Origin of the sequence: Flammeovirga sp. MY04 (assembly GCF_001682195.2) — a bacterium.
In the GTDB taxonomy this organism is placed as follows: Bacteria; Bacteroidota; Bacteroidia; order Cytophagales; family Flammeovirgaceae; genus Flammeovirga; species Flammeovirga yaeyamensis.
In genome coordinates, this window is the sequence record NZ_CP003560.2 from 3056586 (window position 1) to 3102500 (window position 45915).

The 45915-nt window shown below is 36.9% G+C and carries 33 protein-coding genes and 2 rRNA genes (2 of these 35 running past the window's edge); 7 read left to right on the top strand and 28 right to left on the bottom strand.

Features of this window, described 5'->3' with window-relative positions:
- The 6 genes from MY04_RS12305 to MY04_RS12330 form a co-directional block, all read right to left on the bottom strand.
- Positions 1 to 317: the 5' end (the start) of a rhomboid family protein gene (locus tag MY04_RS12305; RefSeq protein WP_066210059.1), read on the bottom strand. The gene continues 595 nt to the left of window position 1, outside the view; only the first 317 of its 912 coding nucleotides appear in the window; its start codon is at positions 315 to 317; its stop codon lies off the left edge, out of view.
- Positions 318 to 493: 176 nt separating this feature from the next.
- Positions 494 to 1339 carry a rhomboid family intramembrane serine protease gene (locus tag MY04_RS12310; protein ID WP_066210060.1) on the bottom strand — a complete coding sequence of 282 codons (846 nt, stop codon included), beginning with the start codon at positions 1337 to 1339 and terminating at the stop codon, positions 494 to 496.
- A gap of 36 nt (positions 1340 to 1375) precedes the next feature.
- A complete protein-coding gene (gene recJ, locus MY04_RS12315; RefSeq protein WP_066210061.1) occupies positions 1376 to 3079 on the bottom strand; it encodes a single-stranded-DNA-specific exonuclease RecJ in 1704 nt (567 codons plus the stop codon).
- Between the two features lies 1 nt (position 3080).
- The gene (locus tag MY04_RS12320) at positions 3081 to 3449 is read right to left on the bottom strand and encodes a DUF423 domain-containing protein (protein WP_066210062.1); all 369 of its coding nucleotides are present in this window, start codon (positions 3447 to 3449) and stop codon (positions 3081 to 3083) included.
- Between the two features lie 104 nt (positions 3450 to 3553).
- Positions 3554 to 4537 carry an NAD(P)H-dependent flavin oxidoreductase gene (locus MY04_RS12325; RefSeq protein ID WP_066210063.1) on the bottom strand — a complete coding sequence of 328 codons (984 nt, stop codon included), beginning with the start codon at positions 4535 to 4537 and terminating at the stop codon, positions 3554 to 3556.
- A 389-nt stretch (positions 4538 to 4926) separates the two neighbouring features.
- A complete protein-coding gene (locus MY04_RS12330) occupies positions 4927 to 5631 on the bottom strand; it encodes a hypothetical protein (protein ID WP_158297683.1) in 705 nt (234 codons plus the stop codon).
- A 598-nt stretch (positions 5632 to 6229) separates the two neighbouring features.
- Between MY04_RS12330 and MY04_RS12335 the strand changes: the two genes are divergently transcribed.
- The 5 genes from MY04_RS12335 to MY04_RS12355 all read left to right on the top strand — a co-directional run bounded on the left by MY04_RS12335 (position 6230) and on the right by MY04_RS12355 (position 19894).
- Positions 6230 to 9334, top strand: a complete 3105-nt coding sequence (locus MY04_RS12335; RefSeq protein WP_084005863.1) for a SusC/RagA family TonB-linked outer membrane protein — start codon at positions 6230 to 6232, stop codon at positions 9332 to 9334.
- A 2-nt stretch (positions 9335 to 9336) separates the two neighbouring features.
- Positions 9337 to 11022: a RagB/SusD family nutrient uptake outer membrane protein gene (locus MY04_RS12340; RefSeq protein ID WP_066210065.1), complete on the top strand. Its 1686-nt coding sequence runs from the start codon at positions 9337 to 9339 to the stop codon at positions 11020 to 11022.
- Between the two features lie 102 nt (positions 11023 to 11124).
- Positions 11125 to 13329: a glycoside hydrolase family 3 C-terminal domain-containing protein gene (locus tag MY04_RS12345; RefSeq protein WP_066210066.1), complete on the top strand. Its 2205-nt coding sequence runs from the start codon at positions 11125 to 11127 to the stop codon at positions 13327 to 13329.
- A 142-nt stretch (positions 13330 to 13471) separates the two neighbouring features.
- The gene (locus MY04_RS12350) at positions 13472 to 16444 is read left to right on the top strand and encodes a two-component regulator propeller domain-containing protein (RefSeq protein ID WP_158297684.1); all 2973 of its coding nucleotides are present in this window, start codon (positions 13472 to 13474) and stop codon (positions 16442 to 16444) included.
- Between the two features lie 192 nt (positions 16445 to 16636).
- Positions 16637 to 19894 (top strand): AsmA-like C-terminal region-containing protein, encoded by a 3258-nt coding sequence (locus MY04_RS12355; protein WP_066210068.1) that lies wholly within the window; start codon positions 16637 to 16639, stop codon positions 19892 to 19894.
- Between the two features lie 60 nt (positions 19895 to 19954).
- On the opposite strand, the gene MY04_RS12360 is transcribed toward MY04_RS12355, so the two are convergent.
- Complete coding sequence (locus MY04_RS12360) at positions 19955 to 20440, bottom strand: GNAT family N-acetyltransferase (protein ID WP_066210069.1); 486 nt, start codon at positions 20438 to 20440, stop codon at positions 19955 to 19957.
- A 428-nt stretch (positions 20441 to 20868) separates the two neighbouring features.
- Here MY04_RS12360 and MY04_RS12365 point away from each other — a divergent pair, with 428 nt between their 5' ends.
- Positions 20869 to 22032 carry a BamA/TamA family outer membrane protein gene (locus tag MY04_RS12365; RefSeq protein WP_066210070.1) on the top strand — a complete coding sequence of 388 codons (1164 nt, stop codon included), beginning with the start codon at positions 20869 to 20871 and terminating at the stop codon, positions 22030 to 22032.
- Between the two features lie 171 nt (positions 22033 to 22203).
- On the opposite strand, the gene MY04_RS12370 is transcribed toward MY04_RS12365, so the two are convergent.
- The 19 genes from MY04_RS12370 to MY04_RS12460 all read right to left on the bottom strand — a co-directional run bounded on the left by MY04_RS12370 (position 22204) and on the right by MY04_RS12460 (position 42337).
- Positions 22204 to 22689, bottom strand: a complete 486-nt coding sequence (locus MY04_RS12370) for a hypothetical protein (protein ID WP_066210071.1) — start codon at positions 22687 to 22689, stop codon at positions 22204 to 22206.
- Between the two features lie 49 nt (positions 22690 to 22738).
- Positions 22739 to 23197 (bottom strand): hypothetical protein, encoded by a 459-nt coding sequence (locus MY04_RS12375; RefSeq protein WP_066210072.1) that lies wholly within the window; start codon positions 23195 to 23197, stop codon positions 22739 to 22741.
- 143 nt (positions 23198 to 23340) lie between these two features.
- Entirely contained in the window at positions 23341 to 24444 is a 1104-nt protein-coding gene (locus MY04_RS12380; RefSeq protein ID WP_066210073.1) for a BamA/TamA family outer membrane protein, read from the bottom strand.
- The gene (locus MY04_RS12385) at positions 24445 to 25014 is read right to left on the bottom strand and encodes a hypothetical protein (protein WP_066210074.1); all 570 of its coding nucleotides are present in this window, start codon (positions 25012 to 25014) and stop codon (positions 24445 to 24447) included. It abuts the gene before it with no gap.
- Positions 25014 to 26474: an alginate export family protein gene (locus MY04_RS12390; RefSeq protein ID WP_066210075.1), complete on the bottom strand. Its 1461-nt coding sequence runs from the start codon at positions 26472 to 26474 to the stop codon at positions 25014 to 25016. Before MY04_RS12390 ends, MY04_RS12385 begins: the two co-directional genes overlap by 1 nt.
- A gap of 3 nt (positions 26475 to 26477) precedes the next feature.
- The gene (locus MY04_RS12395) at positions 26478 to 27248 is read right to left on the bottom strand and encodes an NAD kinase (RefSeq protein ID WP_066210076.1); all 771 of its coding nucleotides are present in this window, start codon (positions 27246 to 27248) and stop codon (positions 26478 to 26480) included.
- A 52-nt stretch (positions 27249 to 27300) separates the two neighbouring features.
- A complete protein-coding gene (locus MY04_RS12400; RefSeq protein WP_066210077.1) occupies positions 27301 to 27510 on the bottom strand; it encodes a hypothetical protein in 210 nt (69 codons plus the stop codon).
- Positions 27511 to 27636: 126 nt separating this feature from the next.
- Complete coding sequence (locus tag MY04_RS12405) at positions 27637 to 29244, bottom strand: MFS transporter (RefSeq protein ID WP_066210078.1); 1608 nt, start codon at positions 29242 to 29244, stop codon at positions 27637 to 27639.
- Between the two features lie 13 nt (positions 29245 to 29257).
- Positions 29258 to 31369 carry a CehA/McbA family metallohydrolase gene (locus MY04_RS12410; RefSeq protein WP_158297685.1) on the bottom strand — a complete coding sequence of 704 codons (2112 nt, stop codon included), beginning with the start codon at positions 31367 to 31369 and terminating at the stop codon, positions 29258 to 29260.
- Between the two features lie 123 nt (positions 31370 to 31492).
- A complete protein-coding gene (locus MY04_RS12415) occupies positions 31493 to 32878 on the bottom strand; it encodes a diaminopimelate decarboxylase family protein (RefSeq protein WP_066210080.1) in 1386 nt (461 codons plus the stop codon).
- Between the two features lie 29 nt (positions 32879 to 32907).
- Entirely contained in the window at positions 32908 to 33651 is a 744-nt protein-coding gene (locus tag MY04_RS12420) for a hypothetical protein (protein WP_066210081.1), read from the bottom strand.
- 8 nt (positions 33652 to 33659) lie between these two features.
- Positions 33660 to 34304 carry a TMEM175 family protein gene (locus tag MY04_RS12425; RefSeq protein WP_066210082.1) on the bottom strand — a complete coding sequence of 215 codons (645 nt, stop codon included), beginning with the start codon at positions 34302 to 34304 and terminating at the stop codon, positions 33660 to 33662.
- Position 34305: 1 nt separating this feature from the next.
- On the bottom strand, positions 34306 to 34914 hold the full coding sequence (locus MY04_RS12430) for a nucleoside deaminase (protein WP_066210083.1): 609 nt from the start codon (positions 34912 to 34914) through the stop codon (positions 34306 to 34308).
- A 21-nt stretch (positions 34915 to 34935) separates the two neighbouring features.
- Positions 34936 to 35676 carry an SDR family NAD(P)-dependent oxidoreductase gene (locus MY04_RS12435; RefSeq protein ID WP_066210084.1) on the bottom strand — a complete coding sequence of 247 codons (741 nt, stop codon included), beginning with the start codon at positions 35674 to 35676 and terminating at the stop codon, positions 34936 to 34938.
- A gap of 57 nt (positions 35677 to 35733) precedes the next feature.
- Positions 35734 to 36534 (bottom strand): SDR family NAD(P)-dependent oxidoreductase, encoded by an 801-nt coding sequence (locus MY04_RS12440; protein WP_066210085.1) that lies wholly within the window; start codon positions 36532 to 36534, stop codon positions 35734 to 35736.
- Positions 36535 to 36675: 141 nt separating this feature from the next.
- The gene (locus MY04_RS12445) at positions 36676 to 37821 is read right to left on the bottom strand and encodes an Ldh family oxidoreductase (protein ID WP_066210086.1); all 1146 of its coding nucleotides are present in this window, start codon (positions 37819 to 37821) and stop codon (positions 36676 to 36678) included.
- A gap of 75 nt (positions 37822 to 37896) precedes the next feature.
- On the bottom strand, positions 37897 to 38667 hold the full coding sequence (locus MY04_RS12450) for an SDR family NAD(P)-dependent oxidoreductase (RefSeq protein ID WP_066210087.1): 771 nt from the start codon (positions 38665 to 38667) through the stop codon (positions 37897 to 37899).
- Between the two features lie 31 nt (positions 38668 to 38698).
- Positions 38699 to 39862, bottom strand: coding sequence for an arginase family protein (locus MY04_RS12455; protein WP_044221198.1), 1164 nt, complete (start codon positions 39860 to 39862; stop codon positions 38699 to 38701).
- A gap of 429 nt (positions 39863 to 40291) precedes the next feature.
- Positions 40292 to 42337: a sigma 54-interacting transcriptional regulator gene (locus MY04_RS12460; protein WP_084005864.1), complete on the bottom strand. Its 2046-nt coding sequence runs from the start codon at positions 42335 to 42337 to the stop codon at positions 40292 to 40294.
- Positions 42338 to 42492: 155 nt separating this feature from the next.
- Between MY04_RS12460 and MY04_RS12465 the strand changes: the two genes are divergently transcribed.
- Positions 42493 to 43038, top strand: coding sequence for a hypothetical protein (locus MY04_RS12465; RefSeq protein ID WP_066210089.1), 546 nt, complete (start codon positions 42493 to 42495; stop codon positions 43036 to 43038).
- Between the two features lie 496 nt (positions 43039 to 43534).
- Here MY04_RS12465 and rrf read toward each other — a convergent pair.
- Both rrf and MY04_RS12475 read right to left on the bottom strand, forming a co-directional pair.
- Positions 43535 to 43646: ribosomal RNA gene (gene rrf / locus MY04_RS12470) — 5S ribosomal RNA — on the bottom strand.
- Positions 43647 to 43715: 69 nt separating this feature from the next.
- Positions 43716 to 45915 (bottom strand): 23S ribosomal RNA (locus tag MY04_RS12475); it runs 680 nt beyond the window's last position.

The following is a 45915-nucleotide window of genomic DNA, read 5'->3' on the forward strand; positions in this document are numbered from 1 at the left end:
AGAAATTCTGTAAATATCATCCCAAACCAATACAATACAAGCATGTTCATCAAGATATGGAAAAAACCTTCCATACTGTGTACAAAAAAGTAAGTCACTAAAGTCCAAGGGGTAAATACGAATTCGTTGAAATTGGACGCTAAAGATAGGTTATCATAAATGTAGTATTTAAATATCTCAGGATGGTCTGAGAATTTAAATGCAAGCAATAGAATACTCATGACTACATAGATGATTACATTAATAATAATCAATCGAAGTAATCCACTTCCAGGCTTGTTCCACGTATATTTTAAATCTGATATAAAACCGTTCATAAGAGTTGATATTGTAATGGTTTAATAGTGATTATCCATACTGCTTATTAAAATTACACACGTCTTTGATGGAGACTTTGGTAGATGGTAAAGCAAATTAATTAGGTTTTATTAATTTACATAAATTCAATGTTTTAAAAAAATGAAATTTTGTTACCCTTCTACTTATGTACATTTTATTTATAACTCATGTACTTCCACCTTTTCATTAAAATGAATGCAAATAAAACTCCCCCAAGGTGAGCCAAGTGGGCTACATTATCTCCAGGGTTATTTTGTATTAATTCATAAATCTCAAATAATATGTAAGCTCCAACCAAGTATTTTGCTTTTATCGGTATTGGCGGGAATAAAAGCATCAAACGTAGGTTAGGGAAAAGGTATGCAAACGTGAAAAGTAATCCGAAAATTGCACCTGAAGCACCAATCATCGGGGTTTCAACTGCATCCAATGTATAATAACTCACTTCATTTACTGCTTTCTTCACAACAGCTGCATGATCCATATATAAAGCTGGATATTTCTCACTTACAAATGATAAATACTCTGGATTATGCTGTAAATAATACTCGAAATTATGTTGAAAAAAATACAATAAATTTTCTGGAGAATTATCATTAATAAAACGAGCAGCATCTACCTCTAATTGATGAATCTCATAATAATTTGTTAATCCATACAATGCTCCTCCACCTAAGCCACAAACTATATATAAGATTAAAAATCTTTTTGAACCTAAAACATTTTCTAACATTGGTCCAAAAATGAATAAGGCAAACATATTCGAAAATATGTGTCTAAAATCATTATGAACAAACATATATGTAAAAGGTTGAAAAATTTCGAAATGCTCAGATCCTGGATAATGGTAACCTAAAAAAGAAGAAACCATATTTATGGGTTTCAATGGCATTCCCTCAACCAATTCAATAGCATCTAATGGAACCAAATTAGATATACCAAAAATAATAAAATTGATAATCAGTATATATTTAACATACGGTGTTAATTGAAAATTCATATAATTTATAGTGATGAGTAATGAGGTAGTATACCTTTATTCATTCTCTGATTTTTTGATATCAACACAATTCAACTGAAGTGTTTTATTCCCTCTAAATTCGTTGATTTCTAATTTAAATAATATATCAAACATAGAAGTAGTAATTACTTCTAATTTTTCTACTTGGTTGAAAGCAATCACACTTAATGCTTGATCGCCTTCATGCTGAACTATATTAAACTTTAAATGTTTATCCTTAAGTACTCTTGGGTTATCGGTAATCTTTACTTTTTCAGCTAAAAAAACCGGAATCTCATTTTCGTGACCAAAAGGTTTCATTTGCTGAAGGATATTTGCAACAGATAAATTAATGTCAGCAAGATTTACTTTTAAATCTATATTTCTGAAAGAAACAAATTCCTTTCCATTCATTTTTTTGTCTACTTTGTCAATGACACGTTCCTTAAATGCTGACAAATTTTCCTCTTTCAATGACAAACCTGCGGCAGATGTGTGTCCTCCGAATTTATCTAACAAATCGTCACAATCCGTTAGCAACTCATGAATATCAAAATTATCGGTGGATCTAACAGATCCAGTCACCTCACCTCTTGAATGCGTAAGACAGATTGTGGGTTTACCAAATTGAGCCACACATTTCGACGCGACAATGCCTAAAACACCTTTATGCCAATCTTCTTTATATAACACCAAAATACTATTGTCCTTTTCCTCTTCACCAAGAGTGAAAGCTTCTTCCGTATTTTGTTGATCGTATTTTCTGCGTAAACCATTTAATCGATTTAACTCAACTGCTAATTCTTTGGCTTCTTTAGGATCTTCTGTAGATAAAATTGATGCGGCATACTGTGCATGTGCGACCCTTCCTGCTGCGTTAATTACAGGTCCTAATGAATAAGCAAGATCATTTAACGTAATATTATTTTGATCCAACTTCAAACTAGAAAACAATGCTAAAAGCCCTGCCTTCTTGGTTTTCTTTAAATAACTTACTCCTTGATGACAAAGTACTCTATTCTCATCCACCATTGGAACTACATCACAGGCCGTTCCTAAAGCCACTAAATCTAAGTGACTCCATAATGGCGTTGGATCAATACCGTGTTTCTGACAAAAACCTTGAAGTAATTTGAAGCCGACTCCACAACCTGATAACCCTTTAAAAGGATAGTTACAATCTTCTCTCTGAGGGTTTAAAACGGCAGTGGCTTTCGGTAACTCCTCTCCAACTTGATGATGATCGCAAACTATAAAGTCGATATTTCTTCTATTGGCTGCCTCGATAGCTTCAAAACTAGTGATACCGCAATCCAAAGAAATAATTAACTGACAGTTGGTGGTATGTGCATAATCGATTCCTCTTTCAGAAACGCCATACCCTTCTGCGTATTTATCAGGAATATAGTAATCGACATTATTATAGACAGAACGGAAAAAGTGCATATACAATGCGACTGCAGTAGTGCCGTCAGCATCATAATCTCCATAAAAAAGAATACGTTCCCCTTTTTCAATAGCTATGGTCAGACGTGCAACGGCCACATCCATATCCTTCATCAAAAAAGGATCATGCAACTTTTCTAAAGTTGGTCGAAAATAATTTCTTGCTTCAGGTAGCGTCTTCACCCCTCTTTGTGCCAACAATTGCGTAATCAAAAGTGGAACATTAGGTTGTTTAGACAATTCCTTTACATATTCTTCTTTTGGCAGTTCAGCCAATTTCCATTCTCTAATCATATTATTTTTTTGCCCCTATGGCTAAAGCCACCCAAGCGGCGATGAATCCAACTCCTCCAATTGGCGTGATTGCTCCCAACCAATTCATTCCTGTCACAGATAATATATACAAACTACCCGAGAAAATAATAATTCCCAAAATCATAAATGTAGCCGACCACTTTAACCAGCTTCCTTCTACTTTATCAGACAAGGCTCCCAATAATAAGAGTCCTAATCCATGATAAAAATGATATTTGACACCTGTTTCGAAAGTAGCTACTCTTCCGAACGATTCTAATGTAGCTTTTAAGCCATGTGCACCAAAAGCACCAATTCCCACGGCTAGGGCTAAAATGACTGCCCCAATTGTAATTATATTCTTACTCATTTTGTTTGTCTGTTTGGATGAGTAAATTTAGGGAAAGTAAACACAAAACCCCAACTTTTACCAAGTTGGGGTCATACAAAAAAATGATTGATTGGATCGTATCTTTATTTCTCTACTTCCACTTTTGATGTTGTCAATTGATCCACCATCTCATCGACCACTGCTTTTATAGGTCGAATTGATTTTACATACTCTATGGATGGACCTGCACACCAAACTGTTTTGTAGGTGGCCGACATTGCCGCTTTTTCTAACATTTTCATGCCTTTATAAGCCGTCAACATCTTGGCGAATTTCTTTAACTTCTTATTTTTATTCAGGAAAGTTTCTAACCAATTCTGATTAGTTCCAATTTCTTGCATGTATGGCGTATTAATAACTGTACAAGGAGTACCTGATAGCTTCGTGGTCATCACAATATCCTTTGCTCCATAATCCACACAAGCCTGTTTATAATCTTGTGAAACACCTGCTTCTTCCGTAGCAATAAAAGGAGACCCCATAGAAATACCCACAGCTCCCAACTCTAATTTCTCTTTCCATTGGTATCCATTGCCTACACCACCAGCAGAAATTACTGGAATGTTACAAGCCTCCACCAATGCAGGAACAAGTTCAGTCGCTGGAGTTGGACCAGCATGTCCGCCAGCCTCTTTATTTACTGCAATAACAGCATCCGCCCCCAATTCCTCACATTTCTTGGCATAATGTACGTCTACGACATCACAAAATACTTTTACACCTGCAGGCTTACAAAGCTCGATCACCTTTCTTGGGGAACCCAAAGAAGTAATGATAAAGTCTACCTTCATTTCCACGCAAGTATTCAATTGCTCCATCATACGGATATTCGATTTATTCACAATCAAATTTACCCCAAAAGGTCCATCTGTCTCCGAGCGTATATCTACTATGGCTTCTCTAAAAGCCTTATCCGTTCTGTAATTTAAAGCAGGTACTGCCGCTGTTACTCCACTTTTAATGGCAGCTTTCAGCATAGCAGCATTGGAAACCAAAAACATCGGAGCAATAATCATAGGGTATTTTATCCCCAACATTTCGGTTAGCGGTGTGGAAATCTTTTCCATAGTGTTGTGTATTGGTGAATTAAGTTAGTTAAAAAAGGTATGCAAGCATACTATTTATTTTTTTCAAGATCATAAATAATGGGGAGAAAAGCAAGTTTAAGGTTTTAAGGAATAGGTAATAACTAATAGGTAATAAGGATCAAAATTGCACTTTGTTCGTCATAAATAGGATAGGACTAATTTCAAATTAATAATTAAACCTTGTCAATTAGGTTTTGATTGATATCAATTATTACTGCTACCAAAAAGTTTTATCAAATTCATAATTTGAAGACATTAAATAAAACTAATTCTCATCACTTTCGCCTTCCCTATTAGTTATTACTTATTACCTCTTACTTTGTCAAAGACTCTAAAAAACTCTCCATCAAAAATACAACCTCAAACAACTACCAACTCCCCTGCTTTTCATAAGTCGACAAGGAAACATGCAAATGATCTCCCGTTCCTCCGTGCCTTACGGCATTAAAACCGAGGGATTTGAAATAGAGTTGGGCGGACCAAATCATCCAGAAGGGGCGGTTTCTTGTACTTAGGTCCATAGCGTGAGCATATCCCGTATTTTGAATGAAATGCAAAGAGCTATCTTTTTTCTTTAAGCCCATTTTTATGTAATCGTCTGAAGTTCTTGATAGGTCTGTGATGATTAAATCGTTATCAAAGAATAGGAAAGTGCGGACGGATATTTTTAGGTAGGGATGAAGTGAACTGTATTCGGCTTTGACTTTATTTGATTTCGCATTTTTTCCGGTGAATGATAATAAGGAGAAAACTGTGTAGCCTAAGACCAAAATACTCACAATACCGCTTAACCATTTCAAATAACTTTTTGATAATCGCCTGTCTTTGAAAAACAGTTTCGTGATGATCAAAAGATAAATAGCAATGCAAGAAAAGGAAAAAATCATACCTAAGAATAATCCAATCCATGTATTTAAGTGATAGGTATGATAAAAATAGATTCCACTTCTAATCAACCCTAAAAAAGGTAGATAGATGAGGAAGGAATAAAACAGACTTTTCATCAAGAATTTAGTGATTACCCATTTCCAGTTTTTTGATTTTGTTTCTGCGATTTCCTGATTTTCTATCATTATATTTTTTATCAAAGAATAGTTGTCTTTACCTAGTTTCAATTTAATCAATAAGTCAGATTTCTAATATTAATTGAATTAAAATCCTATAAAATAATACTATATCAGCATCTGTTATTTCATATTTGATTACGTAGTCTTTGAATATTTCTATGGTAAATCGTCTAAAAATAAAAAAGTTAATCGAAACAAAAATTAGCTAATTTTAACGATCAAACAACTTATAATCAATTACTTACAAAATACCATAGTAAAAATGTAGTAATATAAGTGTAATAATGATACTTATTATTTTTGAACCTGATTTATCAAAACGCTACCTATGTATTGTCCACAAAGACATTGATATCAATCCAATAGTATTTTTCTTAGTAAAAAATAAACTATTAGCGTATGTCTTTAATAAAATGAAATGAATCAACTCTTTAATCTATCTAACTATGAAATGAATTATTCAATTCTCTTGTGAAATGAACATTACCAACATCTAAACATTGGTAATATTTTAATCGACTTAACAGCTGTCTCTTAAAATTATATTAAGAAGCTGGTCCAACGTCCTATAATTTATTTAAACAAAAAACATTCTATTACGAAAATGCAAAAACTAATACGAAATAAAGTAATGTGGTTTATGCTCACATTTGCTTTCTCTTTGCTTTTAGGTTCCTCATCTTATGCACAGGACCGTATTGTCTCCGGTACTATTATAGATGAAAATGAACAGACTCTTCCTGGTGTTAGTGTTACAGTAAAAGGAACTACTCTAGGTACTGTAACTGATTTTGAAGGTAAGTTTAAATTGAGTTTACCAGAAAACGCTACTTCACTAATTTTTTCATTCGTTGGTTATAAAAGCCAAGAGGTTAGTATCGATAACAAAACAACATTTGATATTAGCTTGGAAGTGAACGAAAAGCAACTTGATGAAATCGTTGTTGTGGGTTACGGTGTGGAAAAGAAGGCTGTTGTTACAGGGGCTATTTCTTCTGTAAAGACCGATGATATCTTACAAACTCCAGTATTGAACGCTGCTCAGTCTCTTCAAGGTAGAACTGCTGGTGTTCAAGTGACCAACGTTTCTGGTCAGCCTGGTGCTGGTATAGATATTAGAATTAGAGGTACAGGTTCTAACGGTAACAACAGTCCTTTATATGTTGTAGACGGTGTACAGATGGATAATATCAACTATCTTAATCCAAACGACATTGCCACTTTCCAAGTATTAAAAGATGCTGCTTCTTCTGCAATTTATGGGTCTAGAGGAGCTAACGGTGTGGTTTTAATCACAACTAAAGAAGGTAAATCTGGTAAGATGACAGTTTCTTACGATGGTTACTATGGTGTGCAACAAGCAGCAAACAGAGCTGATTTAATGAATGCACAACAGTATATGGAATTTCATAATGAAGGTTCTGTAAATGCAGGAAACGGAGAAAAGTGGGATTTATCTAATCCTCCTGCTGCTAACACAGATTGGCAAGATGAAGTGTTCCAAAATGCTCCTATTCAAAACCACAGTTTAAGTTTAAGTGGTGGCAGCGAAAAATCTACTTTCATGGCGAGTATCGGTTATTTTGCTCAAGATGGTATCATTGGTGGAGATAAATCGACTTATGACCGTTTAAGTTTACGATTGAATAGTAATCATAAAATCTCTAATTCATTCACTTTTGGACAAAACTTAAACTTCTCAAGAGAGAATAGAAATGGTTTATTAGAACAAACCGAACATGAAGGTGCAGTGACGTCAATGCTACTTCACGACCCTGTTACTCCAGTTTATGCTCCAGAAAGTGATTATGCTAAATACGATGCAATTGTTCCTGCTCCGGTAAAATCAGATGACGGTAGATATTATGGTATGTCTGATCTCAACTTACAAGGTATAACCAACCCGTTAGGTATTATAGACAACACAAACCAAGAAAACACTTATAATAATATTGTTGGTAATGTGTACTTAAATTTCCAACCTAAAATGATCAAAGGGTTAAACTTTAAAACTGATTTTGGTTTCCAATTAGGTACTTCAAAATCTAGAGAATATACTCCAGTTTCATCACTCGATCAGTTTACGAAGAAAAACAGCTTAAGTTCAGTACGTCAAGGACAATCACAATCAACTACTTGGCAATGGGAAAATACGTTGTCTTACACTCACGACTTTGGAGATCATAAAATCACAGCTCTAATTGGTAATACAGCGAGAGAACATAGTAATGAGTGGATCAACGGTAGTGGTACTGAATTACAATTCAGTGGATACCAAAACGCCTATTTAGACAATAAAGTGAACAATGAATCACAAACAAACGATGGTAACCGCTATTTACACCGTCTTGTATCTTATTTTGGTAAAGCTAACTACAACTACAAGGACAAATATTTATTTACTGCAATTCTTCGTTATGATGGTTCAGTAAACTTTGGTCCGGAAAATAGATTTGCCTTATTCCCGTCACTTCAAGCAGGCTGGGTAATGTCAGAAGACTTATTCCAATCGTCAGATATTGTAAACTTTATGAGATTAAGAGCATCGTATGGTGAAGTAGGTAACGAAAATATCCAACCATTTGCTTACTTATCAACTATTGGAAAAACTGAAGAGTACATGTTCAATGGCCAACGTTATACAGGTTTTGCTGCTCAGAAAATGCCTAACCCAGCTATTAAATGGGAAACTGCTACAGAGATGAACGTAGGTTTTGATGTAGGACTTTGGCAAAACAAATTCTTCTTAAATGTTGACTTATACGATCGTAGAAGAAAAGACTTGTTATCAGACAATCCAATTCCATTAATCTATGGTATCGGTGCTCCAACAGCAAATATTGGTACGGTACAAAATAAAGGTTTCGAATTGACATTAAACTATAAGAATTCAGAAGGTGATTTCAGATATGATATCTCAGCAATTGCTTCTTACAACGACAATAAAGTGTTAAGCATAGATGGTCAAGATCATATTCTAGGTTACAAACCTGATTTCTACGATGGTCAGTTAGCCATGAAAGAAGGTCATTCATTACCGTACTTCTGGGGATACAAAACAGACGGAATCTTACAAAATGATGCTGAAGCAAAAGCTTATAACGAAGCACTAGGAAAATCTGCAGTAGCAGGTGATATCAGATTTGTAGATACTAACGGTGATGGAGAATTAAACGCTGCTGATAGAACTGATATTGGTGATCCTTTCCACGATTGGACACTAGGTTTAAATGCTCGTTTCGAATATAAAAACTTTGATTTAAGTATCTTCTTCCAAGGTCAAACAGGTGCCAAACTATTTAACGTTGCAGCTCTAAGATTGGACGCAATTGGTGCAGGTGCTCACAATTACAATACTAGATTCTTAGATCGTTGGACTGGTGAAGGTAGTACAAATAGCTTCCCAAGATGGAGTCATACAGCAGGTGATAACTTTACGCTTATCAATGACATGGTTCACTTAGAAGATGCTTCTTATGTTCGTTTGAAAACTTTACAGTTTGGATACTCACTTCCACAATCTGTTTTATCTAAAGCGAAAATCCAAAATGTTCGTTTTTACTTCTCAGGAAACAACCTACTTACATTCACTAACTACTCTGGTTTAGATCCAGAAGTTGGTCACGGTGGAACAATGGGTATGGGTATGGACAGAGGTTCTTATCCACAAGCAAGATCATTCATTTTCGGTACTAATTTGACATTCTAATCATGAAACTAAAAAATATATTAATAGCTGCGTCTTTATCCACATCACTACTTATAGGTTGTGGGGAGAAATTCTTAGACGTTCAACCAACAGACCAAGTGTCTACAGAAGCTTTCTTTGCATCAGAAGCTGATCATGAAAAAGCTTTAGTGGGTGTTTATGGTATTCTATCAAGAGATTACTACGAATGGACATATCAACCATTAAATATGTTATCTGATTTAATGTCAGATGATAGCTACGCCGGTGGAGGTGCTGGTGGTTCAGATCAAATTGAATGGCAATTAATGGGACAGTTCAATTTAACTGCTGCCAACAATCAAACTACACAAGCTTGGAAGAAATGCTATGTTGCTATCCAAAGAGCAAATACACTAATCAACAACTTTAATTCGGATGTATTCTCCCAAAAAGAAGCTGCAGATGGAATGCTTGGAGAAGCTACAATGTTAAGAGCACACTTCTATTACGAATTAGCTAGACATTACGAAAATATTGTCATTGTTGATCTTACTGCTGGAGAAAGCGAAATCACTCAATCTCCTGTCGATGAAACGTATGCATACATTGCTAAAGATATGTTAGATGCTATTGAGTTATTACCAGATAGCCAAGAGCACGGTAGTGGGCGATTAGACAAATGGGGAGCCACAGCAGAATTGGCTAAAATGTTTGTATTCTATACAGGATATTATAAAAAAGATGCATTACCAGTTCTAGATGGACAACCCATTACAAGAACGGACATGATCAGAAAGTTAGAAGACCTATTCCTAAATTCTGGAAGAATGTTAGAAGCGGATTATGCTACGCTTTGGGGTGCTACAGGCGATTGGACAAACGAATCTTTATTCGAAATCCCTCACGCAGATACAGGTTGGGACCAATGGCAAACAGAAAAGTTAGGTAACATGGGATGTCAAATGGCTGGACCACGTGGTTATAAAGTAAACAAAGACAACTCAAATTACTTAACTGGTGGATGGGGATTCGGTATTCCTTCTAAAGAATTAGTCAATGCCTACGAAGCAGGTGATATGAGAAAAGATGTAACAATCATCTCAGCAGAAAAACTACTTGATGATGCATGGAGAGTAAATCCAGATCACGAGTCAGGTAATCCTAAAGGTTTATTGGAAGTAGGTCACGCTTGGACAGGTTACTTTACTTTCAAGTATACTACACACGCTTCTATCACTCCTGCTACTTGGGAAGCAATGAACTTCCCTCAAAACTATGTATACATTCGTTTGGCTGATATGTACTTAACAGCAGCTATTTTATACAAGCAAGAAGGTAATCAAGGAAAAGCAGACGAATATGTAAACCTTATTCGTGCACGTGCAGGTTTAACTGCTAAATCCAATGTAACAATGGATGACATCTATGATGAAAGAAGAGTTGAATTAGCTATGGAAGGTCATCGTTACTTTGATGTATTGGGTAGAGGATTAGAATATGCTAAACAAGAATTGGATATCACTAATTACGTTGTAAGTAAAGGACCTGCAGATGATCCTAAGTATACAGAAGTTAGCGGTGGTGTTTTTGGCGATGATTTAAGAGGTGAACTAGGTGTTCCTGCTCACTTTGAAGTAACTTTTGATGTGGCTAAAAAAGGATTCTGGCCAATTCCACAAAGTGAATTGGATCAATTAGGTTCATTAAAACAAAACGCTGGCTATTAAACTTTCCAAATTTTTTGATAGAGAACAATAGACAAAAATTGTAGTGAGTTGGGGTGTTGCTTAGCAATGCCCCTACAAACTACAAGGTGATAACGAAACATTATGATACGATTTTCTAATAAGGCTATTTACTTTTTGACAACGGTAGTTTGCTTCTGTTCTTTTCAAGTACTGGGACAAACCAACGAACAAATAGAAGATAAAATCAACTCCATTATCCATCAATTAACTTTTGATGAAAAAGTGGCTATGTGCCATGCACAATCTAAATTTTCTGTACCCGGTGTAGGTCGATTAGGTATTCCAGAATTATTAATGTCTGACGGTCCTCACGGTGTACGAGCTGAAATCAATTGGGATGATTGGGGTTACGCTGGATGGACAAATGATTCTATTACAGCGTTCCCTTCTCTTACCTGCCTAGCGGCAAGTTTTAATCCTGAAGTTGCCGGTGAGTATGGAAAAGCAGTAGGTGAAGAAGCCTTATACAGAAGAAAAGATGTCCTTCTTGGTCCGGGTGTAAACATCTACAGAACTCCTCTAAATGGTAGAAACTTTGAGTATATGGGAGAAGATCCTTACTTATCTTCCAAGCTTGTTGTTCCCTACATTAAAGCTTTACAAAGCAATGGAGTGGCTGCTTGTTTAAAACACTATGTGGCCAACAATCAGGAGCATCAAAGAATGAGCGTGGATGTAGAGATGAGCGAAAGAGCTTTAAGAGAAATCTATCTACCTGCATTTAAAGCTGCCGTACAGGAAGCTAATGTTTGGTCTATCATGAGTGCTTATAATCAGTTTAGAGGTCAATATTGTTCCCACAATGAATACTTAGTAAACGACATTCTTAAAGGAGAATGGGGATTTGATGGAGCATTAGTAACGGACTGGGGAGCTGCACATAACAGTAAACAAGCTGCCTTATATGGTCTTGATATTGAAATGGGTACAGGAACCAATGGTCTCACCTACTCAGAGGTTGATCATTACGAAAATTACTTTCTCGCAGGACCTTTTAAAGAACTACTAAAGAAAGGTGAAGTACCAGAAAGTGTATTGGATGATAAAGTAAAAAGAATACTCCGATTAATGTTTCGTACATCGATGAATAGAAATCGAGCTTACGGATCTATCAATTCACAAGAACACCTTGATGTCGCAAGAAAGATTGGACAGGAAGGGATAGTGCTTCTTCAAAACGAGAAAAACTTCTTCCCTATTTCTACTTCTGCAAAACTTCATATAGCGGTTATTGGTGACAATGCTACAAGAATGATGACCAAAGGTGGAGGTTCTTCTGAATTAAAACCAGAACATGAAATCTCACCATTAGACGGCATCAAAGAGAGATTTACCAATGCCAAGATTAGTTATGCAATGGGGTATTCTGCAGGGCCTCCAATGTATGATAAAGTACTTCCTGCTCCGCATGATCAAGATTCCTTACATCAAGCGGCCATCGCTTTAGCAAAAGAAGCAGACATTGTTCTTTTTGTGGGTGGTTTAAATAAAAATCATCATCAAGACTGTGAAGGAGGCGATCGTTTAGCTTACGAATTACCGTATCAGCAAGCACAATTAATTAATGAAATTGCAAAAGTAAACGAACAATTGGGTGTGGTAATTATTAGCGGAAACGCTGTGAAAACTGATTGGTCTAAAAACGTGAAAGGAATTCTTCAAGGATGGTATTTAGGAAGCGAAACAGGACATGCATTGGCTGATATTATCTCTGGCGATGTAAATCCTTCTGGAAAACTACCCTTTACTTTTCCAGTAAAACTAGAAGACAATCCAGCACATCATTTTGATAAAAGAGCTTATCCTGGTGATGGTACTACAGTAGAATATAAAGAAGGAATATTGGTAGGATACAGATGGTACGATACCAAAAAAATTACTCCTAAATATGCTTTTGGTTATGGACTATCGTACACATCATTTGATATTACCGACATTGAAGCAAACAAAAAATCATTCACATCTTCAGAAAGTATTTCTATTACTTGTAGTCTTTCCAACATCGGCGAAGTAGCCGGTTCCGAAGTGGTTCAAGTGTATGTTGGAAAAGCAAAATCAAGTGTAGAGCGTTCAGAAAAAGAATTAAAAGCTTTCAAAAAGGTGAAACTTAGTAAAGGCGAAAATCAAAAAATTGAGTTAGCATTCTCTACCGATGATCTCAAATATTATGATACCAAACAAAAAGCCTGGGTATTAGAAGAAGGAGATTATTACATCTATGTAGGTAATGCCTCTAACAACATCAAAAGAAAACTGAAGGTCAGAATTACAGACCGAATAAACTAGCAGGCAACTTCCAGGGACATGTAAGGAACATAGATTTACTATAAGTTTATGTTCCTTTTGTCATCTTAAAATTTTGAAATCCATTCTTAAAAAAGTACCTTAAGTAATCTCTAAAACAACTAACTGATTGAAGTATTTGAAATTGAAAGAATTAAAAACATATTATCTGTTACTCTCGCTGCTTATTTATATACCAACTTATGCTCAAAATTACAATAAACAATTCGATCATCTAAAAGTGGAAGATGGTTTATCTGATGCAACTGTTGGAAGTATATTACAAGACGACAAAGGGTTTATGTGGTTTGGCACTTTTAAAGGCTTAAACCGTTACGATGGTTATCAAATTAACCGTTATGTCTATGATATGGGTGGAAATAAAGGTCCAAACGACAATATGATTTCCTCTCTTATTCAAGATAGTGATGGATATATTTGGGTGGGCTATTTTAATAATGGCATCAGTCGATTTAACCCTAAATTGGAAGTCTTCGAACATTTTACTGGAGGAAATACCAAAGATCACCTGATCCAAACTGGTTCTATCAATTGTTTATTTGAAGACAAAGAACAAAAGTTATGGATTGGTACAGAAAAAGGTGTTGCTGTTGTTCAAAAGGACCGAAAATCGTCCATAAAATATGTCCTATCAGACCATAAAAACAGTATTAATGGCGAACAAGTATACGATATTGTTGAAGATAAATGGAATCGTATTTGGCTCGCTACGAATAACCGAAAACTTAGTGTTTACAATAAAAACACATTACAATTTTCAGAAGTTGAATACACCGACCTACCTCTTGATGATTTAGAAGATAACGAGAAGAAAAACCTCTGTATCTATAACGATACTTTGCTTTACGTTTGTAGTAACAGTGGAGGATTGGCTGAATATAACTTACTATCTGGAAAATACACGACGTATGTAGAGGAGGAAAATGGTCCTAGTAGTAATAACATTAGAGATATTCTTCAGGTAGGGAATAAACTTTGGTTGGCAAATGATGGAGGCGGTTTAGATATTTTTGATGTGACCACTAAACAATTTGAAAATATCAGTAATTCTAAAGTCGATCATCAATCTTTGTCTTCTAACGTGATTTGGTCGTTGTATAAAGACAACCAAGAAAATGTTTGGTTAGGCTGTTATTTACAAGGCGTGGATAAATACGATCCTAGAAAGAACTTTTTTAGTACCATCGGTAACGACCCTTGTAATACGACTTCCCTACCTAATAAACCTGTATTAAGTATTTATACTGATAGTAAAAAACAACTATGGATTGGTACAGATTGGGGTGGTTTACATCGTCAGAAAAAGAATACAAATAATCAATTCGACCACTTTAATATTGATGGGACGATCACAGACGATATGGTATATGATGTTGTGAAATGTATTACTGAAGATAAGTATGGAAACTTATTAGTGGGTACCTACAGCGAAGGTCTTAGAATATATCAAAATGATCGTCGTACATATAAACAGATAAAGCGATCTATTAAATCAGATGGTTTACCAAGTAATCATATTTGGGCGATGATCACCGATAAGTTTGGCATGACTTGGATGGCCACTTTAGGTGGTGGTGTGGTACATTACGATGCAGACACACAAACTTGTAAGGCATTAGACATCAACTACCAAAATTTAAGTCAACATCACATTTATCATGTCTATGAAGACAGTCAATCTAACATTTGGTTCAGTACCGATGGAGGGGTCATCTATTACAATAGATCAGAAAACAAGTGGCATACTGATTTACTAAGCACATTAATTAAAGATAATCACAATATCAGTTATGTAAAGAGTGTTTACGAAGATAAATTAAAGCAAATTTGGTTGGCTACAGCTTCCGGATTGGTGAAATATATGCCGGAAAGTAATCAGTTTACTTTGATCGATGAAGATGATGGTATTCCTCAGCTTCCACTATACAATATTATACCAGATAACCTTGGTAACTTAATTCTCATAGGTAAGAACTATATTTCAAAACTTTCTTTATCGGATGAGAAAATCGTCAGCTTTCATATCCCGAATAATTCCTTTAACTATAACTCTGCAGCAAAAAACGATCGTGGAGAAATTATGGTGGGAGGAACTGAAGGCATTACTATTTTCAATCCGATATTATTAGAAGAAAACAAACATTTACCTCCGGTTTATATCACAGGTTTTGATCTATTTAATATCCCTCAATTACCACATGATTCTACTTCTGTACTTAAAAAATCGGTATCAGAAACAGAAGAAATAGTACTTGATTATGATCAGTCAGTTATTAATTTCGATTACTGTGGTTTGAATTTTACAGAGACCGATAGAAATCAATATGCTTATATGTTGGAAGGGTTCGATAGCAAATGGAACTTCGTCAACAATAGAAGAAGAGCGACATATACCAACCTTGATCCAGGTAAATATACCTTCAAAGTGATGGCCTCAAACAATCATGGCAAATGGAACAAAGAGGGAACTTCGATAGATGTAATCATCAATGGGCCTTATTGGTATTCGAATTGGTTTAGAGCCGCCGTTCTACTCCTATTTATTCTGATGTTTTACGTACTCCATCGAATTAGAATGATGAACGTGAAGAAGAAGTTTGCTTTAGAGCGTATTCAAGCAGATCGAGAACAAATCATGATACAGAATGATACGTTGGAAAAGGAATTGGATCAGACAAAGAGTGAGTTAACCAACATCACTATTAGTCACCTACACAAAAACCAAAGTTTACAGCAGATTAAATCGAAATTAGAAAAGATGTCTGTCACTTTTGGAAGCACAGAAAAAAGGAAAATCAAAAATCTAGTCCGAGAAATTGATAAAGAAAGTGAGAATCATACTTATTGGGACGAGTTTGAACATGAATTTAATAAATCGCACAATAATTTTTTAGAGCGATTCAAACACGAATATCCTGACTTAAGTAAAAGAGAATTAAGGATTTGCGCTTATCTCAGAATGGATTTGGACAATCAGGAAATCGCTACCTTGATGAATATAAGTATCAGAACCGTAGAAACATCAAGATATAGAATTAGAAAAAAAATCGGATTAGAGCAACGTAAATCATTATCAAAAATGATCAATAGATATTAAGTCTATTGGTCATTTTTGCATTTAATCAAGGTAGTATTTTAACTATTTTAATTCGTGTTATATAATAAATTTAATCAGCCTTAAAAAAACAGAAAAAATAGAGATTTTAATTCCTTTATCCGCAATAATAACGTAGTATAGTACTGATTATACTAATTATACTTATTTCTGTATCCCCAAAAAATCAAAATAGTGGAAAATAAAAGTATTGGAAAACGAATCCTTAAACTGTTTGGGTATTTTATCTTAGGAATATTTGGCATCCTTATCATCGGAGTACTCTTATTCTATCTCAACAGACAAACCATAAAGGAAAAAGTAATTGAGGCAGTCAATCAAGAACAAAATGGCGAACTACATATAGGTCAGATCGGTATTGCTCCTTTTGAAGACTTCCCGAATTTCACCTTAGAGCTTGATAGTATTGCTTACTACGAAAAGAAAGCTGAATTAAGAAAAGAAGAAGCACGACCTATTGCTGCTTTAAATAAATTCTTTGTTTCTGTGGATGTTATGGCCCTTATTGGCGGTGATGTTAAAGTAGGAGCAATTAAGCTTCATGATGGAGAAGTGAACCTTTATGCATATAAAGACAGTTCGCTTAACCTAACCAATGCGCTTGGTATTGATTTAAGTGATACGACTCAAGTAGAAGAAGTGCCACAAGATACCACACAAGCGGCCCCTCCTGCATTTAATGTACAATTGGATAAATTCTCGTTGAAAAACGTGAAAGTGATTGTATACAATCAGATGACGGATAAAGGATTGGGTGTACAGGTGAATAACATCAAAACTTCCCTTACTTATAACGAAAATATTATCTCTAATAAACTGAAAGTAAATGTTGAATTATTAGGGATTAAAGATAAAGAAAAGCTACTCTGGCGAAACAAACATTTGGAGATGAAGACCAACCTCACTTTCGATAGAGTGAAGAAAATCATCGACATCAAAAAATGTGATTTTGATATTGAAGGAGCTGTTTTTGCCTTAAATGGTACGGTAGATATTCCAAATGATCTAACGTTGGATTTAAATCTAACCGCCTCACAAAAAGACCTGAACATCATTAACCTTCTTGCTAATGGTAAGATGGATATGGATAAGATCAAGTCAGAGTATACAAGTACTTTGGGTGGTTTGGAGTTTGATGCTAAAATCACTGGTAAATCGAAAGCAACTCTACCAAAAGTTGTAGCGAATGTCGCTTTAGATAAGTTTACCTTAAAGAGTTTAAAAACACCTTATGGACTGAACGACTTCAGTTTCCAAGCCTCATTAAATACGGGTGATTCTGCAGATCTATCTCAATTAGAGTTCCATTTGAATAAATTCAATATTGAAACAACAAATGGATTTACTAGAGGTGATCTATCCGTTACCAATGGAATTGAAAAACCGCACGTAGATTTAAACTGGGAAGCCGATTTATCTTTAGAAAACTTCGATGATTTACTAACTGGTATTCCATTCGATAGCCTAGGGGGTAAACTTGCTTTTAAAGCCGATGTGAATTACGATATCGATGTGAAGAAAAAGAAGTTTATCCAATCGGGTAGAAATTCTCAGAAAATCTATCTAAAGCTAAGTGATGGACACGTGAGACATATTCCGACAGGAATGTCGCCAAGAGATATTAATGCTACCTTATACATTTGGGAAAACCATGTGGGTATCAAAGATTTTATGGCTAAGGTAGATGGTTCTGACTTTAAATTTAACGGAAACATCGACAACTTAATTTTCTATGCTTTAGGAATGCAAACGCCAATTAAGGCAGATGTTCGACTTCAGTCCAATCATTTACTTGTTAGAGAATTACTTGAATATACCGATTCGGCAGCTATCGATTTGGCCGACAATCTACATGATATTGATATCGATTTCACTATGGAAACCGACTCAAAAAGTTTGAATGATTATAAGATTCTCCCTTATGGTAAATTAACGATCAACAACCTTCAAACTTCTTTTGATAAGTTCCAATCGATTCACAATGTATCTGGTTTGATGGGCATTACGCCAAAAGCTTTAGGTATTGATCATTTAAAAGGTAATATCGGAGAGTCAGATTTCTATTTCAGAGGAGGATTTGATAATTACGATGGTATCGTTTACAAAGACTCTGCTATTACAATCAAAGCAGGATTTGATATACGTTCAAACTCTATGCGTGTTGTCGACTTCTTCACTTACGGAGATTCATTACTTGTTCCAAAATCGTTTAAAAACGAAAAGATGAACAACTTCCAAATCCAAGGTGGTATCGATGTGGTCAATCAAGAATTGTTCTCTGATAAAAAAGTTCCTGATTTTAAAGTATGGATGAAGGGTCTAAAATGGAGATTAAGTATCACTCCACTCCTATTTAGAGATTTCCGATTCGAGTTGGTCAAAAAAGATAAAGATGTTTACCTGAATGATTTTAAAGGTAAGATCGGTCAAAGTGATATGACTTTCAATGCTCAATTATTGAATGTTTTAGACAGTACTCGAAAAGACTTTAAAGGACAATTCCAAGTCGATGCCAAGCTCATCAACTTTAATGAACTCTTGAAATTGACCCTGCCGGAAGAAACGTATGAACAATCTTCTGCATCAAGATCTCAGCAGATACAGGAAGAAGAACCTGTTGATATTTTTGCGATCAAGTATCCTGAATTGGAATTAGACATCAAAGTAAATACCATGAAGTTGATGGACATGAACATCAAAAACTTCGATGGTAAAGTATCGACTACCACCGATCAAAAAGTGGTCTTAAATGGTGTTTCTGTCCAGCTTGGTGATGTCGGAAGTATGAAAATGAGTGGTGTTGCCGATACACAAGATCCTAAAAACGTAATTCTAGAAGGTGATGCGACACTAACAAATGTCGATCTATCAAAAATTGATTTTGAAGTAGAATACGAAGGGGACAAAATCAATATGGCCGAAAACTTTGATGGTATTTTGAATGCTAATATGAAAGCAAAAACGCATATCAATAACGATTTGAGTGTGGATATTGCCCATACAACAGCAGATATCAAAATGACACTTGCTGATGGTCGTATTGTGAATTTTGGTCCTTTAGAAGCTATGGCTCGTTACTTCGGTAATAAAGACATGAGTAATATTCGTTTCGATAAGATCGAAAACAATTTTACGGTAAAAGATGGTGTATTCTACATTCCACGAATGGACATTGCCTCAACAATTGGGCAGTTATACATATCTGGAGAGCAACACTTGAATATGGATATGAAATACATGGTAGAGGTACCTTTTAAACTTGTTCGTTCTGTCGCTTGGAATACCTTAACAGGAGGTAAGAAGAAAAAAGATGACGAAGAGGACGAAATTCAAAAAGATGAGGGAGGCAAATATGTTGCTGTCCGAATCGAAGGAAATATTGATGATTATGACATCAAATTAGGTAAAGGCAAAAAGAACAAAGGGAAATAATATCATTCCACTAAAAATAATAATGGCTGCTAGATTTAAATTTTTCTAGCAGCCATTTTTTTATTGATACTTATATTTATTGATTTTAATACCGTCTTCCTCATAGGACTCTGACCACTTTAGGCCTAGCTTTTCGGCCAATCGTACAGACTTATGATTTCCTTCTTCAATAATGGCATAAATTGGATTCACCTTTCGTTCGTGAATACCGAAGTCGAATATCAATTTTGATGCTTCGTAGGCATAACCCTGCCCCGCAAATCTTGGACTGAATATCCAACCAATTTGTATATCTGTTTTTCCAGGAATAGGGTTTAGGTTCACAATACCCATCAGTTCATCTGCATTATTTCTTACTGTCCAAAAGAAACCAATATCTTGATGTATTTCTTCAATTTTTACTTTAAGTATTACTTTTCTTTCCTCATCTGATTTATCCACCATTGGAAAGATAAATTTCATAACATCTGGCTCTTTAAATAAAGCAATGGCCTCGTCTAAATCACTTTCTGATAACAATGTGAGGTATAATCTGGAAGTTTTCATGAGTCTTAGTTTTCTGAATTGGTGACAATTTGATATTTAAGTTATAAGTATCAAAACTGAGATAAATAACTCAGAACTCAAAAATTAAATGAAAGTATGTTAATTATTCGAACGAATGAATAATTAGTACGTTATTATATAAGTAATCATTCAAATCACATAAAATCAATCCATTAAAACTTTATATTATGAGATCTATATTTTCTAACTGCGTTAAAATTGTTTCACTAGGAGTAAAAGCAATTGGTTTATCAATCGAAATCTATTCACAACAAAATCACCCAATAGATCGAAAGAATAAACGATAAGCATTGAAAGTCCATTTCAGAAAAACTGAGATGGACTTTTTTTATAAATGATTAGGGGATTGAAAGAGATATTTCACCTTTATGAATGTATATTTGATTTATCTATTCAAACTCCTCACCATGAACATTAATTACAAAAAGTCACTTCTATTCACTACACTAATTTTATCTACTCAAATACTTTATGCTCAAAGTAAATTCAATGATTATTTTATTGATTCTGCAGATCATTGTGTAGATGTCAGCGGATTTTTAAATGCCGGTTTTGGTTTTCTACCTGTACCCATTTTAATTACAGAACCAGCCGTTGGTCTTGGAGGTGGACTTGTAGGGGTATTTTTCCATGGTCAGCAAAAAGAAAGAGTAGTGGTCGATTCTACCGCACATTTTGAAAATAATAAAAACCTACCGCCAGTGATGACCGCTATAGCCGGTGCTTATACAGAAAATGGCACTTGGCTAACGATGATCGCCCATCAAGGATCGTATTTAAACGACCGTTTACGCTATACCGGTGCAGTTGGCTATATCAGTCCAAATCTTACTTTTTATGGCGGAAACGTACTCGATGCAGGAGAGTACGAATTCAACATGAAAGGCTTTGTTACTTTTCATGAATTATTATTTAGACCAGTAGCCAAAGTCCCTATGTTTGCAGGATTCAATTACGTCTATTTTAACAATGACGTTTCTTTTGATACCAAAACACCTGAATTAGGAAAATTGGAAGAAGAGAACAATCTAGGTGGACTAAACTTAGTGGGGATGTGGGATTCTCGAAATAACACTTTTACCCCTACCAAAGGAATTATGTCTGCTACAGAGTTCGGTGTTTTTGATAAAGCTTTGGGTGGTGATAACGATTATTGGAATTTTAGCCATAGAACTTATTTTTATCAACCGATTATCAAAGAGAAGTTATTTTCTGGATATCGATTAAATTATGCCGCTAAATGGGGCGATAGTGTTCCCTTTTATGAACTTCCTTTCATCAATTTAAGAGGTATTCAAGCCTTAAGATATCAAGACCATAATGCTTTGACTTTAGAAACTGAATGGAGATGGCAATTCACAAAACGTTGGAGCGCTGTTGGTTTTGCAGGTGCCGGTTTTACTGCACCAAAAATTGATCAGTTTGATTTTTCAAAAGGGCAATATGCCGTTGGTGGTGGCTTTAGATATTTTATTGCTAAAGAATATGGTTTACACGCAGGTATCGATATTGCAAGAGGTCCTGAAGTTTGGGCTTGGTACCTAACGGTAGGGTCTAATTGGTTTAGATAAACTCTAAAATAGTTATATATTAAAAATCAGAAAGGCTATTTCAATACATTTTGAGATAGCCTTTCTTGCCTATGTTTAAAAAAACATGTAAATAATATATTTGTTTAAATTCTATTTAAGTGCTGACCACATTCCCTCGATGAGAATGTGATCATGTATATAGTAATTGGGTTATTTTTTCTTTTTTTCAGGAACAACAGTGATGTTTAAATCACGTTGTTTGTATTCTTCTTTTTCATCCAAGACAGCGAATGTAATGGTATGTTTTCCCGTTGATAATGAGTTCATCACTTTAGGGACTAAATGTACTCTTACATCTTTCGCTCCCAATACATGTCTGTAAGTAGTGTGCTTTCCAAGCATACTCTCTTGCATCTTTTCCTCTCCAAATTCTTTTGGCTCCTCTGCCAAATTGATATGAAAATCTTCTTTGCCAAAAGGTGTACTTACATCCACTGTAACAATTTTGGCAGGAACATAAATATCGATTTTCACCGTATCTTGAAACTTCCCTTCTGTGATGTACATTTCTGTTCCTCTTGAAAACTCAAATGCAGTTGATCTTGGAATGACATCTTCAATGTTTCTACCTCCGCAAGAAGATAACAAGGCCATAAATACTAAAGCAACAACGACAAATACTGATATATTTTTCATAGCAATAAAGTTAAAGTAGATTGTAAAAGGAGTGATGTATAGACAAGAATTAGTACACGTTAATCGTGAGGTCTTGCCAAACATGATTGCCATTTCTGTCAATCATTTCGAAAGTGAATAACTGCTCTCCTCTTTTCAGTTCGTTAATCACTTCTTTTTTAAGAAAAGCTTTGGCATTGGTCGCTCCCTTAATTTTTTCTGGAAGTTCTCCATCCAACAGCGAATCTTGTATTTCTTTCATTTCTTCAGATTCTGGAACTCTAGTGAGTTCTACACTAACACCCAATCCTTGCATCGGGAAAGTGACCAACACATGATCTATCAACCCTTCCGCCTTAAAATTCACTTGAATATCTTCATTCGCTTTCCCCTCTCCTATACTCACCTCATTTGGTGTAGAAATTTTAATACTAGGAATACTAGTGGGTTGTACGTTAGACTTCTTACTACAAGACCAAAACATGGTCATTAACCCAAGAATGAATATTTTTATGTATGTACGTTTCATAATGTCTTTGTTAGATGATATAACTGAACAAACGTTCAAATTATTCAATCGTTTGATTTGTTCAAGATCATTAACTACTGTTCAAACAAGACCAACTCACTCTTGTACAAAGAATACTATTCAATTATCAAATAAAAATGGATTTAAAATGCCTCTCCTAAAGTGATATAAATACCTTTATTGTTCTCTTCCAAACTCCAACCAAAATCGACTCTCACATTTGCAGGGTCTTTTCTATTGATATTTAATCGAAGTCCTGCCCCTAAAGTAGATTTTAAATGTTGAAAATCGCTAAGTTCATCGTATACTGTTCCTAAACTATAAAAGGCCGTCATACCAAATCTCCCCCAAACTTTTTGACGTAATTCTGCTTGTGTTTGTATGGAATGAAAATCTCTATATCGACCCAATTCATAACCTCTCATTATTTGTTTTCCTCCCAGTAGGGATAATTCATGAAAAGGTATATCACCAAAATTATTCTGAACTAGTAACTGACAAGCCAATACCGTTTGTCCATTGTTCTTTAGGTCAAAATAACGTCGTCCATCCAATTTGATGGTGATGAAAGACCTTGAATCATCTAAACTAGTATAAAAAAGAGTGGTTAAATCTAGGTAAAAGTTTCTTGTAGGGGTCATGATGCTGTTTCGTTTATCCCAAATAAAAACAGGACCAATACCAAGGTAACTTCCTCCCTCAGCCCCAGGAAATGGCAAATTATTTTCATCTAAGCCTTTGCCTTCTCGATCTGTATAATTAATATCAAAAATACTGATGGAACGAAACTTCCCTCCTATGAACATATTGGGTCTGAACTGATGCACTATTCTTTCAAATATTTCAAGAGAATGATACTCCGCATTAATAAAATCATCCTCTCCTGTATCCGGACCAATTCGATAAAGTTGTTCCGGAGTTTTCTTGTATTCAATTTTTCCTTTGTAATAGTACTTCTCAGCATTACTCAATAACTCATGTTCCGTCGAAAGGTAATTTTGTCCTTTGTAAGAAGACCCCACATAAAAATTCACATTAGAAGGACGGGTAGTATAATCATCCTTCTTGAGTTTGAACTGATATAAAAAATATAGTCCTAAAACGACATCTGTTTTAGGACTATAGGATAAAGCCGGTGAGGCTAAAATATTGTTTTTATATGGACGTAATGAAGTCGAATCAGTTTGTGCTATCGACTGATTGATACATAATACAAGAGTAATAATATGTACCCAAATGAACTTCATTTACTTATTTTCATCTAAAACCTTTTTATATTCTTTGATCAATTGTTTTTCTGTGGTCATGGAACTATGAATGAAATAACCCATCTGGGTTAGTTTTTCTTTTTCAGTAAGTAACTGCATACCAGTAAATGAGTGCTCCATAAACTTCTCCATATTATTCATATAAATTGCTTGGAGTTTATATAATGAATTGAATTTAGACAACTCCTCCAACTTCATATAGGTCACTGCTCCTGATATTTTAGCAGTTTCCCAGGCAGTATCCTCAGTCAATTCAAATTCTAATGAAATATCTCTATCAACATTTGTACTGTCTAATTCTCCATCAAGTACTTTTGCTAGAATTCTTATTTTCTCTTCTGTTTTTTGATGTACGACCACCAAAGAATCAATTTTATTAAGGTTATCTTTTACCTCTATAAGAATATCTCGTTTCGCTTTTTTTGCTAATTCTTGATGTTCATGATCACTCCACATCGTATCAATAAACAAGGCGAACATCACCCCGAACAATACAGAGAAAAACTCTTTTAAGTATTTTGGGTCTATTTTATAAGATTTCTTTTTCATCAGAAAGTAAACTGAGTGGTCAACATAAAGAAATGTTGGGTGTGTGCTTTTCCTGTTTGTGTATCCCAGAAATATTGTCCAGGTACCCAGAAGTTATAGGTGGCACAAATTTCCCAATGACGGTTTAAAGTAATTACGGATGATAATTGCATGGAATCACCTAAGTCTCTTGAATTACTCTCTCCACTTCTTAATATACCATTTGATGTGTTATAAACCGCATCTTCTAAGCTCGATCTTTGAAAGTTCCAATACGTCAACCTTGATTTTACTACTTTGAATAAGGTAAAATCGATATTGGCAGATAATGATGTTAAGTTCTTACGATCCATGGCTCCATGTTCTCCAAAAAACTGTGCTACCTGAGGAAAGAGAGGATTGAAGGTTCCTAATGAGCCATCTCCTTTGTTTTGATCACCTGATGAATAATCAAATCCTACCCAGATATGAGGTTGTGTGGCTACTTCTGGAAAGGATACACCAAACTCAGTAGTTATAGAATAAGCATTGATGTTTTTATCACCAAACTTACCAAACTGATACATGGCTTCCACTTCATAATTAAAGATTCGTTTAATTGGGCCTGCCAATAAGAAACCTGCGGTATAACGTTGTTCGTTGGCTACCCCATCTTCATAGACTGCATTTTCTCGATGTAGACCATAGAAGTAGGGTTCAAAGTAGGTTCTATCAAAAGACGACCAACTTGGCACCCCAAATCCGGCAGTGGTGGTATAGGCAACATCAAACGATTCGTAGCGTACACCCCAAAAAGTGGTGTTTTCATCTCTTGTGGTATAACCGTCGGGAACAGGAATAACTGGTTTACTCACAAAGGCCACTAACTTGTTATTATCATTCCCTACATAAAAACCGGCTCCATCAAAAGATCGACGCGTAATAAGCCAATTGCCGGGGGATAATAAACGTTCGTGCCCTGCCTGTAATTCTCTTCTACCTGCCCAAACTCCCATGTAGGTATTATTATACAAATCGAATTTATATTCACCGAAAAGGTTGAGAAAGGCGCCATTTGTTACAGGTGTTCCAGCACCAAGTCTGTCCGTATTATCTTTAGTGGTATTCGAATAGATACCCTCTGCAAATACTCTAAAGTTTTTACCAAAATGAATATCGGCATGTGTTCTCAAACGAAAAGTAAATAAACCAGAGTTAGGCGATTGAAACTCCTCGTTTACGGTAGGCATGTATCGTACCCTCGCTTGTCCACCAAAAGATGCCCAAATCTTTTTATTTTTTGATAATGGAACAGCTTTGATCTTATCGGACCAATCTCTCGATTGAACATCACGAACTCGCCAATCTTCTAGTTTCCAATTTTCTTTGTAACGTCGGTCTTGATAGCTATCCAAAGGCCATGACAAAGAATCTTGACCCCAAGAAAAAATAGGTATCAATAGAAATAAAAATACGCTTGAACACTGCAGAAATCTCATCATAAATTAAATACTGAATTGCTCTAATAAAATGCGGTCTTCTAAAGATTGATCTTTATCGAATAGTAGATGTCTCGTGTCTTTTTTGTCTTGCCAAACCTTAGCATGTACTGCATTCTTCACTTCTTTGGAATCTGCCGCGGCACCGATTGGTCTTTTTTGTGGATCTAAGTTTTTAATCTCAATCACCACATCATTGGGTAGTAAAGCTCCCTTCCAACGTCTTGGACGGAAAGGGGATACTGGCGTTAAAGCCAATAAATTTGCATTCAATGGAATGATTGGACCATGTGCTGAAAAGTTATAAGCAGTTGATCCTGCTGGAGTAGCTACTAAAACGCCATCCGCATTTAGCATGTCTAAAGCTACCTTTCCATTGACAGAAATCTCAAGATTTGCACTCTGCCCAGAATATCTGATGACCGACACTTCATTATAGGCTTTATAATGAAAATGCTCTCCCTGATCGTCTTCGATATCCACAGAAATTGGACATAAATGCACATCTTGAGAATGATTGATACGTTCTAATAAATCCACATCATCCTTGTACTCATTCAATAAAAAGCCTAGTGTTCCTCTGTTCATACCGAATACAGGTTTATCTAAATCCGGATAGGTATGAAGTACTTGTAAAAGGAAACCATCTCCACCTAAAGCAACTACGACATCAGCTTCATCGACTGAATAGTTTTTATGTACTGAAGTCAATAACTGAAAAGCTTCGTCTGATTTAGGACTACCTGATTTTAAAAAGGCTAATTTTTGATATTTCATAATAAGTTTTGAATGCGTGGATTGAATGGATCGTATTATTTATTATTTACTGTTATTCTTCGTACAACATTTCATATTCTACATCTGCAAAATGTTGCTCTCCTAAACTTGTTTTTACAATAACAAGAGGATACTGATGCCAATCTTCTACATAGACTTCTTCGATCTCTCTTGCTTCATCACCTAAGAAATGAGCACCAATAATAAATTCTTTTTTCTTTCCGTCTGTATCGATAATCGATACGCCTTTAAACTGTTTCATTTGCTTTTTTTGTTTAGGATAGATATTACTTTATTCGTCGAGACATCTTTTCGAAGCTCTCAACGAGAATATATTTTGATAGAGGTTAACTCAGGAATACTGAGTCAACCTCTAAATTTTTCTTTTTTACTTTTCCTTACCAGGAAGGAAGAAACTTAATATCAACGAAATCACTGTAAAGATGCTGATGATCATAAATGTATCTGTGAATGCTTTCTCAGCAGAATTGTTCACGATCTCTTGATACGCAGCTTTTGTTTTTTCTGGTAACTCCTCCTGTACCCAAGTTTTCTCTTCCTCAGGAGTAATTTCCATAAAAGTATCTTCTAATTCGATAATGATTTCTTCTTTGGCTGTTTCTGATAACTGAAGTTCCTCAGTCGTTTCGTAACCGTCAACCATATTCGAATACACCGAACCGAATAAGATAGATCCTGCGAAGGCAATGGCGAATCCTTGACCTACAATCTCTTTCATGGTCTCTGATAATCCAGAAGCCTCTCCATCCTGAGATGAAGGTACTTTGATCATCGTTAATGTGGCTATTTGTGCCATCACTAAACCACAACCAACACCGAACACTAACGCTCCTGAGATTGTTGACATCCAAGTCATCTCGACAGATGTTTGTTGCGTCAATAAGAATGATCCTCCTAAGATGATCGCAAAACCAACTATCACGATCAATTTTGGAGAAATCTTCTCCCCTAAACTTGCTGTCCCGAAAGCGGTGAAGGCTACACCAATTGAAATTGGTAAAGTGGTCAATGCTGTATCAAAAGAATCTAAACCTGCTGCCGATTGTACAAAGACTGAAACCGTAAACAATACTGCCGCAATCAAGAAGTACAATAACGCTTGAATTGTCATCCCAATAGAGAATGGAATGTTTTTCAAAATGGACGCACTCAATAATGGTGTTTCTCCTTTGGCTGTCAAAGCTGCTCCTCTTTTGAAGAAGACAATCAATAATACCACTGCAATGGCATACATCACAGGCACAATAGATAATCCACCTAAAGGAATGACTGTCCCTCCGATATCAAATGGTCTTTTCTCCATTAACCAACCGAACTCTGACGCCATTGTCGTTGCAATCAAGAAAGTACCGAAAGCCAATACTGATAATACTACTGATAGAATATCAATTTTAATGGATGAATCTTTTTCTGTTTCTGGTAAGGTGAAAGCAGCTAAAATGGTCAATACACCAAATGCAGGTGATAAACCCAGTGCTATTCTCCATGAAACGATAGAAGCTAAATAACCTACAATTACTGGTGCTAAGGCAGAGATAATTGATAATACGGCTCCATAGATCGCAAATGCTGAAGCTCTTTGAGACCCTTCGTAGAAATACATGATGAGTGCAATGGATGTCGGAATAACCAACACCATACCAAAAGGCCAAATCAATGCCCATGCTACACTAAATATGGTAGAGTTGGGTGCTAAAACTACTATCGTTAGACCAACAGTATAAATAATTGATCCGATGATAAATACTTTTTTCTTCCCTATTTTATCGCCTAAACGTCCTGCGGTTACCATCAAAGTACCAGCAATTAAAGACGCGGATACGATCACCATTTGCAGACCCGATACCGACCAATTGAGGTCTTGTACAATTGGGCCAATCAATACGTTAATACTAAATGATGTAATGTACATCATCACCATCGAGAGGATGATTACGATTAACGGTTTCCAGTTCATTTTATCTTGCGTACTCATTTGTTAGTTTAATCTATGGTGTCACAATTTTCTTTTTTAAATCTTCGTAGTATGCCTTCGTTTCATCAATCCATGTTCTTAAGAATGGACGGAAAGCATCCAACATTTCAGACGTTCTATCCGGACTTTCCCAAGCCTCGTTGTCGTAACGCTGATACTTCATTTCCTTCACTTCTTCCATTCTTTTGATTAAAGCATCGATGATCTCCGGTCCTTTTGTTTTTGACCAAGTTGGCTGACCATCTACCTCCACATAAATCGGAGAAGTGTGGGCTTGAATTCTTTTGGTAAAGTGACTTTGGAATACAATGTCATGGGCTTTTTCTCCATGCACTTTGATCGCAAACCAAGCACTTTCTTCCATTGGGATATCTAAATTAATTTCAATTTCTTCTTGACCTTTTTCCAGTTTAATCTCTTTGATGATCTCCCCATTCATAATCACAGAAGCATAGTTTAATTTATCCCAACTTGGAACGATATAACCTTTGGCTTTTAAAGTGATGTTCTCTCCTTTCTTCACACTCAACGTCGAGCCAATATCAGATCCATTGATGTTGAAATCGACCATCGGACCATTGGAAACAAACGACCTTCCTTTTTCCAAACCTTCGTTCCAAGCTTCTGGAGAAAACGCTCCATCTACTTTCACATAAGTTCTTACAGCTCCTGGAAGCGACATGTACGGCCAATCCGATCCCGCTGCTGCCGATAACTTAAACCCTAGGTTAAGGAAAGCATACCAATCGTTTAAGTTCAATGAATGATATTGGAAAATCTCTACAAAATCCACTTCATCTTCTGGAACCAATAAAGCCAAAGCAATATTTTGTTGGAACTGAGCAAAGTCCATGTGTGCTACTCCAAATACACCTCCTTGATTATGTACCTCTTTCGATACTCTATCGTAATGGAAGTATTCGTTGGGATAGCGAACAAACTCATTGTGTCCCATCGCTAGAACGTGACCTAGAAAGTCAGTTCTCGGATCTTCTTGTCCTGAAGCGATATAATAATTTTTCTCTTTGTACTGACCTTCTTTCCCCCAAGCATATTGATCGAAGTGTGTCGTCACCGAATTTCCCAATGCATACAGCCAGTGCATATGTAAATCTGCTGCTCTCGCGTGGGCAATTTGATTCGGGTTCATGCTCGAATTTCTTCTTGAGAAGTGGTTATGAACATCTCCAGAGTACCAACCTTTTTTAGGCATATCAAATACATGCTCCAAATACAAGTTGATGTTGTTCGTCTGACCTTCCTTAATCTCAATTGTCTTTTGATAAATTGGATATTCAGGTCCTTTCATAATCACTAAATCATACTTCCCTGCCGGAATATTGGCTTGATACAAACCATCGATATACATAGTATAATGGTTTTTATGAGGCCAGTTGATTTGATCCAATTCTTCTCTGATTTCTACAGAGCGAACCATGTTTTCAAAGAATTGTAGCTCGATAGCACTTTCTGTTGGAAGAGGCATTCTGCCAGTGGCATCATATAGTCCGATCTGTGCCGCTACTCTTTCTTTAGATTTCTTATTGAAAAGGTTTAACTGTAAATTTCCAGTAGGGTTTTGCGTTGCATTATCACCTACCAATTCAAAACGAATATCCTTAATGAACAATAACTGAGAAGACATATCCACATTACTTGATAAAGCAAAGTCTGTGTTTCCATATCCTCTGTTGGCTAAACGAGCTCTGTCCAAAACAAATTCGAACGTCTGCCATCCCGTTTGTCCTTCTTTGATATCCACTTTGTGTACAGACTCTACCACACCATTTCTGTCGTAAGCGTAATAGAACTGCTTGAGATTACTTACTTCCATCTCCACAGTTACTTTTACTTTCTGATCGATATCAAAAGCAAAAGTATCGTCGATACTAAATCCCAAAGCTATACCGTATAGAATCTGATCGTCACCGTCTCTTTTAATGCCGGCTCTAGATGGATCATTATCCACACGAAGTCCCATTGTTTGGAACACTCCTGTAGCAATGGTTTTATCGATTTGACTTGTCTTCCAGTCGATCTCAAATGTTCCTGATGGATTGTCAGGATGATGTGCTAGAAGTGGTAAAGTCAATAACCAACCTATACATAGTAGTATTTTTTTCATTCCCATGAGTAGTAATCAATAGAGAGAAATTTCTTTCCATAACTACCGAGGGGACGAGGGTTTCATCGTCCCCATCGATACATTTTATCTAAACAAATTAGGCTTAACAATACCTAGTAATTACTAGATATCTTTTAATCTTTCTGGTACAACGTGTCTCGAGAATACCTCGTCTTGTGTTTCTGGAGTTTTTACCCATTCCACAGTATCACCTTTTACCATCACCATACCCGGTCTAGGAAGTGCATTGAAGTTACAAGTATAAGGCTCGATGTAAGAACCTGTGTTCAAGAACGCCAATGTATCCCCTTTTTCCAGTTGTGGCATTTTATGTTGTTCTGCAAGACAGTCGTAGTTACAAGTAATACCTACAACATCTACAGGAGTATTGTATGTTTGATCTGCTTTGTTACACGCTACCAAATCGAATGGAGGTGTCACATTCAAACCACCAACACTTAAGAACGTCTCCGAAGTATCTGTCTCTGCCCATTGGTAGTCCATACCGTTGGCAGTTTCATGCTTCATGTTGTGTACTTTGAATAAGTGAATACCACTTTCGTTATACATCGCACGACCCGGCTCGATTTCAAGAATTACACCATCAGAAGAAAGACCAATACCTTTCATTCCATTTCTGAAAGTTTCTGTAATCACTTTAGCAAAATCTTCTAAGTGAGGTGTATCGTAATCCGTTACTGCTACACGAGTTTCTTTGTCCATTTCAGCAGGGAAACCACCACCAACAGAAACAATCGAAGGTGACCAGTTATTACCCACACCATCATGAATCTCTTTGATCATGTCGACTACTGATTGTACCAATGACGACCAGAAAATTGGCTTTTTCGAGTGACGACCGGCATGTGTATGCACACCTACTAGCTTCACATTTGGACAATCGGCAAACTGAGGCAACATCTCTCTTACTTCAGAAGTAGGGATACCATATTTTACCGTTTGTGTCATTTCACGAATCAAACGTGCAGGGAAGAAATCCGATGGCTCATCAAGGTCTTTCATGTAAGGCTTGATACGCAACATCACGTGTGCTTCTTTACCCAATTCAGCAGCAATTCTTTGGCAAACACCTAGTTCGTCTTTGTTATCCAAAACGATATGAATACCTAAATCAATTGCTTTTCTGATAATATCATCAGATTTAATCGAACCGTTAACGGCGATATCTTCGTAAGGTACACCACCTCTAATTGCTGTTTCCAACTCTCCAGCACCGAAAGTATCACAACCACAACCCGCTTGAGATAATACTCTTCTTACTGCTACAGTTGGGTTGGCTTTTACCGCTGCCATAACACGAATTCTTCCCTCAGGATAAAACTTTTGGAAAGTGTTTTGAAAAGCAAGGTAGTTTTGTACCAAGATGTTTTCTGATACCACGAATAAAGGAGTACCGTACTTATTAGCAATGTCTACAGTGCTTACATCTTCGATAAATAATTCTCCGTTTTTCACGCTTAACAGCGGGTTCATTTTGATATCGCTCATGATTCTATCTTTTTAATGTTTTTCGTTTCTTAAAGGAAGACTACAAGGGCCAAACGAGCAGTGTGATTATCATCTTTAAAAACTCCTCTGTAAAAACCACTTAGTTGTAGCTTATCTGATAATGCGTATTGTGCAATAAATTCTTGTATGTAACGGTCGTTTCTTTCCATGCCAATATTACTTGCCGTATAAATTGGCGTAACCTGAAGGAACATCTTCTCACTCAAAATAATTGGAGTGATGATCTGAAACGACATTCCGTGTTGTGGATCTTGAAACAAACCTGGTCTTTCTAACACCGGTGAAGAAGTGTACTGATAAGAAAGAATTGGGAACATTTGAATCCAATCTGCTATCATTAAACCTACTGTAACACCTGGCTGTACTAACCAAGCTCCAGATCCTAAACCATCATCATAATTTCCTGTTGGAGCAAAAATGTCTACCGATGGACCAAATGCTCCAAAGAACTTATCATAATTTTTATAAGGGAGATAGAAGTATCTTGCTCTAAAATCTCCAATACCTGTTTTACCTGTCTCTGTGTTATGCAATAATGGCATCTCAGCTAAAAACAAGTGTGCATCACTTGGTGCGAACATAAACTCTGCTCTATACCCATATGTATCTGCTCCATTTTTAGAATAGTTGTATTCTAAGTGATTGTACAACTGAGTATAAAAGTTCGTTGGCTTTGATGCGTCAATTTCTTCTTGTGCGAAAATGAAGTTTGATAAAAGAAGAAGAGTGAATAGTGAAATGAATTGTTTCATAGTAAAAATTAATGACCAGCACGAATACTGGTTCTTGCTAATATATAATTGGCGATAGGTACTAAAGCAACCATGCCTACTAACCAAGCGAAGAAATTGATATAGGATAGACCTATACAAGCTACTGCGACTACCGGGTCAGCTAAAATTTCGTTGGATAACACCTTGATTCTCTCGTCGGTCATCTCCTCTTTAAGCATATCGTTTTTCTTTGCATGATGCAGTTTCCAATACGAAAAGATGCCTAATAATCCCCATACAGCACTAAAAATGGCTCTTGAATGAGGTTGATCTGAAGTGAACTCAATGTTCATTTCAAAATAAGGATAGAGACACAGTAGAAAGAAGTAACCAAAGGTGATTAATATCTGATTGAGGTTGGTTGTTTTCATCGAATGATGTACTTCGACGAACTTGAACCAATGGATAACTAATATCAAGAAACCTGCTACATAAGGAAGAAATGGTTTATCCCATATCAATTGAGAATCTATGACTTTTTCTCCATCTACAATTTCTGTTTCGACATCAAAAACAATCAATCCCAAAACTGGGGTGGTCATACTTATTGCAAAAAGCAGCATGCCCAAATGTTTTACATAGTCCAGAAAGTAGGTGTGGTCTCTAGGTTGTTGTATTTCTTGTGATGCCATATTAATACCTTTCTAGCCATTCATCCACGCAATGATCGATGGAGTTTAGCCATACCTGACGTGCAATTTCTTTTAGCTTCGGCGAACAATCGGCTTCTTCAACAATCAATCTTGAACCTAACAATTGAAACCCTTCTGGCATTCTTTCATAATTTGTCTGTGTACCTGCTTCAATGCTATTTCCGTCTCTGTAAACGTAATACGTTTTACCTACTTGACTAAAACAGATTCTTGCCAAACACATCGGACAAGGTTCTTGAGAAGTAAACAAAGTGTAATCTCTCATTCGAGGGGTTTTATCATCACATAATCTGTCTTCTAACTCATTCAATAGCACCATCTCAGCATGTAAATCCAAGCGGTGATAAGGAGAGTTGGCTTTCGACATATTTTCTGCGATCACCTCATCATGATGAAGCAAACAACCACCTACTGCAACACTACCTCCTCTTCCAGCACGTATCCCTTGACGAACAGAAATAATTGACGGTCCATCATGCTTATATCCTTCTGGATTTGCTTCATAATCGTTGAGTTGCTGCTCCAATTCATCATAATTGAATTTTGGAGTTTCGAACTTTAAAACGGGTTTTTCAGTATTGTTACACATAGTAGAATGATTAACGTTTAGTTACCAATTGATTTTTTCACGATCTGTAAAGAAACCTGCAGTTGGTCCATCTTGTGGAAGCGTAGCTAACCATACCGATGTATCAGCTCCTTCTGCTGGAGTTTTTGGTCGAGCCTCATCACCATAATCAGGTAGTTCGTCGGTATTCATAGCACTGTCTACCCAACCAGGACAACAGCTATTTACTTTGATACCAAATTCTTCCAACTCCTTCGCAAAAAGTACTGTCATGGCGTTTACTCCAATCTTAGAACTTTGATAAGCGGCACAGATATCATCTCTTAAAGGAGAATTCATATCAGATAACTGTGCTAATTGTGCCACTTGAGTGGAAAGGTTAACGATTCTGCCTGCCTCACTTTTCTTTAAAAGAGGAACTAACTTTTGAGTGAAAAGGAATGGTCCGATATAATTCACTTCCATTACTTTTCTAAATAGTACTTCTGATAAATCTGATGGATGCTTTCCCATATCTACCAACATGGCAGCATTGTTTACCAATGCATCTAATCTACCGTAATGCTTATCCACAAATTCCACTACTTGATGAAAAGTAGCACTATCTGCTAAATCAAATGATATGGCTTTTGCTTCAATACCTTTCCCTTCTAATTCCTCAACTTTTGAAGAAGCATCTTGAACATCAGCTAGTATGACTGCATATCCTTTCTCTCCTAAAAGCCTTGCTGTTTCGAATCCAATTCCTTGGGCAGCTCCTGTAATTAAGGCAACTTTCTTCATCTTCAGTTTCTTTAGAACATCATCAACTCCTAAGAGTCGATGATGCTAAATAAGATCTTATAAACCTGGTGCCATACCACCGTGAACCGGCAATACAATACCTGTAATGTAACTCGCTGCAGGAGAAGCTAAGTACACAATTGCTTCTGCAATTTCACTTGGCTCAGCAGGACGACCTAATGGAATACCTGCATTTTCTTTCGCTGCTGCCTCTTCTACTGAACAACCTTCAGCTTCTGCAATCGCCTTGTAAGCTTCTTGTAACATATCTGTATTGATTGCACCTGGAGCAACAACATTTGCACGGATACCTTTCGCTGCTTGCTCAATAGCCAAAACTTTAGTCGCACCAACTAATGCGTGTTTTGTAGCTACATAAGGATAAGGCATACCCATACCTGCTGCGATACCCGCTGTAGAAGCAACGTTTACAATTGCTCCACCACCAGATTTTTCCATGGCAGGAATAGCACCTTTGCAAACTGCTAAAGCACCTTTTACGTTTACAGCGTAGTTGGCATCCCAGTCTTTGTCAGTGTTTTCGTCCAATAAAGCAGAACCAAAACCAACACCTGCATTGTTCACTACGATATCAAGAGAACCGTAAGCATCCAATACTTGTTGAATAGCTGCATCTACTTGAGCTGCATCTGAAACATCTACTAAAACACCCATTGCTTCGCCACCATTTGCTTTGATTGCTGCAACGTTTGCTTCCATCCCCTCTTTAGAGCTGTTACGGCCAGTTAAAACTACTTTAGCACCTAACTCTGCCAATTTCTCAGCAATTGCTCTACCTAAACCTTTTGTTTTTGTTGCTCCTGTTACTAGAGCAACTTTGTTTTCAAGAAGTTTCATTTTTGATTTATATTTTTTGTTAGGCTTTCTTTTTTAAGCACTTCTGGGTGCCCACGATTGAAATCGTGGGTTAGTGAAGTTTGAGTTTCAATAGGTTGAAACCTATTGAAACTCTTGAAAGCCAACATTATTTCTGATTGATTATTTATTTCTTTGTGCTTCCCACTCTTCTCTTAAGCTCTCTTCTGATAGACCGTATCTACCTGCTTGAGTCTTGAAGAATGGCTCCCAGTGAGAATCCAATACCTCAACGATTTCCTCGTCTTTGATGATTGACTCATAACCTCTAGCACCTGGCATACCTGGCTTTCTTTGACCTGGACGAGCTGGAGAATCTTCGATTGCTTGAGCAAAACGATCTGATTTCGCCAATACATCACCCAATGGTCCAAATACTGAAGGATCGATACAGATAAAGTAAGAACCACCTACTGAAGTACCATTCGCTTTACCGTCTACGATATCACCTAATGATGGAACTTCTGGAGTGATAATACCACCTGGGTTGATAATACCTGAAAGTAATTCGTTGAATAGGTTCAACATGTAAACTCTTGGGTTAGATAACTGTTGGAAAGCCGATTGGTTGTATACACGACCGTAACCTTCGATTGGCTGAGCGTATGGAGCCAAATCGTTTGATAAAGCACCTGTTTCTGGATCGATTACATAATCACCTTTCAGCTTAGTACCTTGAAGAACCGCTTGTGCAGTATCTGCATCGTACCACTCACAAAGTTTAGTTGACATCCATACTGGAGGCTTCTCACCTGCAGGACCAATACCATCTAGTGGAGGTACAGAAATTGTATTTGACATACCACCTAGAGGCGAACACATTGGTACAGAGTTGTTAGAAGTTAATGCAACACAACCTGCTTTTGATGCCATCCAAGTATAAGCACCGAATGAACCTGCATCGTTATGGTTATGACCGAAAACAATAGCAATACCATGCTTTTTCGCTTTTTCGATCGCCATGTTCGCCATCTTAGTCAATGTCCAGTAACCTGATGAACGCTTACCATCGATTGATGCCCAAGTATCTCCTTCACCAACAACTTCTGGCTCAGCATTGATATCCAATAAACCTGATTGGTGCATGATATCAATTGCTTCATATACACCTAAACCTTGGTTTAATTTACCTTGACGGATACCTAACATTAATGCATCTGCTACTGCATTACCGTGCTCTTCTGATGCGCCTGCAGCCATCCAAGTTCTTTTCAATGCATATCTTAAGAAATCTGCATTCGTCGATTTAGTTTTTCCTTGTGCTCCCATAGTAGTAATTTTTTAATTTGTAAGATTATGTTTTGATGGGACGTGGCAGTACCACGTCCACTTATATTTTTTTAATTATTCAGCAGCTAATGTGTTGTAAGCATCGATGCTCATACCTGCAGTAAATCCACCATCAACACCAATTACTTGACCGTTTACGAAATCACAGTCTTTAGCTGATAAGAAGTGAATCAATGAAGCTACTTCTTCTGGCTCTGCAATACGCCCTAGAGGTACTGCTTTGTGCTCCATTCTCAATTGTGGTTGACCTTCTGGAGTGTTTGCCATTGGTGTATTCACCGAAGTTGGTGCAATTACGTTGGCTCTGATACCACGGCTACCCAATTCTACAGCAGCTGTTTTTGTGATACCTACCACAGCCCATTTCGAAGCTACATAAGGTGCCAAGTAAGCCACACCTTGAACTGCAGCTGCAGAGGCTACATTGACAATACGACCACCGTCATTCATTTGAGGTACCCCGAACTTGATGCCGTGAACAACACCTTTCGTATTGATCGCAAAGTTTTTATCGAAGTTTTCGATGTCTGTTTCCATCATTGTGTCGTAACCGAAGTTCGCACCAGCATTATTCACTAGGATGTCAATTTTACCGTATGTTTCAACAGCTTTATTGACCATCGTTTCTACCGATTCAGCACTAGAAACATCACACTGAACGAAAGTAGCTCCGATTTTCTCTGCGATCTCTGTTCCGTCTTTACGACCAGAGATCACTACTTTAGCACCTGCAGCGATAAAACGCTCAGCAGTTTTTAAACCGATACCCGAAGTACCGCCTGTTACGATTGCAACTTGTCCTTCTAATGAAAAGAAATTTGCCATGATATATTTAATGTTTTAAAGTTCTAAGTGATTAAAGTGTAACGTTACCAAACGCTTGCGGCCAGTTTGTAGGATGATTTTCACCACCATTTCTACGTTTCACATCTGCCGCTAACCAACAAAGGATTTTCCAGCTAAGACCTGCAGCAATGTAACCAAATGTTTTCGCTGGGTCGTTTTGTGGAGCGTATTCTACAACATCTGCACCTACAAGGTTTACTTTACCTGACATTCTAACTAGTTTAAGCACATCGTGTACCCAGTTAGCATCTAAACCGAATGGCTCAACAGCAGAAGAAGCCGAGTTGTATACAGGATCTAATGAATCCAAGTCCAATGAGATATAAGTAGGACCATCACCCACTACCTCGATAATTTTGTCTGCCATTTCTCTTGGAGACATTACTCTTGCTTCATCCGCGAAGTACACATTAGTACCGAAATTTTTCGCGTGACCACCTACAAGACCAGTCATTCTACCTCTAATACCAATTTGAATCATTCTCTCAGGGTCTACATTACCTTTCGCAAAGTTCTGAGTAAACATGTTACCTGAGTGGTATGGATAAGGGAAGTCAGCTTCCGTTACCAAGTCATAGTGAGCATCAAAGTGAATTACTGAAAGTGGCCCGTAAGTCTCACCCAATGTCATCAAAGGAGCTACTGAAACTGTGTGATCACCACCCCACATGAAAGGAATGATATGATTATCACAAACAATTTTTCTATAATGCTCAATGGCGTGCTCCATCTCACCTGATAAATCAAACTGACCGTAAGTATCGATCGTACCGTAGTCAATAATGTTGGCGAAATCGAAAGGAATATCGAACTCTCCGTTGATCCATGGCTCTGTTGTTCCCATGAAGTTTTTCGATAATTCTCTTAATGCTTTTGGACCATATTTATGAGAAGCATTCATAGGAGCAGACTTTTCGAATGGCATACCAATAATTGCAATATCTGCTTCTTCCAAGTCTCTAGAGAATGGAGCCATAAAAGCACCTAGGTAATCTTTATTGATGTTACTCAAGAATTCGATACCTTGACCGCCACCCATTGTCTTTACTCTTTCCAAGTGTGCCTTCACGTCTGGATGAACACCATCTCTACTTGTTGAGTTTTTCCATAGATCCTGGTATTTTTCCAATCTCTCTTGTGGGATAGCAGGGTACTTTTTGATTTCCTTTTTCATAGTAATATTTATGTTTAGTAATGAATTTGTTCTAGCGAATTTTGATCTTCTTTAAAAACTATTCAATCGTTTGAATTATTTTTCTGCCGTTTAAAAAACCGCTCGTTTCCGGCGATTTCATTTTCATTAACGGCCTAGGATGAATTTGGTTTCAAAAGTAGGGGTAGTAAAATTATTAATAACATTGAATAGGTATATAGGTTAAAATAAGTTTTCGCCCATATATATAAATGGGCTATAGTTTGAGTCAATCATTTTTTTGATCTGTGCAATATTAATAAACAATATTTGTAAATAATTTAATTTTGAATAATCCTCTATCAAAAAACACATAAATTACTGTAATAGTGAAACTTATAGTATTTACAAACATTTAAAAAGTAGTCTTTTTTTCGTGAAATATCACTAATAGAATAATTGTAAGGTTATTTAAACCTTTTTGATATCCAATTTTTTCATTTTTGATCTTAATGTTGCTTCGTTTATTTTTAATAGTTCGGAGGCACTATTTTTACCACTCACTTTCCAGTTACAATGCTTTAAAACTTTAAGGATATATTTCTTTTCTTGCTGATCTAAGGATAAATATTCAGAATTACCTTCTCTATGATCTTCTACATATTCTTCAAACTGAAAAAGCTTAAGTGTTTTGCCTTTTGAGTTATTGATTGATCTTTGAATAATATATTTTAGTTCTTTAATATTTTCTGGCCAATGGTAGGCTTGTAATTTTTTTATTGTCGCTATAGATACTTTAAACTGTGGAATATTATTTTTCTTACAATAACTCTCCACAAACACTTCAACTAAATAGGGTATATCACTTAGCCTTCTCTTTAAATCAGGCAAATGAATTCTATAAATACTTAAGAAGTGATAGAGTTCTAGATTGAATTTACCTTCTTCAGCAAGTTTTCTCAGATTCTGATCAGTAGTAGCAATAAATCTCACATCATATTTTTGGTCATCACTTTCATCCAATTGTTTTAAAAGGTCCAATAGATATATTTGATCATCATCAGAGAGATAATGGATATTTTCTAAAACTAAACTTCCTCCATTCGCTACATCAAGAATACTTTTATTATACCCTTGTGTATATACTGAGTCTTCGTAATATTTGGTATTAAATACCGATTTTAAGGTAGAGTGGCAATTATAGAGTATTTGAGGTTTCTCAGCTCTATCTCCATATTTGATAATCTGATTAGCAATATAAGTTTTACCTGCTCCTTCATTACCGTGAATTAACACCGTACTTTTATAATTGGCTATTCTTTTGATTTCACTTTCTACAGACATAGAAAAGTTATGATCAATTACGAGAACACTTGGTTTATTCTTCCCTCTAAACTTTGTTTCTTTCAGGAAGGTATTCTCCTCTTCCAGCTGTTTTGATACCTTCTGAAGCTCATCCAAAGTTTCTGTTAATTTCTTTTGATGGGTTAGACGTTGAGTAATTTCGTAACCTATCATGTAACTTTCACGAGAATGAGAAGATAAGTTGACAGTTACTCTTGTGCCTTCAATTACTTTGTAATTTGGTCCTTTTACGGTTAATCTAAAATTAAGATCATCTTCCTCTTTTTCCTCTATATTAAAAAACTCTTTTATTGGACGATATAGATTGTTATTATCAAATGATAATTCTTTCTCTGAAAATTTATTGAAGAATGTTATATTCCCATTATCATCGTATCGAAATACATATAAATCGATATTCAGGATCATTTCTTCAAAACTTTTAGTAATAATATTAAGTGAAACTTGTTTTTGGTATCCTAAATAAAAACTTAATAAGAGGTCAATACTCAAAAGCATCACAATTCCAGTGACTGCATACTCTGTTAGAAAAATACCTTTTATAGTTCCAATATCAATAAATACATCATAGATATTACTAAAGATAAATAATATACTTACTGAAGATGAAATGACTATCTTTCTAGGTGATTTTGATTGAATGGAACGTATAACTAATCTTGAGAAATAATAAATACAGCTCAAATAAAATATAGTAGTAAGGAAAAAAAATAAATTTTGAGGTTCTCCTTTTAGATAATAATATTTTTCGGATGCTAACTGTATTGATTTTACTAGTACTTTATCGGTGTACATGAAATAGTTTCCGAAAAAGAACATAAATAGTATTATCAAAATAGATAGAAATGTAAGATACAAATACGTTTTTCTAAATATTCTTTCTGAAAGTTCATAGGCAGCTCTAAAAATCATCATCATTAAAAACATATAAGTTACCAACATATATGTGGAAAACTGTTGATGTTCATCAAGATCAAATAGCGAATGCGTATAGGTAGATAACAATATAAATGCCCCGCTACTACCACTCATCAACCCATAAATTAGTTTTAGAATATCTCTATCTGTTATCAAATAAATACAGAGATACAATACACTCAAAGTGAAGAATATTCCTGCTAGTATAAAATTAATGCCGTATAGATCTAACATTTTGGTTATTTGGAATTTAAAAAGTTCCTAAAGATCCCTTAAAATACGTTTTATATCTAATATTATGCTTTAAATTAATCTAAAAAGAGGCGATTTTCGTAACATTTTACTACTAATCAATCGTTCAACTTACTAACATCAACAATCAAAATATCATGCTATGTAAATTAAAACTGAAAAACAGTAAGAAAACTGTCATTGTGTCCCATCGGACCTTAGAGTTACTGGAGAATAATCCATATCTAAAAGAGCTTGATGTGTTGAACAACTTGAGAATACACACTAGTGGATATGTTTTTTTTCAAAGGAACTTTCCAAGACCTGATGGTAAATACAAAAATGTAACTATTTACCTGCATCGGTTGATTGCAGAAAAATTGCTAGACAAACGTGAATCAGACAAACGACTATTTGTTCATAATATCAATGGAAATCGCTTAGATTTAAGAGAAGAAAACTTAGATTGGAAAACCATGGAAGAACTTCGAAGGCTTCAAGAGCATCGAAATAAGCATGGTTATAGAGGCGTCATTAAAGTTGGTAAGAAGTTTAAGGCAATTATTTATGAAAATGGCAAAAGAACAGATTTAGGGAATTATCCTACCATTGAAGAGGCTTCCGAAGCTTATGAAAAAAGAAACGAGGAGCTTTATGGTAATCTGAAAAAACCTGTTATCAAAAAAAGAAATTACATTAAGTAACATTTTACTGTTGATTGTGTGGATAACTTGACGATTTGTTTTAGGGTAAATCAGAAAGTTATCCACTTTTTTGTTGATAACTATTTAGGTAGCAGGTAGCAGGTAGCAGGTAGCAGGTAGCAGGTAGCAGGTAGCAGGTAGCAGGTAGCAGGTAGCAGGTAGCAGGTAGCAGGTAGCAGGTAAGATCATCTACATAATAATATCATCCAAGATTTCGGGGCTGTTTTTCGTAGAAACACTATTTATTTCTCCGTCTTTACAGAGGTGGCCTTGGCCCCTCGTTACACGGGTTATTGGCCTACATTTTTTTGAGCATCTGCAATTCTAGAGATATTTGATGCATCATCCACATCCCCGTCTTCAACGAGGTGGGTTTATCCCCTCGAGGACTATCGGTTTACGTAGATACCTGTGCATAACCCAAACACCAGTTTTATATTAACACAAAAAAAGGTTAGCCAACATCTTGTGTTAACTAACCTTCTATATTTAATGAATGTGGCGCCGACTTACTCTCCCGGGGGTTAACCCAGTACCATCAGCACTGTAGGGCTTAACTGCTCTGTTCGGAATGGGAAGAGGTGAACACCTACGTCATTGGCACCATCAATGTCTTAATATCATTGACTGTGAACAGTAAAAACTTTGTCGGTGCCCCCACTAAGGGGACACCAACCGAAGAAAAGCTTTCGGGCGATTAGTACTTCTCAGCTTAATCCATCTCTGAACTTACACTTGAAGCCTATCAACGTCATCATCTATAACAACCCTCATAAGGAAATCTCATCTCGAGGTGGGTTTCGCGCTTAGATGCTTTCAGCGCTTATCCGCTCCACACATAGGTACCCGGCGATGCTCCTGGCGGAACAACCGGTACGCCAGAGGTGTGTCCAACTCGGTCCTCTCGTACTAAAGTCAGAGCCTCTCAAATTTCCAACGCCCGCAACAGATAGAGACCGAACTGTCTCACGACGTTCTGAACCCAGCTCGCGTGCCACTTTAATGGGCGAACAGCCCAACCCTTGGGACCTTCTCCAGCCCCAGGACGTGACGAGCCGACATCGAGGTGCCAAACCTCCCCGTCGATATGAGCTCTTGGGGGAGATCAGCCTGTTATCCCCAGAGTACCTTTTATCCTTTGAGCGATGGCCCTTCCATGCGGTACCACCGGATCACTATGTCCCACTTTCGTGCCTGGTCGAGATGTCTCTCTCGCAGTCAGGCTCCCTTATGCCATTGCGCTCTTCCGACGATTGCCGACCGTCGTGAGGGAACCTTGGAAAGCCTCCGTTACTCTTTTGGAGGCGACCACCCCAGTCAAACTACCCACCAAACAATGTCCGGGTTCAAAACCCGTTAGACCGTCGAACAGGAGAGGGCGGTATTTCAACAATGACTCCAAAACGCCTGGCGACGCTCCTTCACAGTCTCCCGCCTATCCTACACACTCCTGGCCAACGGCCAACGTTAAGTTGCAGTAAAGGTTCATGGGGTCTTTTCGTCCCGTTGCGGGTAAGCGGCATCTTCACCGCTACTTCAATTTCACCGAGCTCATGGCCGAGACAGCGTCCAGATCGTTGCACCATTCGTGCAGGTCGGAACTTACCCGACAAGGAATTTCGCTACCTTAGGACCGTTATAGTTACGGCCGCCGTTTACTGGGGCTTCAATTCAGAGCTTCGTGTTACCACTAACTCCCCCTCTTAACCTTCCAGCACCGGGCAGGTGTCAGGCTATATACTGAATCTTTCGAGTTCGCATAGCCATGTGTTTTTGTTAAACAGTCGCCTGGACTTCTTCGCTGCGGCCTCTTACAAAGTAAGTAGGCGCCCCTTCTCCCGAAGTTACGGGGCTAATTTGCCTAGTTCCTTAGCCATGAATCACTCGAGCGCCTCGGGTTACTCACCCTGACCACCTGTGTCGGTTTGGGGTACGGGATCCTATAACATAATCTTAGAAGGTTTTCTTGGAAGCGTTTCATATCGTTATCAGATTGGCCGTGGCCGCTCTGTACTGTCTTGTTTCCCCAAGTCGTGCGCATTTAACTACACAACCTATAGGTACGCAATTCAACGTACTAATCCGTCAGTACGCAGATACTTCATCACTCCGTCACTCCGTCGATGATATAGGATGCTCAGGAATTTTGACCTGATATCCATCGAGTATGCCATTCGGCAATCCCCTTAGGTCCCGGCTAACCCTGGGACGATTAGCGTCGCCCAGGAAACCTTGGTCTATCGGCGGGCAGGTTTCTCACCTGCCTTATCGTTACTTATGCCTACATTTGCTTTTCTAACCGGTCCACTGCACATCACCATGCAGCTTCAACCCCGTCAGAATGCTCCCCTACCACTCGTGATAAATCACAAATCCATGTCTTCGGTGGATAGTTTAATGCCCGATCATTATCGATGCCCTGTCGCTCGACCAGTGAGCTGTTACGCACTCTTTGAATGAATAGCTGCTTCCAAGCTAACATCCTGGCTGTCTCAGCGACTGGACCTCCTTAGTTCAACTTAACTATCACTTCGGGACCTTAGACGATGGTCCGGGTTCTTTCCCTCTCGGACTAGGACCTTGGCACCCTAGCCCTCACTGCCGGTAGTGTTTGATGGCATTCGGAGTTCATCTAGATTTGGTAGGATATGACTCCCCCGCATCTAATTGGTAGCTCTACCTCCATCAAACTCATCCGACGCTGCCCCTAAAGGCATTTCGGGGAGTACGAGCTATTTCCAGGTTTGATTGGCCTTTCACCCCTACCCACAGGTCATCCGAAGACTTTTCAACGTCAACCGGTTCGGTCCTCCATTGTGTGTTACCACAACTTCAACCTGCCCATGGGTAGATCACCTGGTTTCGCGTCTACCTACA

Coding starts and splice junctions, on each gene's coding strand:
- MY04_RS12405 (WP_066210078.1), bottom strand. CDS start 29,244: ATGAGTACGCAAGATAAAATGAACTGGAAACCGTTAATCGTAATCATC.
- MY04_RS12465 (WP_066210089.1), top strand. CDS start 42,493: ATGCTATGTAAATTAAAACTGAAAAACAGTAAGAAAACTGTCATTGTG.
- MY04_RS12330 (WP_158297683.1), bottom strand. CDS start 5,631: ATGATAGAAAATCAGGAAATCGCAGAAACAAAATCAAAAAACTGGAAA.
- MY04_RS12425 (WP_066210082.1), bottom strand. CDS start 34,304: ATGGCATCACAAGAAATACAACAACCTAGAGACCACACCTACTTTCTG.
- MY04_RS12345 (WP_066210066.1), top strand. CDS start 11,125: ATGATACGATTTTCTAATAAGGCTATTTACTTTTTGACAACGGTAGTT.
- MY04_RS12310 (WP_066210060.1), bottom strand. CDS start 1,339: ATGAATTTTCAATTAACACCGTATGTTAAATATATACTGATTATCAAT.
- MY04_RS12380 (WP_066210073.1), bottom strand. CDS start 24,444: ATGAAGTTCATTTGGGTACATATTATTACTCTTGTATTATGTATCAAT.
- MY04_RS12325 (WP_066210063.1), bottom strand. CDS start 4,537: ATGGAAAAGATTTCCACACCGCTAACCGAAATGTTGGGGATAAAATAC.
- MY04_RS12340 (WP_066210065.1), top strand. CDS start 9,337: ATGAAACTAAAAAATATATTAATAGCTGCGTCTTTATCCACATCACTA.
- MY04_RS12430 (WP_066210083.1), bottom strand. CDS start 34,914: ATGTGTAACAATACTGAAAAACCCGTTTTAAAGTTCGAAACTCCAAAA.
- MY04_RS12440 (WP_066210085.1), bottom strand. CDS start 36,534: ATGAAACTTCTTGAAAACAAAGTTGCTCTAGTAACAGGAGCAACAAAA.
- MY04_RS12420 (WP_066210081.1), bottom strand. CDS start 33,651: ATGAAACAATTCATTTCACTATTCACTCTTCTTCTTTTATCAAACTTC.
- MY04_RS12435 (WP_066210084.1), bottom strand. CDS start 35,676: ATGAAGAAAGTTGCCTTAATTACAGGAGCTGCCCAAGGAATTGGATTC.
- MY04_RS12455 (WP_044221198.1), bottom strand. CDS start 39,862: ATGAAAAAGGAAATCAAAAAGTACCCTGCTATCCCACAAGAGAGATTG.
- MY04_RS12460 (WP_084005864.1), bottom strand. CDS start 42,337: ATGTTAGATCTATACGGCATTAATTTTATACTAGCAGGAATATTCTTC.
- MY04_RS12375 (WP_066210072.1), bottom strand. CDS start 23,197: ATGAAACGTACATACATAAAAATATTCATTCTTGGGTTAATGACCATG.
- MY04_RS12390 (WP_066210075.1), bottom strand. CDS start 26,474: ATGATGAGATTTCTGCAGTGTTCAAGCGTATTTTTATTTCTATTGATA.
- MY04_RS12360 (WP_066210069.1), bottom strand. CDS start 20,440: ATGAAAACTTCCAGATTATACCTCACATTGTTATCAGAAAGTGATTTA.
- MY04_RS12335 (WP_084005863.1), top strand. CDS start 6,230: ATGCAAAAACTAATACGAAATAAAGTAATGTGGTTTATGCTCACATTT.
- MY04_RS12400 (WP_066210077.1), bottom strand. CDS start 27,510: ATGAAACAGTTTAAAGGCGTATCGATTATCGATACAGACGGAAAGAAA.
- recJ (WP_066210061.1), bottom strand. CDS start 3,079: ATGATTAGAGAATGGAAATTGGCTGAACTGCCAAAAGAAGAATATGTA.
- MY04_RS12415 (WP_066210080.1), bottom strand. CDS start 32,878: ATGAGCGATATCAAAATGAACCCGCTGTTAAGCGTGAAAAACGGAGAA.
- MY04_RS12410 (WP_158297685.1), bottom strand. CDS start 31,369: ATGAAAAAAATACTACTATGTATAGGTTGGTTATTGACTTTACCACTT.
- MY04_RS12445 (WP_066210086.1), bottom strand. CDS start 37,821: ATGGGAGCACAAGGAAAAACTAAATCGACGAATGCAGATTTCTTAAGA.
- MY04_RS12370 (WP_066210071.1), bottom strand. CDS start 22,689: ATGAAAAATATATCAGTATTTGTCGTTGTTGCTTTAGTATTTATGGCC.
- MY04_RS12450 (WP_066210087.1), bottom strand. CDS start 38,667: ATGGCAAATTTCTTTTCATTAGAAGGACAAGTTGCAATCGTAACAGGC.
- MY04_RS12385 (WP_066210074.1), bottom strand. CDS start 25,014: ATGAAAAAGAAATCTTATAAAATAGACCCAAAATACTTAAAAGAGTTT.
- MY04_RS12395 (WP_066210076.1), bottom strand. CDS start 27,248: ATGAAATATCAAAAATTAGCCTTTTTAAAATCAGGTAGTCCTAAATCA.
- MY04_RS12320 (WP_066210062.1), bottom strand. CDS start 3,449: ATGAGTAAGAATATAATTACAATTGGGGCAGTCATTTTAGCCCTAGCC.
- MY04_RS12365 (WP_066210070.1), top strand. CDS start 20,869: ATGAACATTAATTACAAAAAGTCACTTCTATTCACTACACTAATTTTA.